Annotated in this window: 53 protein-coding genes (2 of these 53 only partly in view); 27 read left to right on the top strand and 26 right to left on the bottom strand. The window is 58.1% G+C overall.

Features of this window, described 5'->3' with window-relative positions; translation table 11 throughout:
* The 5 genes from narJ to FPL19_RS03460 all read left to right on the top strand — a co-directional run.
* Positions 1-233, top strand: partial view of a nitrate reductase molybdenum cofactor assembly chaperone gene (gene narJ / locus FPL19_RS03480; protein WP_150910639.1) — the end only. Its footprint begins 508 nt before the window's first position; 233 of the gene's 741 nt are visible here — the last part of the coding sequence; its start codon lies beyond the left edge, outside the window; its stop codon occupies positions 231-233.
* Positions 234-253: 20 nt separating this feature from the next.
* A complete protein-coding gene (gene narI, locus FPL19_RS03475; protein ID WP_150910637.1) occupies positions 254-931 on the top strand; it encodes a respiratory nitrate reductase subunit gamma in 678 nt (225 codons plus the stop codon).
* 10 nt (positions 932-941) lie between these two features.
* Positions 942-1,748 carry a peptidylprolyl isomerase gene (locus FPL19_RS03470; RefSeq protein WP_150910635.1) on the top strand — a complete coding sequence of 269 codons (807 nt, stop codon included), beginning with the start codon at positions 942-944 and terminating at the stop codon, positions 1,746-1,748.
* A 278-nt stretch (positions 1,749-2,026) separates the two neighbouring features.
* Positions 2,027-2,776 (top strand): Crp/Fnr family transcriptional regulator, encoded by a 750-nt coding sequence (locus tag FPL19_RS03465; RefSeq protein ID WP_150910633.1) that lies wholly within the window; start codon positions 2,027-2,029, stop codon positions 2,774-2,776.
* Between the two features lie 44 nt (positions 2,777-2,820).
* A complete protein-coding gene (locus FPL19_RS03460; protein WP_150910632.1) occupies positions 2,821-3,222 on the top strand; it encodes a ribonucleotide reductase subunit alpha in 402 nt (133 codons plus the stop codon).
* A 26-nt stretch (positions 3,223-3,248) separates the two neighbouring features.
* Here FPL19_RS03460 and moaA read toward each other — a convergent pair whose 3' ends face one another.
* Together moaA and FPL19_RS03450 are read right to left on the bottom strand one after the other, a co-directional pair.
* Positions 3,249-4,241 (bottom strand): GTP 3',8-cyclase MoaA, encoded by a 993-nt coding sequence (moaA, locus tag FPL19_RS03455; RefSeq protein WP_150910630.1) that lies wholly within the window; start codon positions 4,239-4,241, stop codon positions 3,249-3,251.
* A gap of 319 nt (positions 4,242-4,560) precedes the next feature.
* Complete coding sequence (locus FPL19_RS03450; RefSeq protein ID WP_150910628.1) at positions 4,561-6,852, bottom strand: nitric-oxide reductase large subunit; 2,292 nt, start codon at positions 6,850-6,852, stop codon at positions 4,561-4,563.
* A gap of 186 nt (positions 6,853-7,038) precedes the next feature.
* Between FPL19_RS03450 and FPL19_RS03445 the strand changes: the two genes are divergently transcribed.
* From FPL19_RS03445 to FPL19_RS17515, 5 genes are all read left to right on the top strand, one after another.
* Entirely contained in the window at positions 7,039-7,254 is a 216-nt protein-coding gene (locus FPL19_RS03445) for a hypothetical protein (protein ID WP_150910626.1), read from the top strand.
* 107 nt (positions 7,255-7,361) lie between these two features.
* Positions 7,362-7,697 (top strand): YbaN family protein, encoded by a 336-nt coding sequence (locus FPL19_RS03440; protein ID WP_225314276.1) that lies wholly within the window; start codon positions 7,362-7,364, stop codon positions 7,695-7,697.
* 24 nt (positions 7,698-7,721) lie between these two features.
* Positions 7,722-8,159 carry an RrF2 family transcriptional regulator gene (locus FPL19_RS03435; protein WP_150910624.1) on the top strand — a complete coding sequence of 146 codons (438 nt, stop codon included), beginning with the start codon at positions 7,722-7,724 and terminating at the stop codon, positions 8,157-8,159.
* Positions 8,159-9,115, top strand: coding sequence for a 7TMR-DISM family protein (locus FPL19_RS03430; RefSeq protein WP_150910623.1), 957 nt, complete (start codon positions 8,159-8,161; stop codon positions 9,113-9,115). Before FPL19_RS03435 ends, FPL19_RS03430 begins: the two co-directional genes overlap by 1 nt.
* Positions 9,010-9,399, top strand: a complete 390-nt coding sequence (locus FPL19_RS17515) for a GGDEF domain-containing protein (RefSeq protein ID WP_225314371.1) — start codon at positions 9,010-9,012, stop codon at positions 9,397-9,399. Before FPL19_RS03430 ends, FPL19_RS17515 begins: the two co-directional genes overlap by 106 nt.
* A 21-nt stretch (positions 9,400-9,420) precedes the next feature.
* Here FPL19_RS17515 and FPL19_RS03420 read toward each other — a convergent pair whose 3' ends face one another.
* Together FPL19_RS03420 and FPL19_RS03415 are read right to left on the bottom strand one after the other, a co-directional pair.
* On the bottom strand, positions 9,421-10,512 hold the full coding sequence (locus tag FPL19_RS03420; protein ID WP_150910619.1) for a fatty acid desaturase family protein: 1,092 nt from the start codon (positions 10,510-10,512) through the stop codon (positions 9,421-9,423).
* Positions 10,513-10,521: 9 nt separating this feature from the next.
* Positions 10,522-11,625, bottom strand: coding sequence for a ferredoxin reductase (locus FPL19_RS03415; protein ID WP_150910617.1), 1,104 nt, complete (start codon positions 11,623-11,625; stop codon positions 10,522-10,524).
* A 178-nt stretch (positions 11,626-11,803) separates the two neighbouring features.
* Here FPL19_RS03415 and FPL19_RS03410 point away from each other — a divergent pair, with 178 nt between their 5' ends.
* The gene (locus tag FPL19_RS03410; protein WP_150910615.1) at positions 11,804-12,424 is read left to right on the top strand and encodes a TetR family transcriptional regulator; all 621 of its coding nucleotides are present in this window, start codon (positions 11,804-11,806) and stop codon (positions 12,422-12,424) included.
* Here FPL19_RS03410 and FPL19_RS03405 read toward each other — a convergent pair.
* Both FPL19_RS03405 and FPL19_RS03400 read right to left on the bottom strand, forming a co-directional pair.
* The gene (locus FPL19_RS03405; RefSeq protein ID WP_150910613.1) at positions 12,421-13,797 is read right to left on the bottom strand and encodes a GntP family permease; all 1,377 of its coding nucleotides are present in this window, start codon (positions 13,795-13,797) and stop codon (positions 12,421-12,423) included. The genes FPL19_RS03410 and FPL19_RS03405 overlap by 4 nt on opposite strands.
* A 79-nt stretch (positions 13,798-13,876) precedes the next feature.
* Complete coding sequence (locus tag FPL19_RS03400) at positions 13,877-14,647, bottom strand: class II aldolase/adducin family protein (RefSeq protein WP_150910611.1); 771 nt, start codon at positions 14,645-14,647, stop codon at positions 13,877-13,879.
* Between the two features lie 180 nt (positions 14,648-14,827).
* Here FPL19_RS03400 and FPL19_RS03395 point away from each other — a divergent pair, with 180 nt between their 5' ends.
* Complete coding sequence (locus tag FPL19_RS03395; RefSeq protein WP_225314275.1) at positions 14,828-15,463, top strand: Crp/Fnr family transcriptional regulator; 636 nt, start codon at positions 14,828-14,830, stop codon at positions 15,461-15,463.
* A 2-nt stretch (positions 15,464-15,465) separates the two neighbouring features.
* Here FPL19_RS03395 and FPL19_RS03390 read toward each other — a convergent pair whose 3' ends face one another.
* Positions 15,466-16,950: a WS/DGAT/MGAT family O-acyltransferase gene (locus FPL19_RS03390; protein WP_150910607.1), complete on the bottom strand. Its 1,485-nt coding sequence runs from the start codon at positions 16,948-16,950 to the stop codon at positions 15,466-15,468.
* Between the two features lie 214 nt (positions 16,951-17,164).
* Here FPL19_RS03390 and FPL19_RS03385 point away from each other — a divergent pair, with 214 nt between their 5' ends.
* Positions 17,165-18,049, top strand: coding sequence for a bile acid:sodium symporter family protein (locus FPL19_RS03385; protein ID WP_150910605.1), 885 nt, complete (start codon positions 17,165-17,167; stop codon positions 18,047-18,049).
* Between the two features lie 24 nt (positions 18,050-18,073).
* Here FPL19_RS03385 and FPL19_RS03380 read toward each other — a convergent pair whose 3' ends face one another.
* Entirely contained in the window at positions 18,074-18,640 is a 567-nt protein-coding gene (locus tag FPL19_RS03380; RefSeq protein WP_150910603.1) for a hypothetical protein, read from the bottom strand.
* Between the two features lie 248 nt (positions 18,641-18,888).
* Between FPL19_RS03380 and FPL19_RS03375 the strand changes: the two genes are divergently transcribed.
* The 6 genes from FPL19_RS03375 (at position 18,889) to FPL19_RS03355 (ending at position 24,105) form a co-directional block, all read left to right on the top strand.
* Positions 18,889-19,284 (top strand): CidA/LrgA family protein, encoded by a 396-nt coding sequence (locus FPL19_RS03375; protein WP_150910601.1) that lies wholly within the window; start codon positions 18,889-18,891, stop codon positions 19,282-19,284.
* A complete protein-coding gene (locus FPL19_RS03370) occupies positions 19,277-20,002 on the top strand; it encodes an LrgB family protein (protein ID WP_150910599.1) in 726 nt (241 codons plus the stop codon). Before FPL19_RS03375 ends, FPL19_RS03370 begins: the two co-directional genes overlap by 8 nt.
* A 143-nt stretch (positions 20,003-20,145) precedes the next feature.
* On the top strand, positions 20,146-21,642 hold the full coding sequence (locus tag FPL19_RS03365; RefSeq protein ID WP_404802791.1) for a TonB-dependent receptor family protein: 1,497 nt from the start codon (positions 20,146-20,148) through the stop codon (positions 21,640-21,642).
* A gap of 3 nt (positions 21,643-21,645) precedes the next feature.
* Positions 21,646-21,903: a hypothetical protein gene (locus tag FPL19_RS17830; protein WP_404802790.1), complete on the top strand. Its 258-nt coding sequence runs from the start codon at positions 21,646-21,648 to the stop codon at positions 21,901-21,903.
* Positions 21,904-21,957: 54 nt separating this feature from the next.
* Positions 21,958-22,512, top strand: coding sequence for a class I SAM-dependent methyltransferase (locus FPL19_RS03360; protein ID WP_150910597.1), 555 nt, complete (start codon positions 21,958-21,960; stop codon positions 22,510-22,512).
* Between the two features lie 234 nt (positions 22,513-22,746).
* Positions 22,747-24,105 carry a TrpB-like pyridoxal phosphate-dependent enzyme gene (locus FPL19_RS03355; RefSeq protein ID WP_150910595.1) on the top strand — a complete coding sequence of 453 codons (1,359 nt, stop codon included), beginning with the start codon at positions 22,747-22,749 and terminating at the stop codon, positions 24,103-24,105.
* 30 nt (positions 24,106-24,135) lie between these two features.
* Here FPL19_RS03355 and FPL19_RS03350 read toward each other — a convergent pair whose 3' ends face one another.
* The 5 genes from FPL19_RS03350 to tmpT all read right to left on the bottom strand — a co-directional run bounded on the left by FPL19_RS03350 (position 24,136) and on the right by tmpT (position 32,577).
* On the bottom strand, positions 24,136-25,695 hold the full coding sequence (locus FPL19_RS03350; protein ID WP_150910593.1) for a SpoVR family protein: 1,560 nt from the start codon (positions 25,693-25,695) through the stop codon (positions 24,136-24,138).
* On the bottom strand, positions 25,692-26,987 hold the full coding sequence (locus tag FPL19_RS03345; RefSeq protein WP_150910591.1) for a YeaH/YhbH family protein: 1,296 nt from the start codon (positions 26,985-26,987) through the stop codon (positions 25,692-25,694). The genes FPL19_RS03350 and FPL19_RS03345 overlap by 4 nt, the downstream gene beginning before the upstream one ends.
* Before the next feature lie 15 nt (positions 26,988-27,002).
* Positions 27,003-28,925, bottom strand: coding sequence for a PrkA family serine protein kinase (locus FPL19_RS03340; RefSeq protein ID WP_150910589.1), 1,923 nt, complete (start codon positions 28,923-28,925; stop codon positions 27,003-27,005).
* Between the two features lie 356 nt (positions 28,926-29,281).
* Positions 29,282-31,660 carry a DUF6351 family protein gene (locus FPL19_RS03335; protein ID WP_150910587.1) on the bottom strand — a complete coding sequence of 793 codons (2,379 nt, stop codon included), beginning with the start codon at positions 31,658-31,660 and terminating at the stop codon, positions 29,282-29,284.
* Between the two features lie 263 nt (positions 31,661-31,923).
* Positions 31,924-32,577: a thiopurine S-methyltransferase gene (gene tmpT / locus FPL19_RS03330; RefSeq protein WP_150910585.1), complete on the bottom strand. Its 654-nt coding sequence runs from the start codon at positions 32,575-32,577 to the stop codon at positions 31,924-31,926.
* A 77-nt stretch (positions 32,578-32,654) separates the two neighbouring features.
* Between tmpT and FPL19_RS03325 the strand changes: the two genes are divergently transcribed.
* Entirely contained in the window at positions 32,655-33,587 is a 933-nt protein-coding gene (locus FPL19_RS03325; protein ID WP_150910583.1) for a D-2-hydroxyacid dehydrogenase, read from the top strand.
* Between the two features lie 98 nt (positions 33,588-33,685).
* Entirely contained in the window at positions 33,686-35,011 is a 1,326-nt protein-coding gene (locus FPL19_RS03320; protein ID WP_150910581.1) for a YihY/virulence factor BrkB family protein, read from the top strand.
* 5 nt (positions 35,012-35,016) lie between these two features.
* On the opposite strand, the gene FPL19_RS03315 is transcribed toward FPL19_RS03320, so the two are convergent.
* From FPL19_RS03315 to FPL19_RS03300, 4 genes are all read right to left on the bottom strand, one after another.
* Positions 35,017-36,057: an HDOD domain-containing protein gene (locus FPL19_RS03315; protein ID WP_150910579.1), complete on the bottom strand. Its 1,041-nt coding sequence runs from the start codon at positions 36,055-36,057 to the stop codon at positions 35,017-35,019.
* 114 nt (positions 36,058-36,171) lie between these two features.
* Positions 36,172-37,401 carry a DUF445 domain-containing protein gene (locus FPL19_RS03310; protein ID WP_150910577.1) on the bottom strand — a complete coding sequence of 410 codons (1,230 nt, stop codon included), beginning with the start codon at positions 37,399-37,401 and terminating at the stop codon, positions 36,172-36,174.
* A gap of 130 nt (positions 37,402-37,531) precedes the next feature.
* Positions 37,532-38,266 carry a 16S rRNA (uracil(1498)-N(3))-methyltransferase gene (locus FPL19_RS03305; protein WP_150910575.1) on the bottom strand — a complete coding sequence of 245 codons (735 nt, stop codon included), beginning with the start codon at positions 38,264-38,266 and terminating at the stop codon, positions 37,532-37,534.
* A gap of 10 nt (positions 38,267-38,276) precedes the next feature.
* Positions 38,277-39,626 (bottom strand): adenosylmethionine--8-amino-7-oxononanoate transaminase, encoded by a 1,350-nt coding sequence (locus FPL19_RS03300; protein ID WP_150910573.1) that lies wholly within the window; start codon positions 39,624-39,626, stop codon positions 38,277-38,279.
* A 143-nt stretch (positions 39,627-39,769) separates the two neighbouring features.
* Between FPL19_RS03300 and FPL19_RS03295 the strand changes: the two genes are divergently transcribed.
* Positions 39,770-40,060: a type VI secretion system PAAR protein gene (locus tag FPL19_RS03295; protein ID WP_150910571.1), complete on the top strand. Its 291-nt coding sequence runs from the start codon at positions 39,770-39,772 to the stop codon at positions 40,058-40,060.
* A 17-nt stretch (positions 40,061-40,077) separates the two neighbouring features.
* Here FPL19_RS03295 and FPL19_RS03290 read toward each other — a convergent pair whose 3' ends face one another.
* From FPL19_RS03290 to FPL19_RS03260, 7 genes are all read right to left on the bottom strand, one after another.
* Positions 40,078-40,824, bottom strand: a complete 747-nt coding sequence (locus FPL19_RS03290) for an amino acid ABC transporter ATP-binding protein (RefSeq protein ID WP_150910569.1) — start codon at positions 40,822-40,824, stop codon at positions 40,078-40,080.
* 13 nt (positions 40,825-40,837) lie between these two features.
* Positions 40,838-41,509: an amino acid ABC transporter permease gene (locus tag FPL19_RS03285; protein ID WP_150910567.1), complete on the bottom strand. Its 672-nt coding sequence runs from the start codon at positions 41,507-41,509 to the stop codon at positions 40,838-40,840.
* 90 nt (positions 41,510-41,599) lie between these two features.
* Complete coding sequence (locus FPL19_RS03280; protein ID WP_150910565.1) at positions 41,600-42,358, bottom strand: transporter substrate-binding domain-containing protein; 759 nt, start codon at positions 42,356-42,358, stop codon at positions 41,600-41,602.
* 117 nt (positions 42,359-42,475) lie between these two features.
* Positions 42,476-43,345 carry a methylenetetrahydrofolate reductase [NAD(P)H] gene (metF, locus tag FPL19_RS03275; RefSeq protein ID WP_150910563.1) on the bottom strand — a complete coding sequence of 290 codons (870 nt, stop codon included), beginning with the start codon at positions 43,343-43,345 and terminating at the stop codon, positions 42,476-42,478.
* A gap of 12 nt (positions 43,346-43,357) precedes the next feature.
* On the bottom strand, positions 43,358-44,752 hold the full coding sequence (gene ahcY, locus FPL19_RS03270; RefSeq protein ID WP_150910561.1) for an adenosylhomocysteinase: 1,395 nt from the start codon (positions 44,750-44,752) through the stop codon (positions 43,358-43,360).
* Between the two features lie 40 nt (positions 44,753-44,792).
* Positions 44,793-45,983, bottom strand: coding sequence for a methionine adenosyltransferase (metK, locus tag FPL19_RS03265; protein ID WP_150910559.1), 1,191 nt, complete (start codon positions 45,981-45,983; stop codon positions 44,793-44,795).
* A 95-nt stretch (positions 45,984-46,078) separates the two neighbouring features.
* Positions 46,079-47,104 carry a metalloregulator ArsR/SmtB family transcription factor gene (locus tag FPL19_RS03260; RefSeq protein WP_191965209.1) on the bottom strand — a complete coding sequence of 342 codons (1,026 nt, stop codon included), beginning with the start codon at positions 47,102-47,104 and terminating at the stop codon, positions 46,079-46,081.
* 241 nt (positions 47,105-47,345) lie between these two features.
* On the opposite strand from FPL19_RS03260, the gene tkt reads away from it, so the two are divergent.
* The 4 genes from tkt (at position 47,346) to fba (ending at position 52,880) form a co-directional block, all read left to right on the top strand.
* Positions 47,346-49,346 (top strand): transketolase, encoded by a 2,001-nt coding sequence (gene tkt, locus FPL19_RS03255; RefSeq protein ID WP_150910557.1) that lies wholly within the window; start codon positions 47,346-47,348, stop codon positions 49,344-49,346.
* A gap of 8 nt (positions 49,347-49,354) precedes the next feature.
* Positions 49,355-50,383 (top strand): type I glyceraldehyde-3-phosphate dehydrogenase, encoded by a 1,029-nt coding sequence (gene gap, locus FPL19_RS03250; RefSeq protein ID WP_150912377.1) that lies wholly within the window; start codon positions 49,355-49,357, stop codon positions 50,381-50,383.
* 28 nt (positions 50,384-50,411) lie between these two features.
* Entirely contained in the window at positions 50,412-51,572 is a 1,161-nt protein-coding gene (locus FPL19_RS03245) for a phosphoglycerate kinase (RefSeq protein ID WP_150910555.1), read from the top strand.
* Positions 51,573-51,815: 243 nt separating this feature from the next.
* Positions 51,816-52,880, top strand: a complete 1,065-nt coding sequence (gene fba / locus FPL19_RS03240) for a class II fructose-bisphosphate aldolase (RefSeq protein WP_150910553.1) — start codon at positions 51,816-51,818, stop codon at positions 52,878-52,880.
* A 23-nt stretch (positions 52,881-52,903) separates the two neighbouring features.
* Here the strand turns inward: fba and FPL19_RS03235 are convergent, their stop codons facing one another.
* Positions 52,904-55,135, bottom strand: coding sequence for a hypothetical protein (locus tag FPL19_RS03235; protein ID WP_225314369.1), 2,232 nt, complete (start codon positions 55,133-55,135; stop codon positions 52,904-52,906).
* 5 nt (positions 55,136-55,140) lie between these two features.
* Positions 55,141-55,893 (bottom strand): TVP38/TMEM64 family protein, encoded by a 753-nt coding sequence (locus FPL19_RS03230; protein ID WP_150910549.1) that lies wholly within the window; start codon positions 55,891-55,893, stop codon positions 55,141-55,143.
* Between the two features lie 197 nt (positions 55,894-56,090).
* Here FPL19_RS03230 and FPL19_RS03225 point away from each other — a divergent pair, with 197 nt between their 5' ends.
* Positions 56,091-56,193, top strand: the 5' portion of a protein-coding gene (locus tag FPL19_RS03225; protein WP_150910547.1) for a DnaJ C-terminal domain-containing protein. It continues 881 nt past the right edge of the window; only the first 103 of its 984 coding nucleotides appear in the window; the start codon lies at positions 56,091-56,093; the stop codon falls past the right edge of the window.

The following is a 56,193-nucleotide window of genomic DNA, read 5'->3' as shown; positions in this document are numbered from 1 at the left end:
ACCGCCAGGAACTGGCGCAGATCGTGGCGTCGGAAGAACGCGATGACACGCCGGAGGCTCTGGACAAGGTATGGGAAGAGGAAATGGTGAAGTTTGTGGACGACCAGGGAAGTTCCTGCAGCACTGGTGGCGTTGTTGGCCAGCGGCGCCGCGAACTCGAGCAGACCCAGACTATTCACCTGAGTGATCAACTGATGACGGATGCCACGCCCCGTCAGGCAGGAGGCGCCTGAGGGCGCGGGAGGAAATGACCATGTCTTACCTGAACACACTGTTATTCGGAATCTACCCCTACGTTGCCATTGCCATTATGGTGATTGGCACCTGGGCCCGCTACGATCACGGCCAGTTCACCTGGAAAGCCCATTCCACGCAGACACTGAGCAAGAAAAACATGGTGATGGCCAGCGTGCTCTTCCATGTCGGTGTACTGGTGGTCTTCTTCGGCCATCTGGTCGGCCTGCTGACACCCCACGCCGTCTACGAGAACTTCATGAGCCCGGGCACCAAGCAGATCATGGCCATTGTCGTGGGCGGCATTGCCGGTCTGATGGCCATTGTCGGCGGTGGCATGCTTGCCTGGCGCCGCCTGACCGACCCCCGGGTGAAAGCCAGCAGCACCTTCGCCGATAACATGATTATCGTCATTCTGGTCCTTCAACTGGCGCTCGGGCTGCTGACCATCCTGCCCACTATGGGTCATCTTGACGGCAGTACCATGCTTCAGTTCTCGGCCTGGGCTCAGGGTATTGTCACGCTCCAGGGTGGCGTTGCCGCCTACATTGCCGATGTGCACTGGATCTACAAGGCCCATATCTTCCTTGGCCTCACTATCTTTGTACTCTTTCCGTTTACTCGCCTGGTACACATGCTGAGCGTGCCAGTGGAGTATTTCGGAAGGCGGTATCAGGTTGTGCGTAAGCGCGCGTAAGGAGCTAACCATGGAACTCATACCTGTCGGCAACGCCGAAAAACCTAGAAACCAGTTTCCGCCCGTCTACGTGGGCGACACCCTCATCGGCGAAGACGACATCGCCCGAGAGCTGCAGCACCACCCGGCGGAAGACGTCGCCGAAGCCTGGCACGAAGCCGCCAGAAGCCTTGTAATCCGCGAGCTGCTGCTGCAACAGACGAGCCGCCTCAATCTCGAAGGGATTGCTGACGAAGAGGACCGCATCGCCCGGGTACTGGAACTCGAACTCCAGGTTCCAGAACCCGGCGAACAGGATTGCGAGCGCTTCTACGCCGCCAACCCCGGCCGCTTCCGCAGTCCCACGCTGATGGCGGTTAGCCATATCCTGCTGGCGGCGGCACCGGACGATGTCCAGGAGCGCATGCGCCAGGAAGAGGTGGGTCAACAGCTGCTGTCCTCGCTGCTGGAGGGGCGTGCCCAGTTCGAGCCGCTGGCCAAGCAATACTCTGCCTGCGAATCGCGCCATCAGGGCGGCAGCCTGGGCCAGATCAGCAAAGGGCAGACCGTCGACGAGTTCGAACGCCCGGTCCTTTCGCTGCGGGAAGGTCTCAATCCGGAACTGATCGAAACCCGCTACGGCTGGCACATCGTTCGGGTTGATCAGCGCATTGATGGCGAACAGTTGCCCTATGAACACGTCAAACCCCAGATCCGGCAGTACCTGAGCGAAAGCGTCACCAGGCGGGCGTTCAGACAGTATTTGCAGGTTCTGGCGTCGGAAATCGGTGTGAAAGGGGTTGATCTGGAGTTGCCGGATTCACCGCTGATGCAGTAAAAGATGCCACCCCGAGCTCTGGAGTCTGGCGGGAAACTCCTTTTCAAAACTGTGCGGAGCCATGGATGGCGGAGCCCAAGCGTCACATGGATGTGCCGAAGGAGCGTGTTTTGAAGAGGGGTTCCTCGCCAGACTATGCACCAAATCTTCTTGAGCTATATCAATTACTCAGAAATTGCCTGCCAACTACCCCCATAGGGGGAGCGCTTTCCCGCGGCCACCTCTTTACCATTAAAAACATGATTCCTAATGCATGAATTTGCGCAGAGGACAGTTGAATGGCCCTTACACAGACAGCCGAGACCCGCTACAGCAAACCGGTCCTGATTGCCGTTAATAAAACCGTCGGTGAAGAAGACGGCCTTCAGCAACTGCGTAGCCATCCGCTGTTCGCCCAACTGAGTGGCCAGGACCAGCAGAAGCTGATCCAGCAGTCGCGGCGCCTGAGGCTCGGACATCACCAGGTACTGTACCGCCAGGATATGCCGGCCCATCACTTCTTCTTTGTGATTACCGGTCGCCTGCGCCTCTACCGACTGGACGCCTCCGGTATTGACCGCACTCTGGACAGCATCGGTCCGGGCGACTGCTTTGCCGAGGTCATGATCTACGCCGATCCGCCGCAGTATGCCTGCTATGCCGAGGCGCTGAAGTCCAGCGAGGTACTGATGATCCCCGTCAGGGCCTACCAGGAACTGATCGAAAACAATCCCCGGTACGCCCAGGCGGCGCTTCGGCATTATGCCAAGCGGGCCGTTTCCCGGTTTCACGATCTGGAAATCATGACGCTGCAGAACGCCCGCGACCGGCTGATCCGCTACCTTATCGACCTGCTTCCAAACGGGGCAGAGGAAGGTGGGGAAGTGGAGCTGCCGCTGCCCAAGTGCCTGGTAGCGTCCAGGCTGGCCATGCAGCCGGAAACCTTCTCCCGGATTCTGGCGGATCTGAAATCGAATGGGCTGGTGCGCGTTAATCGCAGCCGGCTGTTTATTTCAGACCCCCAGCGCCTGATCGCCATCAGCCAGTAGCCGGTCCCACTCAGCTCTACCGAATGACAGAAAGGATATTCAACATGATCAGCAGTTACAGCGACCTGATTCAGGCATCACGCGGTCAGCAAGAGGCTCAGCGCCTGTTATTCGTGTTCTGCCGGGCCGAGCTGCCCGACGAGGCGTCCGATGAAGAAAAAGCGGCGTTCGAGCGCGGTGAAGGCGGCGCCCTGACGCCAGTAATCTGTGTCGACAAGACCCCTGACGAGGCCCCCGAATTCCAGGGCCTTGTCGAGGAGTCCCGCACTACCGGGCAGGCCTGGGATGTGGTGTTTGTCGCCGCCATGTCCGGTCGCGGCGGAATGGCGCCGTCAACGGACGAAGCACAGCAACCGCTGACCATGATGGTGGAGTCCATCCGTCTGGGACATATCAGTCATTATCTGCCGCTTGATGCAACCGGCAGCGCTGTCAGCCTGAATTGAATCAATTTCAGGAAGCGGGGGCTTGTTCAGCCCCCGGTCATATTCATGAATCGGAGAATCTGAACATCCCCCTCCGATGAGAAGTGATGCCGTTCCGGCTTCAGGTCCATGGCACCAATGATGGTTTCGCGCAACTTGTCATCTGCCTCTGGATGGCTGCGAAGCACGCGGCGGAGATCCACTGAGTGTTCATTGCCCAGGCAGAGCAACAGCCGACCTTCCACCGTCACCCGAACCCGGTTACAGGTCGAACAGAAATTGTGGGAGTGTGGCGAAATAAAGCCGACCCGAATGTCGCTGTCCGACATCCGATAGTAGCGGGCAGGGCCACCGGAATCCTCGGTTGTGGGCACCAGCTCATGGCGCTGGCTGATGATGTTGTGGACCTCGTCGCTGGTACACAGCACCTCGCCACGGTCGTGGTCCGAGATTTCCCCCAGGGGCATTTCCTCAATAAAGGTAATGTCCACCTTCTTCTTGCGGGCGAACTCCACCAGTTCCGGTACTTCCTCGTCGTTGCCGCCCTTCATCACCACCGCATTGAGCTTGATACCCTCAAAGCCGGCTTCCTTCGCGGCATCAATGCCGTCCAGCACCTGGCTTAGCTTGCCGGTTCGGGTAATACGGCTAAATTTCTCGGCATCCAGGGAATCCAGGCTGATATTCAGTCGCTTCAGGCCGGCCTTGCGCAGACGCTCCGCCATAGTGGGCAACTGGCTGCCATTGGTGGTCATGGCAAAATCCCGCAGGCCGTAACCGCCGATTTCCTTGACCAGTTCCAGAATATCCCGGCGTACCAGGGGCTCGCCCCCGGTCAGCCGGATCTTTTCAGTGCCCAGTGACACGAACGTTTTCGCAACCCGGGCAATCTCTTCCAGAGTCAGCACCTGTTCGCGGGGCAGGAATGTCATTTCTTCAGCCATGCAGTAAACACAGCGGAAGTCACAGCGATCAGTGACGGACAGGCGCACGTAATTCACAGTGCGGCCAAAACGGTCTGTCAACTTGGCGTTGGGCATTTGATTCATTCCTGTCCTTTACGATGTAGGCTCTTATTGTCGTGAACAGCCACAGTGTGACAGAAGTATGGCAAATCAGTCGCCTGAATCCGATACCCCTGCGGGAGTATTCCCGGCTATCTGCGCCCATCAACTCGGCTGAATAACAGGTCACAGTATGGTAGCCCATGGGCTGCTGGATCTCTGTTGTACTTTGGCAGAATATACTCGATCAGTTCTTTATTGGATGCCTGGGGCATCGGTTTCGCTATTACTGTCATGTTAGCACTCCACGTTTGATTTGGTAGTAGCAGGCCTTCCCTGGCCCCGGTTGCTGTGATCAGGCTTTAAGCTCGCTGACACCACCGTCGATAGAGGGTTCGTTGGAAACAGGTTCGAGATCCGGGAAGAACACTCCCTTTACGACCTGCCAGGCGACTGCCAGAGCGCCGATGATGAAGACGACGTCGCCGATGGTTCTGACCCAGCGCAGGGTTTGCAGGATATCGCTCTGCATGAAGGCTTCACTGCGCGCGTACCACAGGCCTTCGCTGGCGCTGGCCACGAACTGGATGATGCCTATGGGCAGCAAGCTGGTGAACAGCATCAGAACCAGACCGATGTTCAGCCACCAGAAGCCTACTCTCATCAGCCGCTCGTCGAAGACAATGCGGGGCCGGATGTAGCGCAGGATCATCAGCGCGAAGCCCAGGGCCAGGAAGCCGTACACACCGAACAACGCTGCGTGGGCGTGGGTGGGCGTGGTGTTCAGGCCCTGAATGTAATACAGCGCGATCGGCGGGTTGATCATGAATCCGAGTACACCGGCGCCAAGCATGTTCCAGAAGGCAACCGCCACGAAGAAGGTCAGCGGCCAGCGGATGTTTTCCATCCAGGGTGCGCGGGATTTCAGACGCCAGTTCTCCCAGGCCTCGTAGCCAAGCACGACCAGCGGCACCACTTCCAGCGCGCTGAAGGTTGCTCCCACCGCCATCACCGGTGTGGTGGTGCCTGAGAAATACAGGTGGTGGAAGGTTCCCGGCACACCACCGAGCATGAACAGGCTGGCAGAGGCCAGGCTGGCGGATGTGGCGACGGTGCGGGACACCAGGCCCATGCTGCAGAAGATGAAGGCCAGTGCGGCGGTGGCGAACACTTCAAAGAAGCCTTCTACCCACAGGTGGACAATCCACCAGCGCCAGAATTCCATGATAGAGATGTGGGTGCGCTCACCGTAGAAGAAGCCGGCACCGTAGAACAGCCCGATAGCCACCACCGAGGCGGTCAGCAGAGCCAGCAGGTTCTTGTCGCCGGGCTGGCGCAGGGCAGGAACAATGCCACGAAGCATCAGCACCAGCCAGAACACGATGCCGAGGAATTTTCCAATCTGCCAGAGGCGGCCCAGGTCTACATACTCGTAACCCTGATGGCCCAGCATGAAGCTGAGGTTAGCCGGCATGATCTGGTTAATGGCCAGGAAGTTGCCAATAAAGGAACCGCCCACCACAGCCACCAGCGCCCAGAACAATATGTCGACACCCAGTTTCTGGAATTTCGGGTCCTTCCCGCCATTGATGATGGGAGCCAGGAAAAGGCCGGCGGCGAGGAAACCGGTGGCGATCCAGAACATGGCAGCCTGGATATGCCAGGTGCGCATCAGGGAGTAGGGGAACCACTCGGACGTGTTGAAGCCATAGAAACCCTGGCCCTCCACCGTATAGTGTGCAGTAAAGCCGCCGAGCATCACCTGGAAGGTAAACAGGCCAACGACCAGCACCAGATACTTGCCCAGGGCTTTCTGGGAAGGAGTGAGTCCAACGGAGCTTAGCGGATCACTGATCGGCGCTTCGGGTTCCTCATCTTCTTTGCGCAGGAAGGCCCAGGCCCAGATCAGGCCGCCGACTCCGGCAATCAGCAGTACCACACTGATTAATGACCAGACGACGTTTTCTCCGCTCGGTCTGTTGTCGATCAGTGGCTCATGGGGCCAGTTGTTGGTATAGGTGACATCGCTGTCCGGTCGTTCAGTGGCGGCGGCCCAGGCGGTCCAGAAGAAGAACTCGGTCATCTGCTCGCGTCGCTCGGCGCTGGGCAGTGTGTTTTCCTTCATGGCGTAGTTTTCGCGGGTGCCCCGAAGCTCCGGGGCATCGCTGAACAGCCGGCTGTAGTAGTCAGCGGTTTCGGCAATCGCCGCGACCCGTCGCTCCGAGAGCTTGAGAGTGCCGGTATTTTCATTATAGGTATTGCTGCGGTACTCCGACTTCAGATCGTACTGCAGCGCATTCTGTTGCTGACCGTTCAGGCTGTGCCAGTCCTGCCCGTATTCCTCGCGGGCGGCAATATCCAGCCAGTTCTCCAGTTCTCGGTGCAGCCAGTCGGCGGTCCAGTCGGGGGCCTGGTAGGCTCCGTGGCCCCAGATGGAACCCAGTTGCATGCCACCGACGGATTGCCAGGCAGTCTGCCCGTCGAGGATGCTTTCCTCGGTCATCAGGATGTCGCCGGTGGCAGATACCACCCGGTCAGGGATGGGTGGTGCGGCACGGTAGACTTCCGCACCAAAGTATCCGAGCAACGTGAAGGTAACCCCCACGATGGCGATTAGTAGAAACCAGAGTCGTCGGTATCTGGTCATGGCAAGCTCCTTATCGATTTAAAGATGGAAAAATAATATATCTTTAAATTGGAAGCTGTAAACAAATAGTTTGGCCGATACGAGGGGGTAATACTCTGTAGGTAGGTATGCGATCCGGGCTCTTGACCGCCACGTGATTCGCCCCTAACATAAACATGTAAATCTAATAAATGTTATGGGTGATGTATGGAACGCTTTCTGTTTTACGCCAATTCAACCATGTTCTTCTCGGTGGTGGGGCTTGTGGTCACGGTGCTTTTGGCTTATCCCTTCGCAGACATGCTTGGCATGGGGTTGCAGGTCCTTGCCCATATCGGGACCTTGCTATTCGCCGTGGGTATCAAGATTGCGTATGTGGCAAGGCTGGTGTTTCTCAGTCGCCTGGGCAGACCTGTCCATTGAATACCGGTAAATTGGCAAGTCGTGGCTTTTTTGCCGCAGCTCGCAGCTTCCGGGAGGGTGTCCGGCGTTGTGTAAGAAGTGGGCGTTTCGGGAGAACCGGATGCCGGGTGCTTGCGTATATTTCCGGAATACTGGCATTGGTAGGAGTTGTTTTACCGTTGCTACCGACCACGCCATTCGTTTTGCTGGCTTGCTTTCTGGCCAGCAAAGGGTCGCCGGATTTTGCGGATTGGCTCGAGAGTCACCCCAGATTCGGCCCTGCCATTGAACAGTGGCGGGACCGGCGAGTGGTACCGCTGCAGGCCAAACTGCTGGCTTGTGGCATGATGGGTTCAAGTTGGTTGTTGCTGGTTTTTTTGGGGGCATCCGGCGTTGTGATAGTTGTATCCGGTATTATGCTTTTCAGCATCGGAATCTACCTGCTAACACGGCCGTCTTTTTGACTGTATTTACGACTGGAGCAGAGCATGCACATCACCCGTTACACCGACTATTCGCTTCGCGTACTGATTTACCTCGCTGTGCAGGATGACCGCCTGGCAACCATTCAGGAAATCGCCGACAGCTACGACATCTCTAAGAACCATCTTATGAAAGTTGTCCATCAGCTCAACAAGAAGGGCTACATTGAGACGGTCCGGGGCAAAAAAGGGGGGATGCGTCTGCACATGGCGCCTTCCGATATCAATGTAGGGGTCCTTGTGCGGGAGACCGAGCAGGACCTGAGCATTGTGGAGTGTTTTTCCTCGAAAAATGCCTGCAAGATCGCGCCGGTCTGTGGTCTCAAGGGGATGTTCAGTGAAGCGGTGGATGCCTTCCTCAAAGCCCTTGACCAGTACACGCTGGAAGATGTCATCCCGCCTGGTCACCGCTCCCAACTGTTGCGCCTGCTCCAGATTGCCTAGTGCCCCATCTGGGCGCGCCCGCCAGTGCAGATAGTCCATCGGCGGTTGTCCGGCCTGTTGTTCTGAACGAGGGCAGTGAGCGGGTCGACCTTTCCCGTCATTTCTCATATTACGAAGACGCCCGGGGGCAGTACGACATCCGGGAGATCATCGAGCAATGGTCTGTCCTTGCCAGCTTTGACCGCCCGGAAGAAGCGCTGAATTTCGGCTTTACCGACTCTGCCTACTGGTTCCATGCCAGAATCCACAACCTGAATGGGTCCTCGAGCGACTGGGTACTGGAGGGGCTGCATTCCATTATCGACCGGATGGACCTGTATATCGTTCGCTCAGACGGCGAGATCGAGGACTTTCAGGCCGGCGATGCAGTGGCCTTCGATAGCCGCGGGCGTAATCACCACAACATCAACTTTCGTTTTGATCTCGGTCAGGGCGAAGCGGCGGACCTGTATTTCCGGGTCACAACCTCGGGCGCGGTGCAGATGCCCATGACACTGTGGAGTGATCAGGCGTATACGGCAGCGGACCACCAGGAGCGCTTCGTTTTCGGGCTCTATTACGGTCTTTTGCTGTGCATGGCGATATTTAACCTGCTGATTTTCATGTCCACCAGGGACGCAAACTACCTCTGGTATGTGGCCTATATTGTTTTCTACGGTCTGCTTCAGTTCACCATAAATGGTCTTGCATTCGAGCATCTGTGGCCGGAACAGCCCTGGTGGAACAATCGTGCAATCTCGTTTTTCATTGCCCTGGGCACGTTCAGCATTCTCGGGTTCTCGCGCTCCTTCCTTCAGCTTCGGGACAATGTGCCCTGGCTGAACCGGATTGTTGTGGCGATGATGGCCATCTGGCCGGGGATGCCTGCCTGCGTCAGATTGCGCAGATCATTGCCGATGGGGTATCCCGCAGGGCGGATGTGGTCACCCGTTATGGCGGTGAGGAGTTTGCGGTGATACTACCGGACACCGATGCTGACGGTGCACGCAACCGGGCCGAGACGATCCGTCGCAGTATTGCCGAGGATTTGAACTTTCAATGGGATGGCGAGGCGATTACGGTCAGTGTCAGTGTTGGCGTTGCAACCGTGGCTCAGGGTGGGCGGGTGACGCCTGATGACATGATTGGCGCTGCCGACCGGGCACTTTACGAGGCAAAGCACACCGGGCGGAACCGGGTTGTGTTCCGGGAGTGTACCGGCGATTCCGCCTCCGAACCCTGGCCACTCAAAGCTGAGTAGCCAGGGCCGGATTGACGGGTATTACGCCACGGCGTTGTTGAATTCCGGAAGCAGTCGGGTCCGCAACCGGTCCGGCAGCGAAAAGCCGGCAATCCTCTTCAACACGGTTCCGTACTGCCGGGCAAAGCTTCCGGTGTTGTAGTGGATGCCGTATTTCCTGCACACCGCCTGAACCTGTTCGGAGATTTCCGGGTAACGGTGAGCCGGCAGGTCCGGAAAGATATGGTGTTCGATCTGGTAGCTCAGATGTCCGCTCAGCAGATGCACCCACCGGCTGCCGGTAAAGTTGCTTGAGCCGGTCAGCTGGCGCAGGTACCAGTGGCCTTTGCTTTCACCCTCACACTCTTCCTCACTGAAGGTTTCCGCGTCCTGAGTGAAGTGTCCGCAGAAAATCACGGTGGATGACCAGAGGTTGCGCATCAGGTTGGCGCTGATGTTCCCGGCCAGTACAACCGGTGCCACGGGCAGGGTCACCAGCGGAAAGAAAACGTAGTCTTTGAAGGCTTGCCTTCCGCCTTTGCGGAAAAATTCTTTCAGAAACGGGGTTTTTTCCTTCAGAGTGATTTCCCGGTTGCGTAGCCGCTCAAACTCCAGCTCATGCAGGCCGACGCCCCACTGAAAGAACACACTGAGCAGTACATAGTTGGCAAACTGCAGCAGGTGTGCCGGCCGCCATTTGTCATCCTCGCTCAGGCGTAGCAGGGCATAGCCATAGTCGCGATCTTTGCCAATAATGTTGGTGTAGGTGTGGTGCTCGTAGTTGTGGGTCCGGCGCCAGGAATCACCGCCACAGGCCGTATCCCATTCATAGGTCTGGGAGTTCAGTGACGGGTCGTTCATCCAGTCATACTGGCCGTGCATTACGTTGTGGCCGATTTCCATATTCTCGATGATTTTCGACAGCCCTAGCGCGGTGGTTGCGGCAAGAAACACCGGCGGAATAAAGCCGAACGGCATCATCACCCGGCCGCCCACTTCCAGGCTCCGGTGCAGGCGCACCACCTTGCCGATGTAGTTAGCATCTCGTTCGCCCAGGTCCGCGATAACCTGATCGCGAATCTGATCCAGATCCTGTTGGAGTTCGTTGAGCTGGCTTTCGTTTAACGTCTTCATAAAGCCTCCTTAAAGATCAATCGAAACCGCGCCGGCGGGCACGGAGACGCATAGCTGAATGGTTTCCTCGCCCTGGCCGGAGGTCTTTCCGGTCAGGCGGTTCACAACGGTGCCGCTGGTTTTCCGGCAGCTGCATTGATGGCAGATGCCCATGCGGCAGCCGTGTTTTGGTGAAAGTCCGGACGCTTCGGCAATATCCAGTATTGAGGCATCGCCAAGAGATTCGGTCTGTTTTCCGCTTTTGGCGAACTGCACCTGGCCGCCCAGATTGTCACCGTCCAGTTCCACAGTGGGCGCAGAAAAGCGGGTGCAATGAATCCGATCCTCGGGAATATTGCGCCGGTGCAGCAGGTCACCGGCCAGATCCATCAGGCCTTCAGGTCCGCACAGGAAACAGCGGCGTGCATTGAGCCCTGGAACCTGATTAAGCTGATGGTCGTTCAGACGTTGATCACTCCCGGCTTCCTCGGTGGTAAAGATTTTCAGGGCCAGTGCCGGCCAGTGTTGGGCAAGCGCTTCCAGGCGGTCCCGGGCAATGATGTCCTGATGTGTGCGTACGTAATAAAGCAGGGTGACCGGGGCGCGATAACCGTCCGCGGCCATGGTCTCCAGGTGGCTGAGCACCGGGGTAATTCCGCTGCCGCCGACAATATAGATAGCAGGCTCGGCCACGTCAGGAATGTCGAAATCACCGAATGCGTCGCTGACACTCAGGGTTGCGCCCGGCTCAAGGCATTCGTGCATCCAGCCGGTCACCTGCCCGCCCTGGATTCGCTTGACGGTGACGGCAATGGTGCCGTTTTGCCGCCACTGGGCCGGCGTGCCGGACAGGCTGAAGGTACGGGTGCGGCGCACACCGTTGATTTCCAGGGTCAGGGCAATGTGCTGGCCTGCCCGGAAGCCCTGCCAGCGGCCGGCGGGTTCGAGCACAAAAGTTTTCGTGTCCGGCGTTTCGTCAGTCACCGAAATGACACGGGCGCGAATGGTTTGCCGGGTCAGCAACGGATCGATGCGCTCCAGCAGCGGGTCAAAAAAGGCGGCCGGGTCCTCGCGATTGAAAAGCTGGCGTCCGAGCCAGTGCACTGCGCCGGATGTCTGAAGCTGAGCGAGCATGGTTGTCTCCTTTGCTCTTGTGTACAAGTGTTCACATATGTGTACGACTGTACACACAGCTATATGGCCAAGCAATCAGGCGATGAGCATTGGCCTTTAATGACAAGAAGCGGTTATTTTTGGTCCGGCTTTGTGTACACTCGTTTTTTTACGAAGGCGGCGTAGCGATCACGACTCAATGACCGATAGAAAACGGCCCAAGCCGGGCGAGACCCGGGGAAAACTGATGGAGGCGGCTCTGGCGCTGGTGGGTAAAGGCCGGCATTTTGCCAGCCTGGGTATTCGTGAAGTGACCCGTCAGGCCGGCGTGGTGCCGACATCCTTCTACCGGCATTTCCGGAATATGGACGACCTGGGGTTACAGCTGGTAGACGAGCTCGGGCTGGTGCTACGGCGAATGATGCGCGAAGCCCGGTCCAATGTGTTGCAGGCAGACAAGCTGATCGACGAGTCCGTCGGTATTTTTGTTACCCATGCCCAGAACAATCGCAGCTTCTTCATGTTCATGGCCCAGGGCCTGGCTGGTGAAAGCCGCGCGGTGCAGGAAGGTATCCGCAGCGAGATGCGCTACTTTGCCAGCGAGCTGGCCAATGACCTTCGTCGATTGCGGGTTGTCGATCACCTCAGCGATGCCGATCTGGACATGACCTGCGACCTGGTGGTTCGCAGTGTCGCCTTCAGCCTGACCGACCTGCTGGGTATTGAGCCGGACGATGATGTCCAGATCCAACAGGTGAGAAAGCGCACGGCGCGCTTTCTGCAACTGATCTTTGTGGGGGCGGCGAACTGGCAGCGCTAGACGACCGAGGCGACTCCAATAGCTACCAGCGTGGCAATAACAGGTATCGCCACCGTAACCACAAAAATATCCCTATAGGCTTCTTTGTGCTTGAGCCCCATGATGGTGAGCATGGCAATCACCGCGCCGCAGTGAGGTAGCGAATCCAGTCCGCCGGAACCCAGTGTGGCAATCCGGTGAAGGGTTTCCGGCTCGATGCCCATGGCCAGATACTGTTCGGCGAAGGTTTGCATGAATATCTGCAGTCCACCGGAGCCAGAGCCCACGATGGCTGACACCACGCTGACCGACGCCAGAGCTGATAGCAGCGGCGGTAGCGGCAGGGCAAGCACCCACTGGGCAAAGGCACTGAAGCCGTCGGTCTGGGTAACAACGCTGCCAAAACCGATCACCGCAGCGGTATTCAGCAGCGGCATGATGGCGTCATTCGCGCCCGCCCCCAGGCTCTCCATCGCATTCTTGCGGAAGTTGGCGAACAGCACCACGCAGCTCGCCGCACCGATGACCAGGGCAAAGCTGGGCCACAGAATGGGCTCGCTTCCGGCGAATTCCAGAAGACCTCCGATGACGGGTGATTCCCCATCAGCGATACCCAGGGCGGTGAGCAGCCGCGGCAGAATGATGGTCCCCAGTACCAGCGCCAGGGGCAGGATGCTGAGCTTCCAGGCAGGACCGTGTTGCAGTGCCGGCGCCAGGTTTTCCATGGCTCTGTCCTGTTCGTTCACCTGGTAGCCTTCGCCGTTGGCCCGGGCCCGGGTCCACTGTCTCTCCAGGTACACCATGCCCAGCACAAACATGACCGCCGCAGCCGTGAGGCCGATCAGCGCGCCCGCGAAAAGGCTGGTATCAAGAGCTGTGGCGGCAATTACGTTATGAATGGACGGTGTGCCAGGCAGGGCGGTCATGGTGAAGGTGCCAGCGCCCAGCGCGGTTGCACCGCAGAACAGCCGTTTTGGCAGGTTGGCTTCACGCATCAGTGCCACGCCCAGCGGGTACATGGTGAAGATCACCACGAAGACCACCACGCCGCCATAGGTCAGCAGCGCGCACACCAACATGGTGATCAGGATTGTCCGCTTGGCACCCAGACTTTTGGTGATGGCGCTGGCAATGGAGCCGGCCGCACCGCTGGATGCCATCATCTTGCCGAAGATGGCACCCGTAAGAAACAGCACAAAGAACTTGCCGGCGAAGCTGAATGCCCCCAGAGGCCCGAACGGAAAATGTTCAAGCAATGCGGTGGAGAACCCCATGCCGTTGGTGATGGCCACGACCAGGCTTGCCACCAGCGCTGCCACAAGAATGTTAACGCCCCGCAGGGCCATGACTATGAGCAATACCAATCCGGCTAGCAGCCCCAGATTTGCAAGCATATAAAACGTCCGTTAAGAGAGGATTTGCCGCCCGGGGGTCACAGGACCCCTCCGGCTTATTTACTCATTATGTGGCTACTCAGTCGCGGAAGCTGTTGTCGAGGCGGTCGAGTTTGCGTAGCAATCCCGGCCAGGCCAGGTGTCCACCAAGCCCTTTGGTAACCTGCTCTGCCTGTTGTTTCATAGTGTCCACAATGCCTTGCGGCACCGTGGTCAGCGGCCGGTTACCCGCCAGGGCCCGAACCTGGATCTCGCAGGAGCGCTGCAGGATGAACATGCTCAAAAACGCGTCGGCAATGCTTGCGCCGGTGGTCAGAAGGCCGTGATTGCGAAGAATCATGAAGTTGGCGTGGCCCAGATCTTTTTGCAGCCGGGCCTTTTCGTCTTCCCGTAATGCCACACCTTCATAGTCGTGGTAGGCCATGCTCGAGAGTGCGAAAAGGCTCTGCTGCGACAGTGGCAGCAGCCCTTCCTGTTGGGCCGACACCGCAATGCCGTCGGTGGTGTGCAGATGCATCACGCAGGCAGCGTCATCCCGCACCGCGTGGATGGCGCTGTGAATGGTGAAGCCGGCGGGGTTGATGTCGAAGTCGTCCGGGTTGATCTTGTTTCCTTCCTGATCGATCCGCACCAGGCTGGAGGCGGTGATTTCCTCGAACATCATGCCGTAGGGGTTGATCAGAAAATGGTGTTCGTCGCCGGGAATCCGGGCCGAGATATGGGTGAATACCAGGTCATCCCAGCCGTAGAGAGCAACCAGACGGTACGCGGCAGCAAGGTCTACCCGCAGTTGCCACTCCTGCTCACTGACTTCACCTTTTTTTGATGGAATAGACAGCAGGTTCGCCATGACACACCTCTTGTTATTGTGATGTTGATTGTTCGCGGCAGGTTTTCGCCCCGCATCTACAGTTAAGTCTAGGCGCGGGGAATCGGCCAGGAATGTCAATTGGTTTACACTTGACGAATGATAAGGATAAAAAGCGTACTTTCAGATTGCCCCATACTGACAGGGTTCCCACCCGAGGCGATGGACGAGCTGGCGGAGATCGGTCGTGTCCGGACATTCTCTGGCGGCGAACAGATTTACGAGCAGGGTGCGACCAGCACCACGCTCTGTGTGATCGCCCGGGGCGTGGTGCGGATCAGTTCTATCAATGCGGCGGGTCGCGAGGCCACGCTGATCATGTTCAGTGCCGGCGCCTGGTTCGGGGATGCGGTGTTCTCACCCGGCATGCCACGAGTCTACGGCGCCACAGCCCACGAACCGGTCACCCTGGTGGAATTGCCTGGTGACGGATTCCGCGCACTGATGAAACGCTATCCCCAATGCTACCCGGTGGTTCTGGATATGGTCAGTCGGCGCCTGTGGGCGGCCATGTCGATCATCGAGGATGATGCACTGCGGAATATTCCCACCCGCATCGGCAGGCGATTGCTGTTTCTGGCGCAGATCCAGGGTGACAGCGAGGCAAGCACACGTCCGGTGACCATCCGGATCACCCGCGAGCATATGGCCAATATGATGGGTATGACCCGCCAGGGCGTTCACAACTGGATCAAGGAGTTCGAGCGGGAAGGGCTGATCAGTCTGGCTTACGGCAGCATAACTCTGATCAACCCGGCGGCCCTGAGGGCCTATCTGGGCCGGGTTGATACAGGCTGATGTCAGCTTTTTGCGGCTGCTTTTTTCCGTGGTGCTGCCGGCTTTTTTGTCGTGCTGGCTTTTTTCTGGGCCGGTTTGCTGGCTTTCGGTTTGGGCGGCAGCAGCAGGCTTTCCAGCTCATCCAGAGCCTCGCCGGTGTAAACCGCGAGCTTCTGCATGCTGGGCAGGGTGTCCCGGCAACCGGTGTAGCCGAAGTTCAGCGAACCGGCATAGCTCAGGCAGGTAATGTTCAGTGCCCCGCCATGGGCAATCAGCGACACCGGATACATGGCTTCCAGTTTGGCACCCTGGAAATAGAGCGATTCCTGCGGCCCGGGCACATTGGAAATGGTGACGTTGAAGACGGGGCGCATTCGCCCGCCCATACCCGACATCAGCTGCAGAATGTAGGGCGACATCAGCAACATGGTGTACTGGGTCAGCGCCTTGCGGGGCAGCTTCTGCAGGTGCTCCTTGGCACTGCGGCTGGACTGTTTGATGTGCTGCAGGCGCACAATCGGGTCTTCCTGGTCGGTAGCCAGGGACGCAATCATGAAGCTGATCTGAGTACCTGTGCCCTGATCATCCGCCGGCCGGATGTTGACGGGAATGCCCGCTGTTAGGGGGATATCCGGCAGATTGTCGCTTTCCAGAAGGAAGCGACGCAGGGCTGTCCCGCACAGGTAAAGCACGATGTCATTCAGGGAGCCTTCAGCGGCATGAGCCACCTTCTTGATTCGGTCCAACTGATAATGCTGGGTCGCAAAGCGGCGTTGGGGGGTGACCCGGTGATTGAGTGCTGACATCGGCCCTGCAAAAGGCGCGGTCAGTCCTTCTTCCGGGTGGCGGACAGAGTTCACCAGACGGGTCATGGCCTTTGCCAGTCTCGGGGCCATATCCACCTGAAGTTTAAGGGCGTCCTTGGCCTGGGCGAGGGCCGCCGTCATGCTGGCTTCCTCGTCAGACTTGCTGGCCCGGGTGCGCTCGGGGCGGACCGCCCAGGGTGGCGGCATATCGGTATCTGCCGGGTCCTTGCTCAGCACCCGCTGCAACAGCCGTACGCCACTGATGCCGTCAATCAGCGAGTGATGCATCTTGGTGTAGAGCGCAAAACGGTTGTTTTCCAGACCCTCAATGATGTGGCACTCCCAGAGCGGGCGGGCAAAATCCAGAGGGTTGGAATGCAGGCGCGACACCAGAATACCCAGTTCTCTCTCACTGCCGGGGCGCGGGAGTGCTGAATGCCGTACGTGGTAATCCAGGTCGATCTTCTTGTCGACTTTCCAGGATGGCGCCAGTACGCGACCCAGGTAACCGGGGAAGGCAAGCTTGTAACACCAGGGCGGGGCAATTTCGCCGTCTGCTTTCATCTTTGTCAGCATGTCGCGAAGAAAGGTTTCCGGCGCGTTTTCCGGCAGTGAAAAAATCTGCAGATTCCCTACGTGCATTGGAGTGTCTTCCGACTCCACAGCAAGCCAGGATGCGTCCAGTGTTCCCAGGCGTTTCATTTGCGTTCCTCTTTACCGCTTGACGGTTATACGATTAGTGCTTTTGTAGGCCGCTTTTGAACCGCGGCCAACGGCTTTAGTTGTTGATCGCAAGTATACGCAAACCGCGCCCTGCAAACACGAGCATCGCCCCCAGACTCGATAACTTTTTCTTTGCTTTGTGCTATGTTTCCGCGCAGTCTGTTTTCGATAACAATAAACACCTGGAGGCTTCGTGGAGTCTAGTCCACTCATCTCTGCCGGGCTACCGGTCGCGCTTTTTATCATTATGATCGGTATTGGCATGACGCTCACCCTGCGGGATTTCCGACTGGTGGCCGTATACCCCAAAGGGCTAATCATCGGAACCTTTGCCCAGATACTGCTCATGCCGCTGATCGCCTTCATGCTGGCATCGCTGCTGGGGCTGGCACCGGCCATTGCAGTGGGCCTGGTCATTATCGCGGCCTGCCCGGGCGGCACCACGTCCAACCTGTTCGTGCTGCTGTGTCGGGGCAATATCGCGCTGTCTATTGTGCTGACTGTCAGTGCGAGCTTGATCACTATCGTCACCCTTCCCGTGTTCACCAATTACGCGCTTCAGTTCTATGCCGGGGAGAGCGAATCCATCTCGCTGCCTGTCGGGCGAACGGTGGCCATGCTGGTGGGTATTGTGCTGTTTCCGGTCACCGTGGGAATGGTAATTCGCTCGCGTGCGCCGGCGATGGCGCAGAAGGCCGAAAGTGCGGTGAGTATCTTTGGCGGTGTGGTGCTGGCGCTGCTGGTGGTGGGGCTGATGTGGGCGTCGCGGGATCAGCTATGGACGCTGCTTCAACAGGCAGGTCCTGCCACGCTTCTGCTGAATCTAGCGGGTATTTTTCTGGGGTTACTGGCGGGCCGGGTCGGCGGGCTGTCCCAGCGCGAGTCCATCGCGGTTGCGGTAGAGCTTGGCATCAAGAACAGCACCATCGGGCTGCTGGTCACACTGACTCTGCTGGAGTCCAGCACTATGTCGATACCGGCTGCGGTCTATGGGGTGCTGATGTTCCCCATCGGTTTTTTGCTGGCCGTATACAGCCGCAGGCTCATACCAGCATCCCAGGCCGCCCCGACTTCATAAAGGCAGGGCCGCCTGTTCCGGACTTCAGAAATCCAGAGTGATGCCGCCAATCAGGCCAAGCTCACCGTCATACAGATCGACTTCGCCGAACAGTTTCAGGTTGGGCTGGATAGCAAACCGACCGGTACCGGTCAGGCCGATGTAGTCCAGGTCTCCGGTGATCAGGCGGGCACTTGCGCCCACTTCCAGCTTTTCGTCCACCTGATGGCGAAGACCGCCGCGCAGGCCCAGGGCAGTGTCATCTACAGAGCTGCAGAAGGTGCAGGCGCCGGCGTAATCCACTTCCTGATACTCGATGGTTACGCCACCCCAGAGATCGGTTTTCGGGTCAACGCCATGGCGAACACCGGCACCGACGTGAAGGGCGGTCAGGTCGATATCATCAGTCAGATACTTCAGTCCGCCAAAGGCAAAAACCTGGTCATTGATGGCGAGGGAGCCACGGGTATCGAAACCGATGAAGGTCTGGGATTCGTAACTCGGGTAAAGCGCAAGGCCACCCTCTACATAGTTGTAGCTGAGGCCTTCGGCTGACGCTGTGAAGGGAAGCAAAGCGGCTGCCAGCAAACATCCTTGAAAACTCTTCTTCATAACGGGCTTTTCCTGTGATTTTTCTGATTCTTGGAAACGCAGTCCTGACTCATACAGAACTACCGGAGCAAGCCTAACAGAAGGTGAAACCGGTGGAACGGCCGATTCAGGTATTTTTGTTACCTGTTGTATCGAACCCACTGAATCCTTCAGAAGCACTGACCCGTGAGACCAATGTGTGCTGGGCATATCCGCGAGGGATGACTAAGCTTCTGATTCAGACTCTTTTGCTGTCCGGAGTTTTCCCAATGAATTTTCTCAACGGAATCACCCTGCTGCTGGCCTATCAACTTGTGGGCGAGGTAGCGGTGCGGCTTCTTGGGTTGCCCATTCCCGGGCCGGTGCTGGGCATGATCATGCTGTTTGCCACACTGCTGATCCGCGGCAATACGCCAGAACCGCTGAATACGGCCTCCAGCGCACTGCTTAGCCACCTGTCTCTGCTGTTTGTCCCCGCGGGCGTTGGCATGATGGTGCACTTTGATCGCATTGCCGCTGAGTGGTTGCCCATCACTCTGGCACTTTTCCTGAGCACCCTGATCACCATGGTGGCAACGGCGGGTATCATGCATTTCACCAGTGGCTGGCTGGCGCCGAAATCCGTGGGGCCAGAAGGATCAGAGGGAGCGGGCAAGGATGAATGAGCCTGATATCCGCGATATATGGGTCTACCTGTCGGCCTCGCCGCTTCTTGGGCTGACCATTACCCTGATTGCCTATGGCCTGGCCTACCGCCTCTACCTGAAAGCCAATTCCAGTCCTTTTTTGAATCCGGTGCTTACGTCGGTGGTTATGCTCATCGGGCTGTTGATGGTCACGGGAACGGCCTATAGCCGATATTTCGAAGGGGCCCAGTTTGTGCATTTTCTGTTGGGGCCGGCCACCGTGGCGCTTGCCGTTCCGCTTTACGATCAGTTTGCGCGGTTGCGTGCACTCTGGCTGCCGATCACCATCTCTCTGGTATGCGGTGTTCTGGTGGCAGCCGGCAGCTCGATTGGCCTGGCCTGGCTATTGGGTGGCTCGCTGGAAATCCAGATGTCGCTGGCGCCGAAATCCGCAACAGCCCCGGTGGCCATGGGCATTGCCGACACCATAGGCGGGATTCCATCCCTGACAGCGGTTCTGACTGTACTCACCGGCATCACCGGAGCCGTCACCGGCACCAGGCTGTTTGAACTGATGCGAATCCGGGATGACAGCGTAAAGGGTATAGCCATGGGCGTGGCTGCTCACGGTATCGGCACGGCCCGCGCTTTCCAGGTCAGCAATCAGATGGGGGCGTTCTCGGGCCTGGCCATGGCGCTTTCTGCTTTTGCCACGGCACTTCTGGTGCCCTGGCTGGTGGATTTGATGGGAATCTGAACAAACAGGGTATTTGTGTTTTATGAAGGCAGGTCTGGGAAAAACCGTTTGCGCGCTGGCTTTCACGGTCGGTGCGGGTTCTGCAGGGGCGCAGTCATCGCCAAGTACGGAAGAGCCACTTATCACCGTCACATCGCCCCGGCTTGAGAGAAACCTATACGCTGCCCGACGGGCAGTCCCAGATCGACGCGGTGGACCTGGATTCGGCCCAGCGGATTGAAGTGATTCGCGGGCCGTCCTCAGTTCAGTATGGCAATGCCGCAGGCGGCGTTATTGATATCACCACCGCCCGGGGCGATGACCTGCCACCGGGGGCGCGCCTGCGTCAGGATGTGGGAAGCAATGATTATTACAAGACCACGTTTCAGGCCAACGGTAGCGAGGGTGATACCAGCGGCATCGCGACAATGTCGTGGCTGAACTACAACGGCTACCGTGATCAGAGCGAAGTGGAAAAAGGCCTTTTCAACGGCCGCCTGTCCCTTAAGTGGGAAGACGGCCAGCGGCTGACGGCCACCTTGAATGCCCTGCACACGCCCAAAGCGGAAGATCCTGCTGGCCTGACCGCAGCTCAGGTGGAGGAAGACCGCCGCCAGGCCACCGACTTTGCCGAACGCTACGACTCTGGCCAGGACGTTGATCAGCAGACCCTCGGCCTGCTCTACGAAACCCCGGAAGTGGCCGCCGGTAACATGACCGTCAGTACGTTTTTCAGCCGCCGTGACTTCAGGCAGCAACTGCCTTTTCCCGGGCCAAGCCTGATTGCCTACGATCGTCAGTTCTATGGCCTCAGCACGGAATATCAGCAGGCCAATGAACTGACCGGAATGTTGTTGACCTGGATGGTGGGCGCGGATCTGCATCGTCAGATCGATGACCGCCGCCGTTACGATATTGCGTTTGCCGATGGCAGTGTCGAAGGGCAGATTCAGGATGAAGTCCAGAACGCCACCACGGCCGCGGTATTTGCCCAGGGGGATCTGGCGTTGACCGATGATTGGAATCTCTCTCTTGGTGCCAGATGGGATAGATTACGCATGTCGATAAATGACCGCTTTCTCAACGATCGCGCTTTTGACCCTAATGACGACGTTCCAGATGATTCCGGTTCCAGAACTTTCCATGAATTCAGTGGTGTGGTTGGTTTGAGCTACAAATTCGCGCCTCAGTATCAAGTCTATGCCACGGTGGGCTCTGCATTCGAAGCGCCCACCTTTACGGAGTTCGCCAACCCAAATGGCGGTAATGGGTTTAACCCGAACCTTGAGCCTCAACAAGCGCTCAATCGCGAGCTGGGTATGCGCGGACTGATCAGTGGAAGCCTGGCCTTCGATGTCGCGATATTCTCCGTTCTTGTCGACGACGAAATCGTGGTCAAAGATCAGGGCGCGCAGACGTTTTACGAGAACGCCGGCGAAACCCGCCGTAATGGCCTGGAACTGGGAATCGACTGGGACATTTCCTACGCCTGGCGGATAACCAGTGCCCTGACCCTGGCAGACTACACGCTGGAGGAATTCACCGATGAGCAGGGTAACAATGCCGACGGTAACCGCCTGCCCGGGCTGCCACAGGAGCAATGGGTGTCGGAGGTGGAATGGCGTGGCGTTGGCCAGAGATTCGCGGCCCTGGAATGGTAGTACGTGGGGGATCGCTACGCGGAAAACAGCAATCAGACCAGAGTCAGTGACTACTGGTTGTTCGGAATTCGCGCGGGGGACACGTTCCGTATTGGCAGCCAGAGCCTGAGTCTTTATGGTGGTATTCGTAACTTGATGGATGAGGCTTACTTCAGCAATATCCGTATCAACGCTAATGCCGACAGGCCTGTGGCAGAGCGTGGTTACTACGAACCCGCCCCCGGACGAACGTTTTACGCCGGGCTGGAATGGGCATTCTAGAGAGGTTGACGGCAGGCCCCGGTTTGCCGGTGAAAGCAGAAAAGGGGAACAATAATGTCAAAGCCCTGGTTATTTTTGCGACGTTTCGTAAATTGCCCGCTGGCCGTGGGCAGCGTGTTGCCCAGCTCCCGATACCTGGTAAGGTCCATGGTGGCGGGAATAGACTGGCCAAGGGTAGAAACCGTGGCCGAACTGGGCGCAGGCACCGGTGTTATTACCGATGCCATTGATCATAGCCGCCATCCGGATTCCCGATTTCTCAGCTTCGAGTGCGACGACAACATGCGCCATGCCCTGGCGGACCGCTATCCCTCGGTGAATTTCTGCCAGGACGCATTCCGGCTCAGGACAGAACTGCGGGAGCGCCAGCTCCAGGGCCTTGATTGTGTGGTGTCAGGTTTACCACTGTTCAATTTCCCGGATCGGGAAAGGCGTTTGCTGCTCACGGACATTCATGAGCTGCTGAACCCAGGTGGCGTGTTTGTGGCTTTCCAGTACACGCGGGTGCTGAAGCCTTTTCTGGTTTCAATGTACGACGAGATGGAAACCTACTTTGTCTGGGCCAACCTGCCACCCGCCTTCGTGTATCTCTGCAAGAAGCCGATGTGATCCCGGTGGTAAAACAATCCTGTATACCCTTTGCCAGTTAATGAACTTGACTTTCCTCAAGTAACCACAGGCACCCGGTTCTTGTTGTTCAGAAAGATGGTTCCGACCAGCTGCCGGTTTTGCTGAATGCGGCACATACCAGTGCGGATGACGCCAGGATGAACTTTTTCTGCTGGCCTGGAATGGGTATTCTGAAGGCCTGATAACAACGCAAAACTCAGGGTGTTCACGACCATGCAAACCAAGTTTCTTCTCGAAGAAAGCCAGATGCCGAAGTACTGGTATAACCTGCAGGCAGATTTTCCGGAACCGCTGCCAGCGGTCCTTCATCCCGGCACGCAGCAGCCTGTTGGGCCTTCCGATCTTGAGCCGCTGTTTCCCATGTCGCTGATCGAGCAGGAAGTGTCCACAGAGCGAGAGGTCGAGATTCCAGAACCAGTGCGGGATGTCTACAAACTCTGGCGTCCGGCCCCGCTTTACCGGGCCCATGGCCTTGAGAAAGCCCTCGGAACGCCGGCGAAAATCTTCTACAAGTACGAAGGCGTGAGCCCGGCAGGCAGCCACAAACCCAACACCGCCATTCCCCAGGCGTTCTACAACCGTGAAGCGGGTATTCGCACCCTTACCACGGAAACCGGCGCTGGCCAGTGGGGCACGTCGCTGTCGTTTGCCGGTTCCCTGTTCGATATGGACGTGACCGTGTTCCAGGTTCGGGTTTCCTACGACCAGAAGCCCTATCGCCGGGCCGTGATGGAAACCTATGGTGCGAAATGTGTGGCTTCACCGTCAGAGCTGACAGAATTCGGACGTAAAGTACTGTCGGAGAATTCGGACCATACGGGCAGCCTCGGCATTGCCATTTCCGAGGCGGTGGAACTGGCAGTTCAGGATCCGGGCACCAAATATGCCCTGGGCTCTGTGCTCAACCATGTACTGCTGCACCAGAGCATCATTGGTCTGGAGTCCATGCAGCAGATGGAGATGGCGGATTGTTGGCCGGATGTCATTGTGGGTTGTACCGGTGGTGGTTCCAACTTTGCCGGCATTGCGTTTCCGTTCATGGGCCATGCGTTGCGCGGTGGGCAGAAGTCACGGATTGTGGCGGTGGAACCCTCTGCCTGCCCAACCCTGACCCGGGGCAAGTACGCCTATGACTACGGCGACACCGCACACATGACGCCGCTGACCAAGATGCATACCCTGGGTTCAGGATTCACCCCGCCGGGTTTCCATGCCGGAGGTCTTCGTTATCACGGCATGGCGCCCATGGTGTCTCATGCCAAGGAGTTAGGTTTGTTCGACGCCGTGTCCTACACCCAGCGGCAATGCTTTGAGGCAGGCGTGCTCTTCGCCCGCCACGAAGGCATTGTGCCGGCGCCGGAAGCTAACCACGCGGTTAAAGGCGCCATCGACGAGGCCCTGCGCTGCAAGCGGGAAGGCAAAGAAGAGGTGATCCTGTTCAACCTGTGTGGCCATGGCCATTTTGATATGGCGGCCTATACGTCGTATTTCGCCGGTGAGCTGAGCGATTACGAATACGACGAACAGGAACTGGGAATGGCTCTGTCCGGTCTGCCTTCCGTTCGGGCGTAAACAGGACCTGGATGAGGAGTGACCGCCGGATCACTCCTCATCCAGGTCCTTTGGTGGGCAGTGAGCTTCTGCTAAAACCGTTCCGTCGTCCACGCTTTCCAGGTGCACATCAAAGCCCCACAGCCGGTGCACATGACGCAGCACTTCGTCGGTTGCTTCACCCAGTGGCACCCGGTCAACCGGTACGTGCCTTAGGGTTAGCGAGCGGTCGCCGCGCACATCCACGTTCCACACCTGGATGTTGGGCTCGCGGTAACTGAGGTTGTACTGCCTTGCCAGCTTTTCCCGGAGTTCGCGATAGCCGGGGTCGTCGTGAATGGCGGTCACCCGGTACACGCTTTCCTGGTCGTCATTCTGTATGGCGAAGAACTTCATATCCCGCATCACCTTGGGTGACAGAAACTGCTGGATAAAGCTTTCATCCTTGAAATTCTTCATGGCGAAATGCAGGGTTTCCAGCCAGTCGGAACCGGCGATGTCCGGGAACCATTCCCGGTCTTCATCCGTGGGGTTTTCGCAGATTCGCCGCAGGTCGGTAAAGATCGAGTAGCCCAGGGTGTAGGGGTTGATGCCGGAGTACCAGGGGCTGTCGAACGGTGGCTGATAGACTACGGCGGAGTGGCTCTGCAGGAATTCCAGCATGAAGCCGTCGTTCACCAGGCCCTTGTCATACATCCGGTGCAGCAGGGTGTAATGCCAGAAGGTGGCCCAGCCTTCGTTCATCACCTGGGTCTGGCGCTGGGGATAGAAATACTGGGCCAACTTGCGCACGATGCGGATGATTTCACGCTGCCAGGTTTCCAGCAGAGGCGCGTTCTTCTCGATGAAGTAGAGAATGTTTTCCTGGGGCTCCTCCGGGTAACGCTGCTTGCGTCTGACCGGGTCATCGTCCTCTTCCATCTTGGGGATGGTACGCCACAGGTCGTTGAGCCTGCGCTGCTGATACTCTTCCCGCTCTTTGCGTCTTTGCAGTTCCTCGGCAGCCGAAATGGGGGAGGGCCGCTTGTATCGGTCCACGCCATAGTTCATAAGGGCGTGGCAGGAATCCAGAATTTCTTCCACGGCGTCCAGCCCGTAGCGTTCCTCGCACTCCGCCACATAATCCCGGGCAAACACCAGGTAATCAATGATGGCGCTGGCGTCTGTCCAGGTGCGGAACAGGTAGTTGCCTTTGAAAAACGAGTTGTGGCCGTAGGAGGCGTGGGCAATCACCAGAGCCTGCATGGGCAGGGTGTTTTCCTCCATCAGATAGGCGATGCAGGGATTTGAGTTGATCACGATCTCGTAGGCCAATCCCATCTGCCCGCGCTGGTAGCCTTTGGAGGTCGACAGGAACTGTTTGCCAAAGGACCAGTGGTGGTAACCCACCGGCATACCCACGGAGCTGTAGGCGTCCATCATTTGTTCAGCGCTGATCACCTCCACCTGGTTAGGGTAGGTGTCCAGCCCGAATTCAGCAGCGCATTTGGCGATCTCGTCGTCGTACTGCTGGATCAGATCAAAGGTCCACTCCGAGCTGGTGGATATCGGCTCGCGCCTTTCCGGGCCGTTGGGATTGTCGGTAACGGGGCGGTCCATAATATTCGTCATGCGGCTTTCCTCTCGAACAGCTGTCGGAAGACCGGGTAAATCTCGCCCGGATCAGCAATCTGCTGAAGGGCAAAACTCTGCGGGAACTGCTCCTGCAGCTTCTCGTACTCGTACCACAGCATCTGGTGATCCTGGGGCGTGATCTCCACATAGGCGTAATACTGAACCATCGGCAGAATGCTGTCGGCCAGCAGTTTGCTGCAGATGGGCGAATCGTCGTTCCAGTTGTCGCCGTCTGAGGCCTGGGCGGCGTAAATATTCCACTCCGCCGGGGAATAGCGCGATTCGATGATCTTGTTCATCAGCTTCAGCGCGCTGGACACAATGGTGCCGCCGGTTTCGCGGGAATAGAAAAACTCTTCCTCGTCCACTTCCTTGGCGCTGGTGTGGTGGCGGATAAACACCACGTCAATCTTCTTGTAGCTTTTCTTCAGGAACAGATACAGCAGAATGAAAAACCGCTTGGCGATGTCCTTGTGCATCTGCGTCATGGAGCCGGACACGTCCATCAGGCAGAACATGACGGCACTGGTGGCCGGTTGGGGCTTTTTGATGTGCTGGCGGTAACGCAGGTCAATTTCATCAATGAACGGAATCTTGCGAACATTCGCTTTCAGTTCCGCGATTTCCTCTTCCAGCGCCTTGATCTGATCCTCGTGGCTGAAGGCCGCGTCCAGGTCCGCCGGGGCGCTTTTCAGCGCCTCAAGCTGCCTTTCCATTTCTCGGATTTTCTTTTTGCGAGCACCTCCCAGGCCCAGTCTGCGGGCGTGGGCGCCACGAAGGGAGCGCACTACATCCAGCTTTGCCGGTACCCCCTGGGTGGAAAAACCCGAGCGGACATACTTGAACGCTTCTGTGTCTTTCAGTTTCTTGCGGGCCAGGTTGGGCAGTTCCAGATCATCAAACAGGAAGTCCAGAAACTCTTCCTGGGTGATCTGGAAGGCAAACTCATCCATGCCTTCGCCGTCGGGGCTGGCTTGCCCCGACCCCTGGCCACCACCGCCGCCACCTTCGGGTTTGGGCAGTTCGTCCCCGGCCACAAATTCCTTGTTGCCCGGGTGTACCATTTCCCGCTTGCCGCCCTGGCCATGGTGAAAGATTGGCTCGTCGGTATCCCTTGACGGGATACTGACTTTCTCGCCCCGTTCGATATCAGTGATAGAGCGCCGGTGTACCGCATCCGCCACCGCCTTCTTGATATGGTGGCGGTAGCGGCGCAGGAACCGTTCCCGGTTCACCGCGCTCTTGTTCTTGCCGTTCAGTCGCCGGTCGACTACGTGGGTCATACCCATAGCGTTACTCCAGTCCTAGTGAGACTTACGAACCCGCAGATACCATTCCGCCAACAGGCGGACCTGCTTCTCCGTGTAGCCTCGATCGACCATGCGCTCGACGAACTGCTTGTGCTTGTTCTGATCTTCCTGGCTTGCCTTCGGGTTGAAGGAGATCACCGGCAGCAGATCCTCGGTGTTCGAGAACATCTTCTTCTCGATCACGCTGCGCAGTTTTTCATAGCTGAGCCAGGACGGGTTGCGTCCCTGGTTGTTCGCCCGAGCCCGCAGCACGAAATTGACCACCTCGTTGCGGAAGTCTTTCGGGTTGCTGATGCCAGCGGGCTTCTCGATTTTCTCCAGCTCGTCGTTGATGGATGAGCGGTCGAGAATTTCCCCGGTTTCTGGATCGCGGTATTCCTGGTCCTGAATCCAGAAGTCTGCATAGGTGACATAGCGGTCGAACAGGTTCTGGCCGTACTCGCTGTAGCTCTCCAGGTAAGCAGTCTGTATTTCCTTGCCAATGAATTCCACATAGTGTGGCGCCAGGAATTCCTTGATAAACCGCAGGTAGCGGTCCTGGGTTTCTGCCTGGAACTGTTCCTGCTCGATCTGCTTTTCCAGCACGTACAGCAGGTGCACCGGGTTGGCCGCCACCTCGGTGGTGTCAAAGTTGAATACCTTCGACAGGATCTTGAAGGCAAAACGGGTGGACAGGCCGTCCATACCCTCGTTCACGCCGGCCGCGTCCCGGTATTCCTGGATCGATTTCGCCTTGGGGTCGGTGTCCTTGATGTTCTGACCGTCGTAAACCCGCATTTTCGAGAAAATGCTGGAGTTTTCCGGCTCCTTGATACGCGACAGAATCGAGAACTGCGCCAGCATATCCAGGGTGTCCGGGGCACAGGGAGCACCGGCCAGGGAGCTGTCCCGCAGCAGTTTGCGGTAGATGTCGATTTCTTCGGTCACGCGCACGCAGTAGGGCACCTTGACGATGTAGACCCGATCAAGGAAGGCCTCGTTGTGCTTGTTATTGCGGAAGGTCTGCCACTCGGATTCGTTGGAGTGGGCCAGAATCACACCGTCGAAGGGGACGGAGCCCATGCCTTCGGTGGTGTTGTAGTTGCCTTCCTGGGTGGCCGTCAGCAGCGGGTGCAGTACCTTGATGGGGGCTTTGAACATCTCCACGAATTCCATCAGGCCCTGGTTCGCCTTACACAGGCCGCCGCTGAAGCTGTAGGCGTCAGGGTCATCCTGGGAATAGTCCTCCAGCATGCGGATATTGACCTTGCCCACCAGCGCGGAGATGTCCTGGTTGTTGTCATCACCGGGCTCGGTCTTGGATACGCCGACCTGGTCCAGCACCGAGGGATACATCTTCACCACGCGGAACTGGCTGATATCACCGCCATATTCGTGCAGGCGTTTCACCGCCCAGGGGGACATGATGGATTTGAGGTAGCGGGGCGGAATGCCGTATTCCTCTTCCAGAATCGACGCATCTTCCGCCGGGTCGAACAGGCCCAGGGGCGATTCGTTCACCGGCGAGCCCTTGATAGCGTAGAAGGGCACCTTCTGCATGAGCTGTTTGAGCTTTTCGGCGAGAGAGGATTTGCCGCCGCCAACGGGGCCGAGCAGGTAAAGGATCTGTTTCTTTTCTTCCAGGCCCTGGGCGGCGTGGCGGAAGAAGGAAACGATGTTTTCCACGGCTTCTTCCATGCCGTAGAACTCGGAGAATTCCGGGTATCGCTTGATCACTTTGTTGGAAAAAATGCGTGACAGCCGGGAGTCACGGGATGTGTCGATCGGCTCAGGTTCGCCGATTGCCAGTAACATTCGTTCTGCCGCAGTGGCGTATGCCGCTGGGTCCTTCTTGCAGATCTCCAGGTATTCCTCAAGGGTGAATTCTTCCTCCTGAGTTGCTTCATACCGGTCTTTGAAATGCTGCATAATGCTCATAGATGGCGCCTCGCTTGCTCTCTTGCCAAAAAAATCAGCTTTTAAATCACACAGTTTCCCCGTCTGCTGTTGGCTCCGCCCTTCTGAGCGGCCGTTATGGTTATGGGTGAAATGATAGGGAGTGACCGGCGGAAAAACACGGTTGTTTTTCCAGACCGGTTATTTTGAGCTTAGTTCAAGCTCGGAACCTTGGACAGACCAAAGATGGTTAAGGTTCATTAAATTATGTATCTGTATGGAGGTTCGCCGGGCTGCAGTGATGACGACACTGGAATGAACCGGAATTAGCCGTTCACCAATACTGAACAACAAAAGGGCACCCCTCGGGGCGCCCTTTTTTCGATCTGAGAACGGGGTCAACCGGTGACGGGTCGTCCCTGATCCGGCTCGCTGTAATCACAGACGCCATCCGGAAAGATTTCCTTTAGCCGGTCAACTTCTTCCGGTGTAAACGAAGTCTCGCCGTAGGTGCCGTCTGATAGCGCTGTGTCTACCGGTTTCAGGCTGCATTTGAAGATGCTGCCCTCAATCGGACCGCCCGCGACCATACGGGAGGTGGTGTAGGTCGGGAACTGCGTGGTACAGACGCCCTCTGGATTGTTGTCCAGAATGCCGTTCCAGACGTCCTCGCCGGCGGCGATCAGGCTGCCATCGGTTTCAAAGCAGGAATCCACGGCGGCGTCCGGGCGATTGTCGGCAATGCTCAGTTCCGGATTTTCCTGAATGTTGTTGATCCAGTCATGAAGGACCTCCAGCGCCATCCAGGTCTGATTGAACTCTTCGCGAGGTTCGGGTTCCTCTGGGTCTGAGTAGTCGGTCGGTCTGGCATCGGTGAACCAGATGACCTGGTTCCCGGCGTCGCCCATTTGATTGATGATGCGCTGGCGGGCCGAGAAGGACTGATGACTGTTGTGCATGTCCAGCACTTCCTCGAGGTAATGCCTCCAGTCGATGACCGGCATGTTCAGCTCGCCGTCGAATACAAGGCCAGAGGTATACGCCGCTTCAATGGCCTGAAGGTCACCCTCGGTTCTGGGCGCCGGCGTATCACCGCCGGGGCTGAGATTCATGTTGCGCGAGCTCCAGGGGTCGAAGAGGGACGGGTCGGCCATTACATCCTCCAGTGAGCCGAGGAATGGAAAACCTTCCTGCACCATCTCGGATGGCTGCTTCCAGCCGCCAATTTCCGCGTTCAGCTTGAGGAATTCAGCTTTGGTAATGGTGTCTTCCACCAGTGCTTTCAGCCCGTACTGAACGCCCACGTTGTCGTAAAGAGTGCGTGGCTCGCCATTCTCATCCAAGCCGTAGATGTTCTTGAGATCCGAATAGTGGGTCCAGCGCACGTCGTCCATTACGCCCTCGGGTTGCATCAGTTCCTGATTGTCGGCTCTGCCGAATTGTGGATTCATTACCAGTGGTGTCAGGCCCCGCCAGGCCGGAATGCACTCGGTCATGCCCGGGGCCGTACTGTAGCCGAGCATGGTTTTAGCCCCGGCAAACGGGTCCGGGTAGCGGTCATTGGAGTTCAGCCCCACCAGAAGGCTGCGATTGCTGGTGGTTTGCCACTTCGGGTTACCCCGATCGGTGGCATCCATGTAGTACTCGAGCAACTCGCAGTCGCCGATATGGATCGTCTGGGTGACCATGTCAGGGTAGGAGTACTGGGGCACGCCCCCATCCAACAGACCTGGATGATTCTGGGAATAAACGTACTGCTGGATACCACCGCCTGAGCCACCAATGGCCACCGTATATTCCGGTACGCCAAAGCGTTTGATGAAATGTTCTTTCACCATCAGCGCGGTTTCCCCACCCACCTGAAGATTATAGTGGGGGCTGGTGCGGGTGCCGGTGGAATAGATAACGGCGTAGCCTTTTTGCAGTGTGTCCGGTTGCAGTGCCCGACTGTTGCTTATGCCCCCCTGGGAGTGGCCAATGCCAACGCCGCCCTGAAAGTGGAATAGCAGCCGGCCATTCCAGTTGTTGTCCGATGCCTCCCAATGCTCGTCGCCCAGTTCCGCCAGAGTGGCAAAACTGTATATGAAACGGTTAATGGTGCCCCGTTCCTGTCGTACGATAAAATCTACCGTGCGACCGTCGGTCAGCTCTGTTGTGGCCATGTCGGCAGGTCGGCTGCCGTCTTCTGGCAGTGGCGCCCAACTACCGCCTGTGGTCCGGTATATAAAGGTGACGTAGGGCTCGATCGAGCAGTCGCGGCTCAGACCAATCTGATTGCCTTGCTCGTCAAATACCGGGAAGCCAGTATTTCCGGTGGTATCCACCAGTGGTTGTTTGCCCAGTTCCGAGGTGACGGTGCAGACAAACGGGTACTGTTGTGGCCCAGAGAAAATGGGGCCTGTAATAGGGTGAGCCGTGAGGGTCACGGAGGCGAGAGGGCCCTGACGGCGATGGTGAAGTTCTAGTCGGTTCTCGCCGGGCTGAAGACCGGACACAAGCACCTCATGGCCATCGCGACCCGCACGGATCTCTGGCTCAACGGGCTGGTCATTAAGCCAGAATGTCAGTTGCCGCAGGCGCGATTTCAGTGCCGGTTCCGACTTGATGGGGCGTTCCTTGAACAGTACCTGCACTAGCACATCATCACCAGACACCTGGTCCGGGGCACTCGAAAGCACTTTGAGATCGTAGTTGGGGTTGGCCGCATAGCCTGTGGTCGTCAGCCCGACGACGGCCAGTAGCATGATCAGGAATTGAAACAGCATTTTTGAAAGCATTGTGAAGCTCCTTCTAAGTTGCTTTGCTGTGTGACTCTTAAAGGCTAGTAAAGATGGCGGGCAAAAGCAGGTATAATTGGGCAAAAAGTGATCAAAAGTTAGCTGCCCGAAAGCTGTCTGGTCAGCACTCCGAGTTCCGCGGTGTTGTATGGGAGGAAACGTTTAAAAAGAGGCGAGAGCGGAGGCGCTTTCATGCATGAGCCCCTCCGCTTCCAGCTGACGGAGTCATAAAGAAACCACTTATGACTCGTCGTTGAACCTTTCTATACTTTGGTCAGGCGAAAAACGCTCTCGGTTGCACCTGTAAGCCCTTTGCGTTTGGCAAACGGATGGTCGTTGGCCAGGGTCTGGGTATGAATATGTTCAATCAGATAATCATCGGCATAGAGCTCATGAACCTCGTCGTTGCTGACGTTGAACGGCGGGGAGGTGGGTGAGCCTTCATAATCCAGCGTGATCAGCAGAATCTGGGTGCTGTCGGGTGTCACGGCCGTCAGGTGTTCCACATATTTCGGCCGCGTTTCCGGGGGCAGGGCAATCAGCGCAGCGCGGTCGTACACCAGCCTTACGCGGGCCACATCTTCAGGCACCAGCTGGAAAAAATCACCGCACCAGATCTCCAGATCGCCATTTTTGAAGGTGGTGAAGGGCTCACCGGGGTGGACCTTCGCTTTTTCGCCGCCCTCTTCGAAGAAATCCTTGCAGGCAATCTCGCTCAGTTCCACCCCGATGATCGGGTGCCCGCGGTCATGCAGCCACCACAGGTCATGGGCCTTGCCGCAAAGTGGAACCAGAACCGTGTCTGTGGTTTTGCTGGACAGTTCCGGCCAGTGTTTGTACAGATATTCGTTGACCGAGCCCTCGTGAAAGCCGATTTCTTTGTTGGCCCAGCGCCGGTGCCAGAATTCGTGTTCCATAGATGCGCTCCTTCTTTGGGGTTGGAGGTTTCATTCAGTCTAACTTACTCTTGGGGTTTGTTTTCGAGGAGGTGGTGATGAAAGCCGTTTTTCTGGACGCGGATACCCTGGGCAGTGATGTGGATCTGTCCCCGATTGAAAAGGTGACCGGAGATCTGGTCAAGCATGGGCGGACCAAGCCGGAGCAGGTAGAGGACCGCATACGCGGTTTCGATACGGTGATTGTGAACAAGGTGGTTTTGGGCCGGTCGCATTTCGAGGCATGTCCGGACCTGAAAACCATCGCCGTTGTGGCCACCGGGCTCAATAACATTGACCAGCAGGCGGCCAGAGACCACGGCATCACCGTGATGAACGTGACCAACTATGGCCGCTCTACCGTAGCCCAGCACACCATGGCGCTGATTCTGGCGCTGGCCACGCGGCTGGTGGATTACGACAAGGATGTTCGCGCCGGGCGCTGGGCGCAAAGCCCGATGTTTTGTCTGATGGACCACCCGATCATGGAGCTGGAAGGGCGCACACTGGGTGTTGTCGGCTACGGCGATCTGGGGAAAGGCGTTGTGGAACGGGCAAAGGCATTCGGGATGAATATTGTGCTGGGGGCAAGGCCCGGCCAGGCGGCTGGAAAAGTGGATGGTTATCCCCGCATTCCCCTGGACGAGTTGCTGCCGAAAGTGGATGTATTATCGCTGCACTGCCTGCTGACAGACGAGACTCGACACATGGTTGGTGCTCGTGAACTGGAGATGATGAAAAAGGATGCGCTGCTGATTAACACCAGCCGTGGTGGCCTGGTAGATGAGCAGGCGCTGGCCGATGCGCTGCGTGCCGGTACAATAGGCGGTGCTGGCTTTGACGTGCTGACGGAGGAGCCGCCCCGTAACGGCAATCCGCTGCTGGCGGATGATATTCCCAACCTGATTGTGACGCCCCATTCGGCCTGGGCAAGCCGGGAGGCGCGGCAGCGAATTGTAGGAATTACCGCGCGGAACCTCGCGGGGCAATAGTCACTGGCTGTGCGAAAGCGGGACAATCGTCCATACTCTACGTATGTTTCGGTATCTGACTGATAAACTGAAAAAAATAATCTGACGCAGGATCGCCCGTGGCTTCTTCGCAACTGCAACAACGGCTCAAGACCGCCGAAAACTGGATTCTGGCCAATCCCGATCCGCCCCAGAACTGGCCCTGGAACTGGCTTTATACAACAGGTCGCACGGCCTACGCCCTGGCGCGGGATATGGTGAGCGGTCATCTTGCGCTGCACGCCATGAGCCTGGTTTACACCACCCTGTTAAGTATCGTGCCCCTGCTGGCCCTGAGCTTTTCCGTACTCAAGGCCCTGGGCGTGCACCAGCGCATGGAACCCATGTTGTTCCAGTTCTTCGAACCTATGGGGCCCCAGGGCATCCAGCTGGCGGAGCAGATTCTCGGTTTCGTGGACAATATGAAAGTGGGCGTGCTGGGGTCCGTTGGCCTGGCGCTTCTGGTGTATACGGTGATTTCGCTGGTCCAGAAGATCGAGCGCTCGTTCAATATGATCTGGCGGGTGCCGGACATGCGCTCCATGGCCCAGCGCTTCAGCAACTACCTGAGCGTGATCATGGTGGGGCCCCTGCTGATGGTGTCCGCTATAGGCGTGAGCGCCACGATTTTTTCATCAACCGTAGTTCAGACGTTGATGGAGATCGAACCCCTGGGTTCGATTATCCTGTTTGTCAGCCGCTTTACGCCCTTCCTGCTGGTGGTTGGCGCGTTCACCTTTGTCTACATTTTCATTCCCAATACCCGGGTCAAGCTGAAGTATGCCTTTGTGGGCGGTCTGATCGCGGGGATCTCCTGGCAGGCAGCTGGCATGCTGTTCGCGTCCTTCGTCGCCGGATCAGCGAAATATGCGGCGATCTACTCCAGTTTTGCTATCGGCATCATTCTGCTGATCTGGGTCTATCTGAACTGGATGATTTTGCTGCTCGGTGCCAGCATTGCCTTTTATCTGCAGAATCCCGGGTCCGTTGCCAAGCGCTACAAAGTCAGGTTGTCACCCGAGTTGCTGGAAAAAACCGGTCTGGCACTGATGTGGCTGGTGGCAAAGCCCTTTCATCTCGGCAAGCCGGCGCCCCAGCAGGAAGATCTGGAAAGTCAGCTAAGGGTGCCCGGCGAAGTCACTCGAAGCCTCAGTGACAAACTGATCCGGGCCAGGCTGGTCAGCCTGGCTGGTCGCAATGGAGATTGCCTGGTACCGGCCTGTTCGCTTGAGAAGGTGACCGTGGGGAAGGTGCTCGACGCCATTCGTCATGATGAAGATCGGGTGGTCGACCGCTTGCCCACGAGCGTTCCCGAAGAATTGCTGGCTCGGGAAGTCGGAGCCGATTCGGTGTCCTTCGCCAGCCTGCTGGATGAGAAATATCCGGGCCCGTCCCGGGACACCTGACCCGGTCAGGCTCTGGCCCGGGCCCCTGCTTCGATGGAATCGAGAATGACGCGCCGGATCCGGGTGAATTCTTCCGGCGCGATGTGCACCAGTTTCAGAACTTCGTCCTCGGCCATGTTCCGCTGGTGGGCATGGCGAAGAATTTCCCGTGTTCCCATAATGATGCCGTCGTTCAGCGGAGCGACACCCCGGTTGGGGCTCGGACGCTCGGCTTCCATCAGTTTGGCATGATATTCCGGCGACAGTTTCCACTCATTCGCCAGTACCTGAGCCGTGGCCCACTGGAACCGCGAAAGCGCGTGATAGGTGAGAGTAGCCGATGGCTCGCTGGGCTGGGGTGCAGAGCGGCAGATGCGCTGAAGCTCCCGTCTCAATGTGATGTAAGACAGCGCGGGTAACAGCCCGGTCATGAAAAACAGACTGCCATCTTTTTCCCGCAGTCGGGCTACCAGTTCTGCGGCTTTCGCGCAGGTCAGCCCCCATCGCCATACCCGCTGGGCGAACAGGGCTTCACGGCTGTTTCTGGCGGCCATCATCGGGCGCATGATGGCGGCGGAAATAACGTTGCGGATGCCTCCTGTGCCTAGTATGAACACGGCCTGATCGACAGATTCGATTGCTTTGTGGCTACCCCGGAACAGCGGGCTGTTGGCCACATGCAGTAGCTGATCCGTCAACGCCGGATCGCTCAGGATAATGTCGGTCAGCTCTTTACGGTCCACTTTTTCATCAGAGAGCGCGCGAGTGAGCATCGGCAGCGTCATCGGGCGCCGCGGCATTTCCTCCAGGGACTGCTGGTGGATGCGGTGTTCGAGCGTGTCCAGCGCTTCCAGTTCGGCGCTGTTAAGATCGCTGGTCAGGGCGGATAGTGGCGCATCAAGCAACCAGGAGAACAACTGCTCTTCCAGCTGCCGGGTAGACACCGGGTTCGCCGGCTGATCATCAACCTGCCTGATGGCGGGATTGAGCAGGCGGGGTGTCGGGTGAACCGTTGCAGATTTTGAGGGCGAGAAGATCGCCGAAATCCAGGAGAAGAAGCCTGCCATCCATTGCCTCCGGAGATTATTCGCGTGCCCGGGCGAGTCGTCATCCCGGAGTTTCCAGTATAGAGCCTGGTAAGCGTTATGCCACGCAACTATCGACTATTTATACGTCTTTGTTTACAGGACAGATCCGCCAAAGACAAAGACCAACTGGCCAATACCGGCTGCCAGGCCAAGGAAGGCCCCAACCAGTATCAGTTTGATCTCGTCTTCCTGGAAACAGGGCCGTAGCAGGTCCTGGAATTCCTCTGAGGACAGGGCAATCATCCGCTCCACCATGATGGATTCCACGGCCCGGGCGCGGTCGGTTTCGAAGACCGGGTTGTTGAAGGAGGTTCGAGAGATCTCAAGGGCTTTCTGGCCCACCTGGTTTTTCAGGGTGGCAAAGCCGGTGGGGCCGAATGCCACCTGGGTCAGGGCCTTGCCCATGCCGGCGGTTTCGTCCACCAGTGGTTTGATGTGTTTCTTGACCATGTTGCTGGCCCGGTCGCCCTTGGGGCCTTCCAGAATGGCATTGATGATGTTGCCGACGGTCAGGATTTCGTGGGTCACGATGTGGCAGAAGGATTCGGCCACTTCCTGCTGGCGTTTGAGAAACAGGCCTTGCAGCCGCACCGGGCCGACTTTTTTCTCATGCAGGGGGCGGAAAATGACGTTCAGGGCAATCCAGTTGGTGGCCCAGCCCACCAGCAGGCCAAAGAAGGGCAGTACCCACCAGCTCTGGTAAAAGTACCAGACGGTCATCTGTACCAGACCAAACAGGAAGCCGAAGTAGAAGCCGGAGTTGATGATGAAGCGGAACTCCACTTCGCCACATTCCAGGAAGATGCGGTTCAGCAGGCGTTTATCTTTTGCCAGGCGTTCGATGACCATGCCTTTGATGTCCAGCAGGTCTTCAATGTTGTCTGAAACGTCGTCCACCAGGTTGTCCACCAGCTGCGGGGTGGATTTGCGCACCCTGTCGTACACCATGTTGCGGGCGGAGGCGGGCAGGTTTTCCCAGAAGGTGGGGTATTCCCGCAGCATGAGTTCGTCTACATATTCTTCGGTGCGGGGTTCGACGGTGCTGATAATGTGGGCGGCGAGTACTTTGGGGTCGATCTGCTGGAAGATTTCCCGCACGGTGCCAATCTTGGAGATGGTGGCATCTACGCTGATGGCGGCCATTTTGCGGGCTTTCGAGGGGATGATGCCCTGCCAGCCAAGCAAGGGTGGCTTGCCCACGAATTCCAGCGGGTAGAAGGTCATCTTGATGGCCAGCCAGTTGGTAACCCAGCCGATCAGGGCGGCAATGATCGGGATGCTGAGGTATTGCCAGAATTCTACGGTGCTTAGCAGGCTTGTCATCCGTTACTCGCATTGGTTTGATTTTTGGCCGGGTGCTTGCTGCCTTGAAACGGACCACGATAATGTTGCCCGCCACCCTTACTGTCAATGACCTGCATGCCGGAGATCCAATGGCGGCAGGGTCGGTCTGCTAGTTCCCGATATCGCCCCACAGCCACTGGCAAAGGGCCATCGCGGCCACCGGGGCAGTTTCCGTTCTCAGGACCCTTGGTCCCAGTGCCACGGGCAGAAACCCGGCAGACTCGGCGGCGGCGATTTCATCCTGGCTCAGGCCGCCTTCGGGGCCGATCATCAGGGCCAGGCGGGCGGGCCTGGTCATGGAGTCCAGGGACTGTTCGGTGCGGTGGTGCAACACCAGTCGCAGGTCGCAATCGCCAGTGTGATCAAACCAGTCCGGCAGGGCCATGACCGGCAGTATTTCTGGCACCCGAGCGCGGCCGCATTGTTCGGCGGCGCTGATGGCGACCTGGCGCCAGTGGCGCAGGCGTTTGTCTTCGCGGTCGCCTTTGAGTTTGACCTCCGAGCGCTCGGTGGCCAGGGGGACGATGCGGGTGACGCCCATTTCCACGGCTTTCTGCACGGCGTAGTCCATGCGGTCGCCCTTTGACAGAGTCTGCCCCAGGATGATTTCCAGGTTGGATTCGGTCGGGTTGGCGCTGGCATCTTCCACCTGGACCTCCACCCGCTTTTTGCCGGCTTCGGTAATGGTCGCGGTGTAGTCCTGGCCATCGCCGTTGAACAACAGCAGTGTCTGGCCGGGCTGCATGCGCAGGACGCGGCCAGCATGGTTGGCCGCGATTTCGTCAAGTTCACACCGATTGCCAGGGGTCAGTGGCGAGTCGGTGAAGAGGCGGGGAATGCGCATGGTGGCCGGCTCAGTCCCGTGTCGCGATGTCGATGCCTTCGGTCAGTACCTGTCCGAGGTGGCGGATCTGTTCCTCGGTGATGACGTAAGGCGGCATGAAGTAGCTGACGTTGCCCAGCGGCCTCAGCAGAGCTTCCCGCGTAAGCGCGTGCTTGAACACCCGCATGCCGCGACGTTCTGCAAAAGGGAAGGGCTCTCTGGTGGCTTTGTTTTTTACCATCTCCACAGCCAGGGTCATGCCATGCTGGCGTACGTCGCCAACGTTGGGATGGTCGACCAGGTGGGCCACGGATTCCCCCATTACCTGGCTCAGTCGCTTGTTGTTCTCGATCACGTTGTCATCGCGGAAGATATCCAGGGTCGCCAGTGCCACGGCGCAGCCGATGGGGTTACCGGTGTAGCTGTGGGAATGCAGAAACGCTTTGAGGGTTTCGTAGTCGTCGTAGAAGGCGTTAAAGACATCATCGGTGGTGACCACTACGGACAGGGGCAGGTAACCCGCGGTCAGTCCCTTGGACAGGCACATGAAGTCCGGCGTGATGTTCGACTGTTCGGAGGCAAACATAGTGCCGGTACGGCCGAAGCCCACGGCAATCTCGTCGGCGATGAGGTGAACGCCATAGCGGTCACAGGCTTCCCGGAGCTTGGTGTGGTAGATCGGGTGGTGCATACGCATGCCGCCGGCGCACTGAATCAGTGGCTCGGTCACTACGGCGCAGATTTCGTCGTGCTTTTCCGCCAGGATTTTTTCCATCACCTCGAACTGGCGCAGGGCGTAGTCCTCGTCCGTTTCACCGGCTTCCTTGTTGTAGGCATCCGGTGAGGGCGCGGTAATGACTTCCATCAACAGCGGGGCGTAAGTGCTTTTATAAAGAGGCACATCGCCCAATGCCAGGGCGCCCAGGGTTTCGCCGTGGTAGCTGTTGCTCAGGTTGACGAAGTTTTTCTTGGCCGGCTTGCCGTGGTTTTTCCAGTAGTGATAGCTCATCTTCAGGGCCGCTTCGACGGCGGACGAGCCGTTGTCGGCGTAGAAGCACTTGGACAGACCGTCCGGAGTGACTTCGATCAGGCGCTCAGACAGGTTCACCACTGGTTCATGGGTAAACCCGGCCAGAATCACGTGCTCCAGTTCGCCGATCTGCTTCTGGATTGCGTCATTGATGCGGGGGTTGGCGTGGCCGAAGAGGTTGACCCACCAGGAACTCACCGCGTCGATAAACCGGTTGCCCTCGAAATCTTCCAGCCACACGCCGCTGCCGCGTTTGATGGGCACCGGTCCCAGAGTTTCGTAATCCTTCATCTGGGTGCAAGGGTGCCAGACGGATTTGATATCGCGTGCGACGAGATCGGCGTTGCGCATGGGAGGCCTCCTAGAAATTCAGGGGGCTAATGATACTGGTCACAGGGTACCTGTCGCCAGTGCGCTGGCATGATTTGGCTGTGAATCCTTGACGGTATATTATGGCCGGACTTCGAGGATGAAACTGACGCAAGGAATGCGATATGAGTAAACCGATTGTTCTTCTGGGTGACCTGGGCACAGACCACCAGGGATTTCCGCCCACGCCGGTTTTAGCCGGTTCTCCCACCGTTCTGGTGGATGGCAAGCCTGTTGCCCGCGTCGGGGACCCACTGGCGCCCCACTCCAAACCCAAACATCCGCCTCATCCCCGTGCGATTGCCGCCGGGTCGGCCACCGTGATGATCGACGGCAAGCCGGCCGCCGTGACCGGCGGCGCCATTACCTGTGGGGGTGTCACCATTGGTTCGGGTACGGTGATAGTGGGTAGCTGAGCCGGGGATTGCTGGCGTTAGTGCGCCAGCACCCGTGACAGAAACGCCTGGGTTCTTTCGTTCTGCGGGTTGTCGAAGACATCGTCGGGTTTGCCTTCCTCTACAATCGCGCCCTCGTGAATGTAGATAACCCGGTCTGCCACTTCCCGTGCGAAGCCCATTTCGTGGGTGACCACCATCATGGTCATGCCTTCTTTGGCCAGCTCCCGCATTACGTCCAGCACTTCACCGATCATCTCCGGGTCGAGGGCCGACGTGGGTTCGTCGAACAGCATCAGCCTGGGGTCCATAGCCAGTGCCCGGGCAATGGCCACCCGCTGTTGCTGGCCGCCGGACAGGTGAGACGGATACTTCTCCGACTGGCTGGCGATTCCGACACGGTTGAGCAGGCGGTCGGCAGTGGTAGCCGCTTCTTCTTCCGAGGTGCTTTTTACTTTCCTGGGGGCCAGCATGATGTTCTTCTTCACCGTCAGGTGCGGGAAAAGGTTGAACTGCTGGAATACCATGCCCACTTCCTTGCGGATCTCCGCCAGGGATTTGGGGTTGCCACTTTTGGGCGCCAGGGGATGGCCGTCCACCTCCAGGCTGCCTGACTCGAATTCCTCCAGCCCGTTCACACAACGGATCAGGGTGGATTTGCCGGAACCACTGGCGCCGATAATAACCACCACTTCGCCCTTGGCCACAGTCAGGTCTATATCTTTGAGGACATGCAACTTACCGAAGTACTTGTTCATGCCCTTCATTTTGACGATATCAGTCATGAGTCGCTTTCCTTCAGACAGAAACCAGTCCACGCCGCTCGATGAAGCGGAGAATCAGGGACAGTGAAAGGGTAATGGTGAGGTACAGAAGCGCGACCATGAAGTACACCTCGAACGCCTGGAAGGTCGTGGCGATGTAGATCTGGCCCTGACGTACCAGTTCGCCGACGCCGATTACCGAGAACAGTGACGTGTCCTTGATGCTGACGATGGCCTGGTTGCCAAGCGGTGGAACCATGCGCCGGAAAGCCTGGGGCCAGATGACAGACCAGAAAGTCTGGGTCCGTGACAGGCCGAGCGACAGGCCGGCTTCGGTCTGGCCTTTGTCGATTGACTGAACGCCACCGCGAACCACTTCCGAGATGTATGCGCCGGAGTTAAGTGCAATGGCAGCGATACCTGCGGTCAGCGGGTTAATGGAGGTGCCTATCAGGTCGGGCAGACCGTAGAAAATAAACAGCACCTGAACAAGGATCGGGGTGCCGCGGAAGACTTCGATGTAGGCGGTGGCCGGCCACTTCAGGAACCAGAGCTTGTTGATGCTCAGCAGGCCAAAGAAAATGCCCAGAGCAAAGCCGATGAAAAGACCGCCAAACGAAATCAGCAGGGTGTAGGGGATCCCCTCAATCAGAATCGGGATCGAATTGAAGGCAGCTTGCCAGTTGAACGTAAACTGGGATTCCACTGTAAGTGTCTCCACAGAAAGTTGGGAAAGAAACAGCCGGGGCGCTCAGGCCCCGGCGCCGGGATTCAGGTTGGAGTAACCTTCACTCCCTTACTTGCCTTCCGGCATTGGGCCGAACCACTTCTCGTAGATCTCTTTGTAGGTGCCGTCTTCTTTCATGGACGCCAGTGCGGCGTTCACATCATCCACCCACTTGCTGCCTTCAAGAAGGGCGATGCCGTACTGCTGGCCCTCGTAGAGCGGGCCGACGGTTTTGACTTTGCCTTCGCCTTTGGTGCGGGCAAAGTAGCCAACGTTGGGAGCATCGTAGAAGACCGCGTCGATGGCGCCAGACATCAGTGCCATGTACATGTCGGCGCTGCCTGGATAGGGCGTAACACCACTATCGGCTTCGAGGTTTTCGATCAGGTAGTCGTAGCTGGTACTGCCGATTTTGGTACCGACTTTCTTGCCTTCCAGATCGTCGAACTCGTTGATTGCGTCATTGTTCTGACGAACCAGCAGGCGCAGACCTGAATCGTAGTAGGGGTTGGAGAAATCAACGATTTCTTCGCGCTCGTCAGTGATGGTGATGCCGGCAATGGCGACGTCCACGTTACCCGACTGGAGTGCGGGAATAATGCCGTTGAAATCCATGGTGTTCAGGTTGATTTCGAAGCCGGCCCGGTCGGCGACTTCGCGGATAATTTCCATGTCGAACCCGACCATCTTGCCGGTTTTTTCGTCCATCATTTCAAACGGAACGAAACTCGGGTCGGTGACCACTTTCAGGGTCTCGGCACTTGCGGCACTCGCAGCGACGGTCATTGCCAGAGTGGCGCCCACTGTTTTCAGTATTTTCGTGCTCATGTTCTCTCCTTGCGCTTCGTTTGTTAAAACGTACCCGTACCACCTTAGACCATTGCTGGCCTGATTTCAGTGAATCAAAGGTGATACGGTTTAGCGAAAGGTGGAATTGACATGCTCTTAAAAGGCGATTTTTTCCCGCTCGCCAATGCCGAGGTTTTTCCAGATGCTGAGGCTGGGTTCCGCCTGGTTCAGTGTGTAGAAGTGAAGGCCGGGGGCGCCTGCCTGTAGCAACTTCTCGCACATGCGGGTCACGACTTCTTCGCCGAACTTGCGGATGCTGTCGCTGTCGTCGCCGTAGGCTTCCAGCTGCTTGCGAATCCAGCGGGGAATTTCCGCACCGCACATGTCGGAAAAGCGTGTCAGATTGGTGAAATTCACGATCGGCATGATGCCGGGCACCACCGGTATGGTAACGCCCATCTTTTCCAGACGATCGATGAAATAGAAGTAGCTGTCCGCGTTAAAGAAGTACTGGGTAATAGCGCTGTTGGCGCCAGCTTCGACCTTGCGGGCGAAGTTTTTCAGGTCTTCTTCAGCGGTACGGGCCTGGGGATGAAACTCCGGGTAGGCCGCGACTTCCAGGTTGAAGGTATCGCCGCTGTGCTCGCGGATAAAGCTCACCAGCTCGTTGGCGTAGCGCAGCTCACCGGCCGCGCCCATGCCCGAGGGCATGTCGCCCCGAAGGGCGACGATCCGGTTGACACCGTTTTCCCGGTACAGATCCAGCAACTCCCCGATTTCCTGCCGGGTGCCCCCGACGCAGGAAAGGTGGGGCGCTGTGGAAATGCCCTGTTTGTGAAGGTTCAGCACGGTTTCGATGGTGCGGTCACGGGTTGAACCGCCCGCACCAAAGGTGACCGAGAAAAAATCCGGATCAACCTCGGCCAGCTGGCCTCGCACCGTTTGCAGTTTTTCCTTGCCCGCATCTGTTTTGGGCGGGAAGAATTCAAAGCTGAAACGGCGCTTGAACTGCTTCTGGGATTCCATGTTGTTACCCAATCAGTACTTGTAGCTTTCCGGCTTGTACGGGCCTTCGACCGGTACGCCGATGTACTTGGCCTGCTCCGGCGTCATTTTGGTCATGACGCCACCGAAACCCTCTACCATGGCGCGGGCGACTTCTTCGTCCAGGTGCTTTGGCAGAACCTGTACGTAGATGCCCTTTTCACGGGCCTCTTCCGGCAGGTCGGCAAACTTGCGCTCGAACAGATGCATCTGTGCCAGTACCTGGTTGGCAAACGAGCCGTCCATGATGCGTGACGGATGGCCGGTTGCGTTACCCAGGTTCACCAGGCGGCCTTCGGACAGCAGCAACAGGTGGTCGTTGGCGGCCTTGTCACGGTAGATCACGTGAACCTGCGGCTTTACTTCGTCCCATTCCCAGTTCTTGCGCATGTAGGCGGTATCGATTTCGTTATCGAAGTGGCCGATGTTGCACACAATAGCGCCGCTCTTGATCGCCTTAAGCATGTTGGCATCACACACGTTCATGTTGCCGGTGGTGGTGACCAGGATGTCGGTGTTGCGCAGCAGTTCCTTGTTGATGCCTGCTTCGGTACCGGTGTTCACGCCGTTGATGTAGGGTGAAACCACTTCAAAGCCGTCCATGCAGGCCTGCATGGCGCAGATCGGATCGGATTCGGTCACCTTCACGATCATGCCTTCCTGGCGCAGGGAAGCGGCGGAGCCTTTGCCCACGTCACCATAGCCGATGACCAGCGCTTTCTTGCCGGACATCAGGTGGTCGGTAGCGCGCTTGATGGCGTCGTTCAGGCTGTGGCGACAGCCGTACTTGTTGTCGTTCTTGGACTTGGTCACCGCGTCGTTGACGTTGATGGCCGGAATTTTCAGCGTGCCTTCGCGCATCATTTCCTGCAGGCGGTGAACACCGGTGGTGGTCTCTTCGGTCACGCCGTGGCAGTTGCGCAGGATTTCCGGATACTTTTCGTGCAGCAGGGCCGTCAGGTCACCGCCGTCGTCCAGAATCATGTTGGGTTCCCAGCCTTCAACGTCCGCACCAACGGTGCGCTCGAGGCACCAGTCGTACTCTTCGTCGGTTTCGCCTTTCCACGCGAATACGGGGATACCGCGCTCGGCGATGGCGGCCGCGGCCTGATCCTGGGTAGAGAAGATGTTGCACGATGACCAGCGTACGTTGGCGCCCAGTTCGATCAGTGTTTCGATCAGCACGGCGGTCTGGATGGTCATGTGGATGCAGCCCATGATGTTCGCGCCTTTCAGCGGCTGCTCGCTTCTATACTTCTCACGAAGCTTGATCAGTGCTGGCATTTCGCCTTCGGCGATGTTGATCTCTTTACGGCCCCAGGCCGCCAGGGTGATATCGCGTACTTTGTAGTCGTTAAACTGCTGAAGTTTTTCTGCTGGAGTGCTCATGGTGTTCTCCTGTGCGTGTAAACGTCTTAAATGAATTCGGTTAAATGCCGGCGGCGTCTTTCAACAAGGCAGCGCGGTCGGTCTTCTCCCATGGGAAAGTGGTAAAGGTCTTTCCACCCACGGTGACTTCTTTTGGCTCGCGCCCGAAGTGACCGTAGGCTGCTGTGGCCCGGTACATCGGGTGCAGCAGGTCCAGCATGTTGGTGATCGCATACGGGCGCAGGTCGAAATGCTCGCGAACCAGTTTGATGATCTTGTCATCACTGATCTTGCCAGTGCCGAACGTGTTCAGAGAGATCGATGTTGGCTGGGCCACGCCGATGGCGTAGGACACCTGGATCTCGCACTTGTCGGCCAGGCCGGCGGCGACGATGTTCTTGGCGACGTAGCGGCCGGCGTAAGCGGCGGAGCGGTCAACCTTTGACGGGTCTTTGCCGGAGAAGGCGCCGCCACCGTGGCGTGCCATGCCGCCGTAGGTGTCCACGATGATTTTGCGGCCGGTCAGGCCACAGTCACCAACCGGGCCGCCGATGACGAATTTGCCGGTCGGGTTGATGTGGAATTCTGTGCCTTTGTGCAGCAGCTCGGCCGGCAGTACGTTCTTGACGATCAGCTCCATCACCGCCTCTTTCAGGTCGGCCTGGGATACGTCTTCATCGTGCTGGGTGGACAGAACCACCGCGTCGATGCCGGACACGCGGCCGTCTTTGTAGCTGCAGGTGACCTGGCTCTTCGCGTCCGGGCGCAGCCACGGCAGCAGGCCGCCTTTGCGCGCTTCGGCCTGACGCTCCATCAGGCGATGGGCGAAGGTGATCGGCGCCGGCATCAGTACTTCGGTTTCGTTGCTGGCGTAGCCGAACATCAGGCCCTGGTCACCGGCGCCCTGGTCTTCCGGCTTCTTGCGGTCAACGCCCTGGGCAATATCCACCGACTGCTTGCCGATGATGTTGATGATGCCGCAGGTGTCGGCGTCGTAGCCTACCTTTGAGGAGGTGTAGCCGATGTCTTTGATCACACCACGCACCAGATCTTCCAGGTCGACCCAGGCGTTGGTGGTGATTTCACCGCCGACGATGGCCACACCGGTTTTCACCATGGTTTCGCAGGCAACCCGGGCGTGTGGGTCGTCCACAAGAATAGCGTCGAGTACGGCATCGGAAATCTGGTCTGCCAGTTTGTCAGGATGGCCCTCTGAGACCGATTCGGAAGTAAAGATGCTGTAGTCAGCCATAGGTGCTTTTCCTCTATAAGCGTTGTTATGGGTTACTGTACGAACTGTACACAATTCTATATCAAAAAACTTTGATATGCGTTCGATATTTCACGTCACGCGTCGTCTTTGGTTTTCCAGAATTCTCTGACCTGTACCTGAAAGCCGTTACGTAATCCGATAAACAGGGACTCGCCCGCGTCCAGCCCGGCGTCCGAGGCCCAACTGGTCAGTTCTTCCGGTTCGAAGCCCAGCCAGAGGTCACCGCAGTTCTCCTTGGCCCAGTCCTGGTCGTGACTGCACAGGTCGCTGATGACCAGGCAGCCTCCGGTGTTCATAAGGGCTGCGGCGTCCAGGAAGATGTCTGCCGGGCTGGGCACATGGTGCAGCACCATGTTGGCGACCACCAGGTCGAACGCATCGCCCCGGGCCAGCAGGTTGTCGGTCACGCCCTCAATCAGGTCAATATTGTTCAGACGTTCATCAATACAGGTGCGTGTGGCCTTGGCCAGCATGTCGCGGGAGTTGTCCAGGGCCACCACGTGTTCACAGGTTCTGGACAGGACCGGCAGGAATCCGCCCTCGCCGGGGCCGATTTCCAGGGCGGTCTTCCACTTGTTTTTCTGCGAGCGCTGGCGAATAAGGTCCGCAACCGGTTTTGCATAGAGTTCGAAGGCAGCAATCAGCTCCTGCTGTTCGCGGAATTTTTCCGCGTAGCGGGCAAAGAAAGCCTGGGACTGATCGGCCCGCTGATTGCGGATCGCCTGGATCTTCTCCTGCAGGTGTGCGGGCAGGGGAATGCGGTCGACCGCTTCGAAAATCTGCCGGATGGTTCCGTCGGTCAACTTGTCGCTGTCCAGGCTTAGTGGCCGCCGATAGAAGATGGCGTTGCCTTCCCGTTGGGGCTCCAGCAGGCCAGCTTTATGCATCACCTTCAGGTGGTGGCTCATGCCCGACTGGCGCATGTCGAAAAGCTGGCTGAGCTCCAGTACACCAAAGGTGTCGCGGCGCAGTACGCGCAGAATTTCCAGCCGCAGGGGATCGCCGCTTGCCTTGAAGATGGGCGCAAGCGTATCGACCGCGGACGAATGGTCGGCCCGGGGCGGATGATCTTTTGGCGAAACTGCGGGGGTAGATGTCATGAAAGGGAGTCTAGGGCGGATCTTTTGAAGGATCAATAGCAATATCAAAAAAAATTGATATAGCTTCAGGTGCATTGATTTGGCAGGCGCTTTTTTATCCGTGGAAATCTGTCGCGCAAAAAGACGGAGGTTCATTTGCCCCGGCGGTCACTAATCGGCGAAAATACGCGCCTTATTTTTCGCTGTTCCGTTAATTTCACATATTGCGTTCTATCGCTGACAAAACACTGGAGAAACGTCAATGCCGTCTCGCACAGATCTCGCCAACGCCATTCGCGCGCTGAGCATGGATGCGGTTCAGAAAGCCAAATCCGGCCACCCGGGCGCACCCATGGGCATGGCGGATATCGCCGAGGTCCTCTGGAATGATTTCCTCTGCCACAATCCGGCCAATCCGAAATGGCCCAACCGGGATCGCTTTGTGTTGTCCAACGGCCACGGATCCATGCTGCAGTATTCCCTGCTGCACCTGAGCGGCTACGACGTCTCCATTGATGACATCAAGAACTTCCGTCAGCTCCACTCCAAGACTCCGGGCCACCCCGAATATGGCTACACCCCGGGTGTTGAGACCACCACTGGCCCGCTGGGTCAGGGTATTGCCAATGCGGTTGGTTTTGCGCTGGCGGAGAAAACCCTGGGTGAGCAGTTCAACCGCCCCGGTCATAACATCGTCGATCATTACACCTATGCCTTTCTGGGCGATGGCTGCCTGATGGAAGGCATCTCTCACGAGGTGTCTTCCCTTGCCGGCACTCTGGGCCTGGGCAAGCTGGTGATGTTCTACGACGACAACGGCATTTCCATCGACGGCGAAGTAGACGGCTGGTTCACCGACGACACCCCGAAACGTTTCGAGGCCTACGGCTGGCAGGTTATTCCGGCAGTGGACGGCCACAACCCGGAGACCGTGCGCGCTGCCATTGAAGCCGCCCGCGCCAACACCACCCAGCCCACGCTGATCTGCTGCAAGACCATCATCGGTTTCGGTTCACCCAACAAGCAGGGCACTGAAGCCTGTCACGGCGCGGCCCTGGGTGAGGACGAGATTGCCCTGACCCGTGAAAAGCTGGGCTGGAACTACGGCGATTTCGAAATCCCGTCGGAAATCTACAGCGAGTGGGATGCCCGCGACAAAGGCGCCGCCGCAGAATCCGAGTGGGAAGAGGCATTTGCCGCGTACAAGAAGGCCGAGCCGGAACTGGCCGCCGAATTCGAGCGCCGGATGGCCGGCAAACTGCCGACCGACTTCGCTGACAAGGCCCAGGCCTACATCGAGGAATGCCAGGAAAAAGGCGAGACCATTGCCAGCCGCAAGGCCTCCCAGAACACCCTGAACGCCTTCGGCCCGCATCTGCCCGAGCTGCTCGGTGGCTCCGCCGACCTGGCCGGCTCGAACCTCACCATCTGGAAGGACAGCAAGCCGCTGACTAGCAAAGATGCCAGCGGCAACTACGTCTATTACGGCGTTCGCGAGTTCGGCATGGCCGCCATCATGAACGGCGTGGCCCTGCACGGTGGTTTTGTGCCTTACGGCGCCACCTTCCTGATCTTCATGGAATACTGCCGCAACGCAGTCCGTATGGCGGCGCTGATGAAGCAGCGCTCGATCTATGTGTTCACCCACGACTCCATCGGCCTGGGTGAAGACGGCCCCACGCACCAGCCCGTTGAACAACTGGCCAGCCTGCGCACCACGCCGAACATGAGCACCTGGCGCCCGGCCGACACCGTGGAATCCGCTGTTGCCTGGAAAGCCGCTCTTGAACGCACGGACGGCCCCACTGCTCTGGTCTTTTCCCGCCAAGGCCTGCCGCATCAGGATCGGGACGCTACCCAGCTGCAGAACATCGCCAAAGGCGGCTACATCCTGTCTGACAGCGAAGGCACGCCGGACCTGATTCTGATTGCCACCGGTGGCGAACTGGGCCTGGCTCAGGATGCTGCTGCGACTCTGCGTGAAAAGGGCAATAAAGTGCGTGTGGTGTCCATGCCCAGCACTGACACCTTCGACGCCCAGAGCGCCGCCTACAAACAGGAAGTGCTCCCGCTGGAAGTCACCAACCGTGTTGCGGTTGAAGCGAGCATTGCGGACTACTGGTACAAGTATGTGGGCCTCGACGGCCGCATCGTGGGTATGACTACCTTTGGTGAGTCAGCCCCTGCCGGCGATCTGTTCAAAGAGTTCGGCTTCACCGTCGACAACATCATTGCGACTGCCGGTGAGTTGCTGGAAGCCTGATGACCCTTATGACACCGAACGCACCGTATCGCATCGCCATCAACGGATACGGCCGTATCGGTCAGTGCGTGCTGCGGGCGCTCTATGAGAACCATTTTCGCGACCACCTGCAGGTAGTCGCGATTAACGAGCTGGCGGATATAGACACCATTGCCCATCTGACCCGCTATGACTCGACTCATGGCCGGTTTCAGGGTGATGTGACCGTGGAAGGTGACTCCCTGCTGGTGAACGGTGACCGTATTCGGGTGCTTCGCCATGCCGATGCGGCGGACCTGCCCTGGGACGAGCTGGGTGTGGACCTGGTGCTGGAATGCTCCGGTGCTTTCACCGACCGGGCAACCGCACAACAGCACCTGGATTCCGGAGCCGGTCGCCTGCTGTTCTCGCAGCCGGCGGAATCCGATGTGGATCGCACGGTCGTCTATGGCGTCAACCACCAGCAGTTGGCTGCCACAGACCGCATTGTGGCAGCCGCCTCCTGCACCACCAATTGCGTGGTGCCGGTGATCAAGGTGCTGGATGACGCTTTCGGTGTAGAACAGGGAAGCACGACCACTATTCACGCGGCCATGAACGACCAGCCCGTGATTGACGCCTACCATCATCAGGATCTGCGCCGAACCCGCAGCGCGCTGCACAACATTGTTCCCGTGGATACCGGCCTGGCCAAAGGAATTGAACGCCTGCTTCCCCATATGGAAGGCCGATTCAGCTCCGTAGCCATGCGCGTACCCACAATGAACGTTTCCGCCATCGATATGGTGGTGAACGTTCGTGAAAACACCTCGGTGGAGGCGGTGAATAACCTATTAAAAAACGCCGCCCAGGGCCCGTTGAAATACATCATGGGCTACACCGATGAGCTTCTGGCCAGCTCCGACTTCAACCACGACGCCCATTCCGGCATCGTGGACGGCGGCCAGACGCGTGTAACCGGCGGCACCATGGTAAAGGTGCTCTGCTGGTTTGATAACGAATGGGGGTTCGCAAATCGGATGCTGGACGTCAGCAAGTACTGGCTGTCTGGCGACTGACCTTATTTATGATCAGGGGATGAACACTATGGCTATCAAGAAAATGACCGATCTGGACCTGGCGGGCAAGCGGGTACTGATCCGGGAAGATTTGAACGTACCGGTAAAAAACGGCGAAGTTACCAGCGACGCCCGAATCCGCGCCTCGCTGCCCACCATTAAGGCCGCCAGAGACGCCGGCGCCCGGGTAATGCTGATGTCCCACCTGGGCCGCCCGGAAGAAGGCGTGTACGACGAAGCCTCCTCCATGAAGCCGGTTGCGGAACGCCTGGGCAAACTGCTGGGCCAGGAGGTACGCCTGATTACCGATTACCTGGACGGCGTTGAAGTCGGCGACGGCGAAGTCGTCCTGTTCGAGAACGTCCGCTTCAACAAAGGCGAGAAAAAAGACGACGAAGCTCTGTCCAAAAAATACGCCGCCCTGTGCGACGTCTACGTCATGGACGCCTTTGGCACCGCCCACCGCGCCCAGGCCTCTACTCACGGTGTGGCCAGATTCGCCCCGGAAGCCTGCGCCGGCCCACTGTTGGCGGCAGAACTGAAAGCCCTGGCCATGGCGCTGGATAACCCGACCCGACCGGTCGTGGCCATCGTTGGCGGCTCCAAGGTATCCACCAAGCTGGACGTACTGAACGCTTTGGAAAAGGTGTGCGACTCCATCATCGTCGGCGGCGGCATTGCCAACACCTTCCTGGCCGCGGCAGGTCACCCGGTGGGCAAATCGTTGTGCGAGCACGACCTGATCGACACCGCGAAAGAAATCGCCTCCCGCGTGGCAATTCCGCTGCCGGTAGATGTGGTGGTTGCCAGCGAGTTCTCTGAAACCGCAGAAGCCACCGTCAAGAAAATCGACGACGTCACCGAAGCCGATATGATCCTCGACGTGGGCCCTGAAACCGCCTCCAAGTTCGCCGGCCTGCTGAAATCCTCGAAAACCATCCTGTGGAACGGCCCGGTTGGCGTCTTCGAGTTCGAGCAGTTCGGCAACGGCACCCGCGCACTGGCTGAGGCCATCGCAGAAAGCGATGCATTCTCCCTGGCTGGTGGCGGCGACACAGTGGCCGCCGTTGACAAGTACGGTGTGAGTGACAAAATCTCGTACATTTCCACCGGCGGCGGTGCCTTCCTGGAATTCGTGGAAGGCAAAACCCTGCCGGCGGTTGCCGCGCTGGATGCGAGAGGTGAATAATTAATAGCTGATTCGGCTTCGGTGGTAGGACCAAAGCCAGAATCGCAAGGATAACAGGGTGGGGCCTTCACGGAATTTCGCAGGCCATGGATGGCCGGAGATAAGCGCACATGGATGTGCTCGTAGCGGTTCCGTGAAGGCCCCACCCTGTTATCCGCAGCAGACTCGAAGCTCTGCCCGATAAAAGAATCTATAGAACCTAAAAAGTTACCGACCCAAAGTTAAACCAAGGAGACAAACCCAATGGCCCTGATATCGATGCGGCAACTGCTGGACCACGCCGCCGAGCACGGTTATGGCGTGCCGGCCTACAACGTGAACAACCTTGAGCAGATGCGCGCCATCATGGAAGCGGCTGACAAAACCAACTCACCGGTGATTGTTCAGGCCTCTGCAGGTGCCCGCAAATATGCTGGCGCCCCCTTCCTGCGCCACCTCATTCTGGCGGCCATTGAAGAATTTCCCCACATTCCCGTGGTCATGCACCAGGACCACGGCACCAGCCCGTCCGTGTGCCAGCGCTCCATTCAGCTGGGCTTCAGCTCCGTAATGATGGACGGCTCCCTCGGTGAAGATGGCAAAACCCCCACCGACTACGAATACAACGTCGACGTTACCCGTCGCACCGTGGAAATGGCCCACGCCTGTGGCGTATCCGTGGAAGGCGAGCTGGGCTGCCTGGGCTCTCTGGAAACCGGCCAGGCCGGTGAAGAAGACGGCATTGGCGCCGAAGGCACCCTGGACCACAGCCAGATGCTGACCGATCCGGAAGAAGCCGCCGACTTCGTCAAGAAAACCCACGTGGACGCCCTGGCCATCGCCATCGGCACCAGCCACGGCGCCTACAAGTTCACCCGGCCGCCCACCGGCGACATCCTGGCCATCGAGCAGATCAAAAAGATCCACGCCCGCATCCCGGATACCCACCTGGTCATGCATGGCTCCAGCTCCGTGCCCCAGGAATGGCTGAAAATCATCAACGAATACGGCGGCGAGATTCCGGAAACCTACGGCGTGCCGGTTGAGGAAATCGTTGAAGGCATCAAACACGGCGTTCGCAAGGTCAACATCGACACCGACCTGCGTCTGGCAAGTACCGGCGCGACCCGTCGCTTCCTGGCCCAGAACCCGGCCGAGTTTGACCCGCGCAAGCTCCTCAAAGAAACCATGAAGGCGATGACCGAAGTCTGTATCGCCCGCTATGAAGCCTTCGGAACCGCCGGCAACGCCGACAAGATCAAGCCGATGAACCTCGAGCGCATGTTCGAACGTTACGCCGCCGGCGAGCTGGACCCCAAGGTCCGATAGGCCCGCTCTTCAGGCTTTCCTGGTCAGATCTTTTCCAGAGTGGCGGAGCCCGAATCCGGGCCCGCCACCACTGGTTTATAACCTGGCAGTTTCACCTCAATGGGCGGCTCTGTGCCGTGCCAGTCGGCGGTCCATGAAACCGTCGGAGCGTCCCCCGCGTTGGGGGTGATGCTCACTAAAACCCTGCCAAAGCTCGTTGGCGCCGGCCCAAAACTGATGGGCTCGTTCTGTTCCAGCCAGCGCTCCGGCACACCGTCGCAAAGCACCAGGCGTTCGCCTTCTTCCCGCACAAAGCAGTTTCGTACCATCAGCACCCATTCCGCTGAGGCCCAGACATGGTGCCCGTCGCCCATGCATCCACCCCGGGTGCCGGGATGGATGGCTTCAGGCCACTGGCCGGTAGGCGAGGCCAGATCCGCCACCGAATCCATCAGCTCCAGATAGCGCGGGTCCCCGGCCCGCAGCAGAACCTGGGCCACGTGCAGGGTCAGATAGGCATTCAGGCCGGAATGGATCATGTCCTGGTAGAAGGCGCCGTCAACAAAGCAACGCTCCATCAGAAATTCCGCGCAGTCCAGCAGGCGTGGATCATCCGGTTCGCTGAGCTGGGTGGGGTAGCCCACTGCCAGGGAACCAATGGCACCGGCGTCCAGGCGACGATAGGGTGAGGCGGGCATGCCCGGGCGTTTCAGCCGTTGCTGGCAGCGCTCGAGGCTGCGGTCGACGGCCTTGGTAAACTCGGCAGCATCTTCCCGGAAGGCCTTGCTGTCTTCCGGCCTGTCTTCGGCAAGCATGGCCGCTGCGGCGTGCAGCCCGGAGATGCCCCAGAAGTCATCCCAATAGTAATAATCGTTGGGGCCCAGGTGTTCAGCGCTGAAACCCGCGGGCAGCAGCCCGGCGTGGGGTGCCTCGGTCTCCCCGCTCAGTCGCTTGTTGGTAATCCACCGGGCGCCACGGCTGATCGCACCCTGCCAGCGGTTGTCCGGGCGTTGCCCGGTCAGATCGAAAAACCGCTTGAGAACCCACAGCACCTCACCATTGGCGTCCCATTCCCCTTCCTGTGAGCGGAAATAACCGCTGCGGGTCTGGCGGTCCGGAAATTGGGACAGGGCCCGTTCGGCGCGGCCGGTCAGGCCAATGCTCAGCAGCGCATTGATGATGAAGGCCGCATCGCGGAACCAGAAGCGCTTGTAGGTGAAGGGACCGGGATAGACATCCTCCGGCGAATGCAGAACCAGCGATGCCACCGCCGAATCATAGAGAAACTGATAGCGGGGTTCCGGGCATACCAGTCGGGCATGGCCTTCCCGTTCGGTCTGCCAGGCATCGGGCTCGGGCAGGCGCGCGGGCTTGTCGCTCAGGGGAATGCTGGCGGTGATTTCACGGGTGACCCCGGCTTCGACGGAAAACAGGGCCGCAGCGGTCACCATGCCCACATCACAGACGCCCTCGGTCTGGTCTTCACGGTCCGTCAGATGAATATGCACATCACCATTGATGTAGTCGGATACGTGGTGCCGGTCAGCCGGGGCACTGAAGCTCACCGAACGCTGACCATCCACCGTCCACGCATCCCGCTCGCCCGACACACTTACCTTATGAATAAAGCTGATGCCTTCAGGGTTTGCCGGTCGCAGGGCCAGAACCACCGAACCTGCCACGTCCGAGGTTGCCCTTATCCGGAATTTGCAGACCGGGATGCCGTTTTCCAGCTCCACCCAGGAACTGCTGCTCAGTCCCAGACCGTCCATCGCGGATTCTGTATGAACACGGACGTTGTCTTCGGTTTCCTGCCACTGCCGAGTATTTTTGGTGCGCGAGGGCAGCAGGCAGCGTCCGTCATCCGCCAGCAGCCATCCATCCAGGGACCAGCTGTCGAAGAAAGGCGTCAGCAGGCCTCTCGGGTCCACAATGGGCAGCTCGTCACAGTCCGGATGTCCCACCGCGGTCCAGTTACGGTTGCTTAGGTTGATGTGGGTAATGGAGAAGGCCCGGGGAATGAACGACGGGTCCTTCGGATCAAACTGCCGTTCGATCCAGTAAGGCCAGACCCAGTCCAGATTGTGCTGTATCACCCGGCTGTTGATCAGGCCCCGGGCATGGAAAACTACACCGGCCCGCAGCAGCTCAATGGGTTCGCCAACTTCCGACGGTTGCGCAAAACCGTGGAGCTTGGAAAGCAGGGCAATGGGATCGAGAAACCCGTGTTGACGGGCAACGCGTTTCACCACGAAACGCCAGGGTAGCCACTTCATCCAGGTCACTGTTTAATCTCCAGGCTATGGTCCTCGTCTGTGTATTTGGCCAGCGCTCGCCGCGCCAGGATATTCAGGTAGATCACTGCCAGCACCGTGCCGGCAAAGCCCGCACCGTAAATGGCCCATTCAAGGGGTGACCGGCCGGTTTCCCGGACGCCAAGAACCGTCAGATCTGCGGCGATGGATCCCAGGTAGACGTTGTGGAGCGAGAACGGGATAAGGCCCACGGCGGAGCCGCCGACAAAACCCCGGAACGAGAAGCGGGTCAGGCCGAAGAAATAGTTGGAAAGCTTGCCGGGGAAAAACGGAATAAGCCGGGTCAGAAGTACAATCTTCCAGCCGTGGGGCGTCAGCTCATTGCTCATCAGTCGCAGGCGGGCCCTGGCCATCACGAACTCTTTTGCTCGGTCTCCGAAAAGGTGCCGAGATATCAGGAATGCAATAGCAGCTCCAAGGACCGTACCCGCAACCACATAGACGGTGCCTTCGAAGACACCAAACACGAAGCCGGCACCGGTGGTGAACAGAAAGCCCGGGAGCAGGGCAACCACGGTCACCATCATCAGCAGAATGAAAAGAAGCGCAGCCCAGGCGCCCTGAGCTTCAAACCACTGAAGCATCACCACGACCCGCTCATGGATGCCCAGGGAATACAGGATCGCAAGAATAACGCCGACGAACGCAATGCTGGCCAACATCCCGATCAGGGGAGAGCTTTTCCAGCCAGCCCTTCGCTCCAGCTCCGATTCTTGCATGATGGACAATGTCCTCTGCGCTGCTTCCAATCGTCACAGCCTAGGGCAGGGCGTGGGTAGAAAACAAGATTGCACCGCCATTGTGCCGATAAGCATCAATCCGGATACCCGCCACCTTGTAATTTTCACTTTGTCATCAAATATAGGAGTAGCTACAGATTAAATAAGCATGACTCCTGGCAGGTGTGAGGAAACGAATGGACTTTAAAGACTATTACGCCGTCTTGGGTGTGAGCGAGTCTGCCTCCCCCGAGGAAATCAAGAAGGCCTACCGCAAACTGGCCCGGAAATACCATCCGG

The organism is Marinobacter halotolerans (assembly GCF_008795985.1).
GTDB lineage: Bacteria > Pseudomonadota > Gammaproteobacteria > Pseudomonadales > Oleiphilaceae > Marinobacter > Marinobacter halotolerans.
Note: the sequence above shows the minus strand (reverse complement) of the source record. Positions and strands in the feature narration are given on the sequence as shown.

What these genes read in the sequence shown, in the direction of transcription:
- FPL19_RS03340 (WP_150910589.1), bottom strand. Translation starts at nt 28,925, where the DNA reads ATGAGCATTATGCAGCATTTCAAAGACCGGTATGAAGCAACTCAGGAG.
- FPL19_RS03260 (WP_191965209.1), bottom strand. Translation starts at nt 47,104, where the DNA reads ATGACATCTACCCCCGCAGTTTCGCCAAAAGATCATCCGCCCCGGGCC.
- FPL19_RS03410 (WP_150910615.1), top strand. Translation starts at nt 11,804, where the DNA reads ATGACCGATAGAAAACGGCCCAAGCCGGGCGAGACCCGGGGAAAACTG.
- FPL19_RS03235 (WP_225314369.1), bottom strand. Translation starts at nt 55,135, where the DNA reads ATGAAGTGGCTACCCTGGCGTTTCGTGGTGAAACGCGTTGCCCGTCAA.
- FPL19_RS03450 (WP_150910628.1), bottom strand. Translation starts at nt 6,852, where the DNA reads ATGACCAGATACCGACGACTCTGGTTTCTACTAATCGCCATCGTGGGG.
- FPL19_RS03460 (WP_150910632.1), top strand. Translation starts at nt 2,821, where the DNA reads ATGATCAGCAGTTACAGCGACCTGATTCAGGCATCACGCGGTCAGCAA.
- FPL19_RS03445 (WP_150910626.1), top strand. Translation starts at nt 7,039, where the DNA reads ATGGAACGCTTTCTGTTTTACGCCAATTCAACCATGTTCTTCTCGGTG.
- FPL19_RS03325 (WP_150910583.1), top strand. Translation starts at nt 32,655, where the DNA reads ATGAAAGCCGTTTTTCTGGACGCGGATACCCTGGGCAGTGATGTGGAT.
- metK (WP_150910559.1), bottom strand. Translation starts at nt 45,983, where the DNA reads ATGGCTGACTACAGCATCTTTACTTCCGAATCGGTCTCAGAGGGCCAT.
- FPL19_RS03420 (WP_150910619.1), bottom strand. Translation starts at nt 10,512, where the DNA reads ATGAAGACGTTAAACGAAAGCCAGCTCAACGAACTCCAACAGGATCTG.
- moaA (WP_150910630.1), bottom strand. Translation starts at nt 4,241, where the DNA reads ATGCCCAACGCCAAGTTGACAGACCGTTTTGGCCGCACTGTGAATTAC.
- FPL19_RS03415 (WP_150910617.1), bottom strand. Translation starts at nt 11,625, where the DNA reads ATGCTCGCTCAGCTTCAGACATCCGGCGCAGTGCACTGGCTCGGACGC.
- FPL19_RS03360 (WP_150910597.1), top strand. Translation starts at nt 21,958, where the DNA reads ATGTCAAAGCCCTGGTTATTTTTGCGACGTTTCGTAAATTGCCCGCTG.
- FPL19_RS03400 (WP_150910611.1), bottom strand. Translation starts at nt 14,647, where the DNA reads ATGGCGAACCTGCTGTCTATTCCATCAAAAAAAGGTGAAGTCAGTGAG.
- FPL19_RS03465 (WP_150910633.1), top strand. Translation starts at nt 2,027, where the DNA reads ATGGCCCTTACACAGACAGCCGAGACCCGCTACAGCAAACCGGTCCTG.
- ahcY (WP_150910561.1), bottom strand. Translation starts at nt 44,752, where the DNA reads ATGAGCACTCCAGCAGAAAAACTTCAGCAGTTTAACGACTACAAAGTA.
- narI (WP_150910637.1), top strand. Translation starts at nt 254, where the DNA reads ATGTCTTACCTGAACACACTGTTATTCGGAATCTACCCCTACGTTGCC.
- FPL19_RS03375 (WP_150910601.1), top strand. Translation starts at nt 18,889, where the DNA reads ATGAATTTTCTCAACGGAATCACCCTGCTGCTGGCCTATCAACTTGTG.
- FPL19_RS03355 (WP_150910595.1), top strand. Translation starts at nt 22,747, where the DNA reads ATGCAAACCAAGTTTCTTCTCGAAGAAAGCCAGATGCCGAAGTACTGG.
- metF (WP_150910563.1), bottom strand. Translation starts at nt 43,345, where the DNA reads ATGGAATCCCAGAAGCAGTTCAAGCGCCGTTTCAGCTTTGAATTCTTC.
- FPL19_RS03335 (WP_150910587.1), bottom strand. Translation starts at nt 31,660, where the DNA reads ATGCTTTCAAAAATGCTGTTTCAATTCCTGATCATGCTACTGGCCGTC.
- FPL19_RS03305 (WP_150910575.1), bottom strand. Translation starts at nt 38,266, where the DNA reads ATGCGCATTCCCCGCCTCTTCACCGACTCGCCACTGACCCCTGGCAAT.
- FPL19_RS03380 (WP_150910603.1), bottom strand. Translation starts at nt 18,640, where the DNA reads ATGAAGAAGAGTTTTCAAGGATGTTTGCTGGCAGCCGCTTTGCTTCCC.
- FPL19_RS03245 (WP_150910555.1), top strand. Translation starts at nt 50,412, where the DNA reads ATGGCTATCAAGAAAATGACCGATCTGGACCTGGCGGGCAAGCGGGTA.
- FPL19_RS03310 (WP_150910577.1), bottom strand. Translation starts at nt 37,401, where the DNA reads ATGACAAGCCTGCTAAGCACCGTAGAATTCTGGCAATACCTCAGCATC.
- FPL19_RS03280 (WP_150910565.1), bottom strand. Translation starts at nt 42,358, where the DNA reads ATGAGCACGAAAATACTGAAAACAGTGGGCGCCACTCTGGCAATGACC.
- FPL19_RS03315 (WP_150910579.1), bottom strand. Translation starts at nt 36,057, where the DNA reads ATGGCAGGCTTCTTCTCCTGGATTTCGGCGATCTTCTCGCCCTCAAAA.
- tkt (WP_150910557.1), top strand. Translation starts at nt 47,346, where the DNA reads ATGCCGTCTCGCACAGATCTCGCCAACGCCATTCGCGCGCTGAGCATG.
- FPL19_RS03390 (WP_150910607.1), bottom strand. Translation starts at nt 16,950, where the DNA reads ATGAAACGCCTGGGAACACTGGACGCATCCTGGCTTGCTGTGGAGTCG.
- tmpT (WP_150910585.1), bottom strand. Translation starts at nt 32,577, where the DNA reads ATGGAACACGAATTCTGGCACCGGCGCTGGGCCAACAAAGAAATCGGC.
- FPL19_RS03370 (WP_150910599.1), top strand. Translation starts at nt 19,277, where the DNA reads ATGAATGAGCCTGATATCCGCGATATATGGGTCTACCTGTCGGCCTCG.
- FPL19_RS03300 (WP_150910573.1), bottom strand. Translation starts at nt 39,626, where the DNA reads ATGCGCAACGCCGATCTCGTCGCACGCGATATCAAATCCGTCTGGCAC.
- fba (WP_150910553.1), top strand. Translation starts at nt 51,816, where the DNA reads ATGGCCCTGATATCGATGCGGCAACTGCTGGACCACGCCGCCGAGCAC.
- gap (WP_150912377.1), top strand. Translation starts at nt 49,355, where the DNA reads ATGACACCGAACGCACCGTATCGCATCGCCATCAACGGATACGGCCGT.
- FPL19_RS03350 (WP_150910593.1), bottom strand. Translation starts at nt 25,695, where the DNA reads ATGACGAATATTATGGACCGCCCCGTTACCGACAATCCCAACGGCCCG.
- FPL19_RS03345 (WP_150910591.1), bottom strand. Translation starts at nt 26,987, where the DNA reads ATGGGTATGACCCACGTAGTCGACCGGCGACTGAACGGCAAGAACAAG.
- FPL19_RS03470 (WP_150910635.1), top strand. Translation starts at nt 942, where the DNA reads ATGGAACTCATACCTGTCGGCAACGCCGAAAAACCTAGAAACCAGTTT.
- FPL19_RS03435 (WP_150910624.1), top strand. Translation starts at nt 7,722, where the DNA reads ATGCACATCACCCGTTACACCGACTATTCGCTTCGCGTACTGATTTAC.
- FPL19_RS03405 (WP_150910613.1), bottom strand. Translation starts at nt 13,797, where the DNA reads ATGCTTGCAAATCTGGGGCTGCTAGCCGGATTGGTATTGCTCATAGTC.
- FPL19_RS03295 (WP_150910571.1), top strand. Translation starts at nt 39,770, where the DNA reads ATGAGTAAACCGATTGTTCTTCTGGGTGACCTGGGCACAGACCACCAG.
- FPL19_RS03290 (WP_150910569.1), bottom strand. Translation starts at nt 40,824, where the DNA reads ATGACTGATATCGTCAAAATGAAGGGCATGAACAAGTACTTCGGTAAG.
- FPL19_RS03230 (WP_150910549.1), bottom strand. Translation starts at nt 55,893, where the DNA reads ATGCAAGAATCGGAGCTGGAGCGAAGGGCTGGCTGGAAAAGCTCTCCC.
- FPL19_RS03395 (WP_225314275.1), top strand. Translation starts at nt 14,828, where the DNA reads ATGGACGAGCTGGCGGAGATCGGTCGTGTCCGGACATTCTCTGGCGGC.